Below are 56,754 nucleotides of genomic sequence, written 5' to 3'. Positions count from 1 at the left end.
GCCGCGGCGATCAGCGGACCGGCCGCCTTCGAGAGCAGCGAGGGCGCCGCCAGCGCGCCGGTGATCGCGCCGTAGTGGCGCGCCCCGAACAGCGCGCGCGGCAGGGTGCCGCGGATGATCGTCAGCACCCCGTTGCTCATCCCGTACAGTATGCAGAACAGCGCGACCGCCCAGGCCCGCGTGCCCAGCAGCGCCAGCGCCAGCAGGCCGAAGGGCAGGGTCGCGAACACGAAACGTCCCACCGCCTGCGGCGCCTTGTCGCGCGCCAGCGTGCGTTCGCCGATACGGCCGGCCACCTGCATCGGCCCCACCAGGGCGGCCAGCAGCACGGCGGTGGCGGCGCTGTGGCCGAGCGACTGCAGCAGCGGGATCAGGTGCACCGCCAGCGCGGAAAAGATGAAGACGTTCGCCGAGAAGGCCAGCGCCAGCTTCCAGAACGCCGCATGGCGGACCGCCTCGGCCAGCGTGTGGCTGTCGCGCGGCGCGTCGGCGCAGGCGGGAGGACGCGGCGCGTCGTGTCCCAGCCACAGGTGCAGGGGCAGGCACACCGCCAGCTGCAGCGCTGCGTAGGCCAGGTAGGTGTCGCGCCAGCCCAGCTGCGAGGCGATGGCCAGCGTCATGGGCCAGAAGATGGTGCTGGCAAAACCCGCGAACAGGGTCAGGTTCGAGATCGCACGCGGTGCGCCGGCCTCGATCTTGCGGTTGATGGTCGCAAAGGCGGCTTCGTACAGGGTCAGCGCCATCGCCAGGCCGATGACGGTCCAGGCGCCGAAGTAGGCGGCGGCCGTCGTGCAGCGCGCCATCCAGGCCAGGCCGAGCGCGCTGGCGATCGAGCCGGCGGCCATCACGTAGCGCCCGCCGTGCCGGTCGACCAGGGCGCCGACCGGGGTCGCGGCGACGCCGGCCACCAGCAGGCTCCAGGAAAATGCGGCGAAGGCGGTTTCGGCGGAGATGCCGAGCTCGCGCTGGATCGCCGGCGCCAGTACGGCGAAGGCGTAGTACAGCGATCCCCATGATGCGATTTGCGTGAAGGCGAGGATGCCGATGGTCTTGCGGGCGGATGACAAGCTGTTCTCCTGGAGCGATGGCGGACGCTCAGCAGCACGTGGCTTCCGCAGCCTTCACTGTACAGCAGGACGTTGCCGGCTGCTGGTAGACCCTGCGGGTATTGCAGACACCGGTCTCGGGCAGGTCGAGCTGGACATCATCCGCGGCAGTCAAGTCACCCGCGATGGCCGCCACCACCGAGCGCACCTGCTCGTAGCCGGTGGCCATCAGGAAGTTCGGCGCGCGGCCGTAGCTCTTGGCGCCCACCGCGTAGTAGCCGGTCTCCGGATGGGCCAGTTCGCGGTGGCCGTGCGGGCGTACGCTGCCGCAGCTGTGTTCGTTCGGATCGATCAACGGGGCCAGTGCATCGGTGCTCTCCAGCCATGGGTCGAGGCGCACGCGCAGCTCGCGCGTCAGCGCCAGGTCGGGCCGCGCGCCGGTGGCGCAGACGATTTCGTCGATCGCCTCGATGGTGTGTCCCACCGCGTCGGTCACCGTGATACGGCCGGCCACCTCCTTCACGTGCACGATCGGGAATTCCTGGCGCATCTCCAGCTGGCCGTTGTCGCGCAAGGCCTGCAGGCGCTGTCCCAGCCGGCCACGGGCCGGCAAGCCGTCGGCATCGCCGCCGCCGAACACGCGCGCCAGCTGGCTGCCGCGCGTGGCCCATACCAGCCGGGTGCCGGGATGGTCCGTGGCCAGCTGCGCCAGAGCCAGCAGGGTGCCGGCGGCGGAGTGGCCGGCGCCGACGACCAGTACCCGCTTGCCCGCATAGCGCGCCAGCTGGGTACCCAGCACGTCCGGCATGCCGTAGGCGATGCGCGCGGCCAGCGCCGCTTCGCCGATTGCCGGGATGCCGTTCGCACCCAGCGGATTCGGCTGCGACCAGGTGCCGGTGGCGTCGATCACGGCACGGGCAAGGAACTCACGCGCGCCGTCCGGCGTGTCGGCACGGAGCAGGAACGGCGCTTCGCTGCGGCCGCGGGTCTTGACCTTGTCGGCGCCGGCGCGCGAGATCGCCGTGACGCGGTGCCGCAGGCGCAGGGCGCCGGCCAGGGCGGGGAGGGTGGCCAGGGGTTCCAGGTACCCAGAGAGCAGCTCGCCGGCGCTCGGCAGCGCGTCCGCTGCCGGCATTTGCCAGCCTGCCTCTTCGAGCAGGCGGCGCGCGGCCTTGTCGACGTTGTACTGCCATGGCGAGAACAGCTGGACGTGGCGCACGCCGGCGAGATTGGCGCCGACGCCGCTGCCGGCTTCCAGCAGCAAGGGCGTCATCCCGCGTTCGAGCAGGTGGGCGGCGGCGGCAAGGCCGACAGGTCCGGCGCCCAGCACGGCGACGGGAAGGGTGGTATCGATCTGGTTCATGCTTGTCTCCTCTGGATGGGTTGAATATTCGCTATTCGTCGTTTAACGAATAAAGAATAAAGCGTTTGCCATCGAGCTGTCAAATTATTTCGATAATCTTCGAAGGGTCGCCATCCTATCCCTTATAATTCGAGAACCATGGAAACCAAACACCTCCAGATGGACACCAGCGCTGCGATCGCGGCACTGGCCGCACTGGCCCAGGACTCGCGGCTGGCTGCCTTTCGGCTGCTGGTGCAGGCAGGCCCGGCCGGCATGGCAGCCAGCAAGATTGCGGAAGCGCTCGGCATTCCCGCGTCCTCGCTTTCCTTCCACCTGAAGGAGCTCAGCCACGCCGGCCTGATCGCGCCGCGCCAGGAAGGGCGCTTCATCATCTACGCGGCGCAGTTCGACACCATGAACGGCTTGCTGGCCTTCCTGACCGAGAACTGCTGCGGCGGCAATCCCTGCACCCCGGTCTGCGCACCGGCCTGCGACACCACCTCCTGAAAGATTCCATGAACGTCCTGTTTCTTTGCACCGGCAACTCCTGCCGCTCGCTCATCAGCGAAGCCGTCTTCAACCACCTGGCCCCGGGCGGCTGGCGGGCGCTGAGCGCCGGCAGCCAGCCGACCGGCAAACTGAACGAGAAAGCGCTTGCCCTGCTGGCCAGCAAAGGCATCTCTACCGAGGGCTACTACAGCAAGTCCTGGGACGACCTGCCGGTAACGCCGGACATCGTGGTCACCGTCTGCGCCAGTGCCGCCGGCGAGACCTGCCCGGCCTATCTCGGCCCGGTGATGCGCACCCATTGGGGCGTGGACGACCCGAGCCATGTCGAAGGGAGCGCGGAAGAAATCGACGCCGCCTTCGAGCGCGCCTATGCGATCCTGCGCGCCCGCATCGAAGCCTTCCTGGCGCTGCCTCTGGTCGAGCTGGAGCAAGACCGTGTCCGCTTCAAGGCCGAGCTGGACCGCATCGGCGGCCTGCTGCCGGCGTGAAGGGGGACCGAGCTTGCTACCCGCTTTCCTGATCTTCCTCGCCACCCTGATCCTCGTCATCTGGCAGCCGCGCGGCCTCGGCATCGGCTGGAGCGCATCGGCGGGCGCCGCCGTCGCGCTGCTTGCCGGCGTCATCCAGGTAAGCGACATTCCCGTCGTGTGGAACATCGTGTGGAACGCCACCGGTGCTTTCGTGGCCGTGATCATCATCAGCCTGCTGCTGGACAAGGCCGGCTTCTTCGAATGGGCGGCGCTGCATGTGGCGCGCTGGGGGAATGGCAATGGGCGGCGCCTGTTCATCCTGCTGGTGCTGCTGGGGGCGGCGGTGGCCGCACTGTTCGCGAACGACGGCGCGGCGCTGATCCTGACGCCGATCGTGATCGCGATGCTGGCCGCGCTGCGCTTCTCGCCCCGGGCCACGCTGGCCTTCGTGATGGCCGCCGGCTTCATCGCCGACACCGCCAGCCTGCCGCTGGTGGTGTCGAACCTGGTGAACATCGTCTCGGCCGACTACTTCGGCATCGGTTTCGCGCGCTACGCCGCCGTGATGGTGCCGGTGAACCTGGTGTCGGTGGCCGCCACGCTGGGCGCGCTGCTCTGGTTCTTCAGCAAGGACATTCCGCAGGACTACGACCTGGCCCAGCTGCGCCTTCCCGGCGAAGCGATCCACGACCGCGCTACGTTCGTTGCCGGCTGGTGGGTGCTGGGCATGTTGCTGGCCGGCTTCTTCTGGCTGGATGAAGCCGGCGTCCCGATCAGCGCCGTCGCGGCGCTGGGGGCGCTGGTGCTGTTCATCGTCGCCGCGCGCGGCCACAGGATCTCCACGCGTGCGGTATTGCGCGGCGCGCCGTGGCAGGTGGTGGTTTTTTCGCTCGGCATGTACCTGGTGGTCTACGGACTGCGCAATGCCGGCTTGACCGACTACCTGACCGCGCTGCTGGAGCGCTGCGCGCAGTACGGTGTGTGGGGTGCCGCCCTGGGCACCGGCATGATCACGGCGCTGCTGTCCTCGGTCATGAACAACATGCCCACGGTGCTGGTCGGTGCGCTGTCGATCGACGCCACGTCCACGACCGGCGCGGTGCGCGAAGCGATGATCTACGCAAACGTGATCGGCAGCGACCTCGGTCCGAAGATTACCCCGATCGGCAGCCTGGCCACGCTGCTGTGGCTGCACGTCCTGGCGAGCAAGGGAATCGCGATCTCGTGGGGCTATTATTTCCGGGTCGGCATCGTGCTGACGCTGCCGATCCTGCTCATCACCCTGGCCGCGCTGGCGCTGCGCCTCAGCTGAAAGGACCAAGCATGGACAAGATTCCCAATCTGCCGAACATCAATCCGGACCAGCTCGACATGCCCAGCATGGACAAGCTGGCGCAGGTCGGGGACATGAGTCACCCGCCGCGCATCCTGCTGCTGTACGGCTCGCTGCGCGAGCGTTCGTTCAGCCGCTTCCTCACGGAGGAGGCGGCGCGCATCCTCGCGCACTTCGGCGCCGAGGTGAAGATCTTCGACCCCATGGAATTGCCGATGGCCGGCAGCGTGCCCGAGACCCATCCGAAGGTGGTGGAGCTGCGCGCGCTGTCGCTGTGGTCGGAAGGGCAGGTGTGGTGCAGCCCCGAGCGCCATGGCGCGATCACGGCGGTGATGAAGAACCAGATCGACTGGATCCCGCTGGAGCAGGGCGCGTTGCGCCCGAGCCAGGGCCGCACGCTCGCGGTGATGCAGGTGTGCGGCGGCTCGCAGTCCTTCAACGTGGTAAACACGATGCGGCTGCTCGGACGCTGGATGCGCATGTTCACGATCCCGAACCAGTCCTCGGTGCCGATGGCCTACAAGGAGTTCGACGACGAAGGCCGGATGCGCCCGTCGGCCTATTACGACCGGGTGGTCGACGTGATGGAAGAACTCTTCAAGATCACGCTGCTCATGCGCGGACGCACCGACTACCTGACCGACCGGTATAGTGAGCGCAGCGAGCGCGCGCTGCGCAAGATCGACGCGCAGATCGCGCGGCTATAGAGGCAACAGGGGCGGCGATGACACCGGTACGTGTGCAACTGAGCAGGAAGAAAGGCTGGAAGCTGCCGCCGGACACGGTCTCGGTGGCGCGTCCCGGCCGCTGGGGCAATCCGTTCTCGGTGGTGCCGGACGCCGTGCCGGGCACGCCGGTGGGCGCCCGCTATACCGCGATGCCGAGCGTGGCGGAGGCGGTGGCGGCCTACCGGCGCTGGATCGAGGAAGATCCGGCCGGGCGCCAGCTGGCGGCCGAAGCGCGGGCCAGGCTGCGCGGCCTGAATCTCGCCTGCTGGTGCCCGCTCGACGGTCCCTGTCATGCCGAAGTCCTACTCGACATCGCAAATCGGAGCGCCTGAAAAACCCCTCATTCTGCGTTGCATCGTCTCGCCGTACTAGCGTACTGTCTTCGTGGTCCGCCACTGCGACGATGCGCCTTGCCTGAGTGGCTTTTCAGACGCTCCAAACTGATTACTTGGCCGCGACCACGCTGCCGATGCCCGACACCGACTTGTTCACCACGCGCGGATTGCCGTAGTAGGTGAGCTCGCCCATGCCGCGCACGTTGGCGTTGAGCTTGTTCTTGGCGGTGATCTTGACCGAACCGATGCCTTCGAAGCTGACATTGGCGTCCTGTGCAATCAGGGCCTTGGTGTCGACTTCGCCCACGCCCTGGGCGCGCAGGCGCAGCTGGCGCACTTCGCCATCGATGGCCAGGCGGCCGGCGCCGCGGTAGTTGACGTCAAGGCGCTCGCCGCGAATGTTCTTCAACTGCATCAAGCCGGCGCCTTCGCCCTTGAAGGTATGCAGCGCCGGCAGCGTGACGATCACGCGGTCGTCGCTGTCGATATTGGTGCGCTTGCTTTCCTTCATGTCCAGGCGCAGCTCGCCATCCACCACTTCGCTGGTCACACGCTCGATGAAGCGCGGGTCGCCCTCGATCCTGAGCGAATACGATTTGCCGGCTTCTACCACCAGGCTGACCGCGCCATGCATGGAGATGCCCTTGAACGGCGTCACACTGCGTACTTGCTCATCAGCATGGGCGGACCAGGAAGCGAGGGACAGGACGGTGGCGAGGATCAGGCGTTGCATGGCGGTCTCCGGTAAGTGGTATGCGTCCATTGTAGGGAGACGCTTGGCGCCGGCGTGCCGTTTGCGACGAACTGCAAGAATGCGAGGGTGGACGGTGGCGAAAGCGGAATATGCGTATCACGCAAGTGAGAACGGCCGCGATCAGGCGTGGTGTCAATACAACAATGTGCGCTGCTGCACATTTGTCCTGCCAGATCGCAAAAAATGCGTGCGCACGATTGCGCACGTGACAATATTGTCGAGGAGTTAAGGCTATAATTTTCTTGTCTACTCGCTAACCGATATCATGCATATCTCAACTGTTACCCTGCCTGAAATGAAGCTTGCCGGACTGCCGCTGGCAGGTCCAATGTCGGTTCTGGAGACGGATTTGAAGGACACCTGGAGCGCCTTCCTGGAACGCGAAAGCGAACTGGGCGACACCAACGGGCTGCGCTACGGCGTGAGCTTGCAAGACAAGGACGGCGTGCGTGTCGAATGCGTCGCGGCCGAAGTCAATGACCTCAACAAGCTGCCGCCGGGCATGATCGGCATCCGCATCCCCGGACGCCGCTACGCGATGCTGACCCACCGCGGGCCGGTGACACGCGTGCAGGCCACCTACCTGACAGGCTACGCCGCCATCGAGCAGCTGGGCATGATGCAGGACGAGGAAGGCTGGCGCATCGAGCGCTACGACCGGCGCTACACGCCGATGCTCGATGACGGCAACCGTCCGGACAACGCCTACGACATCCTGATCCCTCTGCTTTAAAAAATTGGTGCCGGTATATTTCCCGACCGCCGGCGCCGGTAGGGCGGCTTGCACCGCCAGCATCCCTTCCCAAGGACACGTGCATTCTGCCTGCCGATTGTGACAGGCGTTTGACCTGCGCCCGCAACTCAGGGAATGTCGTCGACCTGCCTGTCGCCCGGTTCCTCGTGGGTCGCGGCGAACAGTTCGTTTGTCGCGCATTCCACGATGTCGTCGCGGCCGTCGTCGTCGATTTCCGGCGGGTGGAGCATGTCGTCGATCATGGCTCTTAATTCAGGCGTGTCCCAATCGACGCCGGCGCGCCCGCAGCGCTCGATGTAGTTGAGCACTTCACGGTTCTGTGCCGGGCTCAGCGGGAGCCCATGCCAGGACTGCTTTGGAGATAAATCGGTTTTCATCATGACCTCACTTCGTGGACCGGCCGCGCCAGTCCACTATACGCCGCATCGCAGCAGCGCGCGCACGGGATCGATATTTCAGTAAAGCTAACGCGCGCTGTTCCGGAAGTCGCCCAGCTACACTCGACTTGGTAGACATCGCACGATGTCAAACAATCAGCCAAGGTTGCACGGCCGGGTCCGATTCTGCAGCCCGAAACCATTGAAAACCAGGAGAACTTCATGCAGAAGAAATTGCTAGCGATTACCGTTCTAGCCGCCATGTTCAGCGCAGTCGGTGTGCAGGCCCAGACCAGCGGCCAGAGCGCGACCGGTTCCGGTGCGGCCAAGCTGAGCACGGCGGACAAGAAAGGGCTCATGGACATGGCCATCGCCAACATGGCCGAAGTCGAAACCGGCAAGCTGGCGCTGAGCAAGAGCCAGAACGCCGAGGTGAAAACCTTCGCCCAGCAGATGATCGACGACCACGGCAAGGCCCTGTCCGAGCTGCAGACGCTGGCCCAGGCCAAGGGCGTAACCCTGCCGACCGAACTCGACGCCAAGCACAAGGCAATGGCGGCCAAGCTGGAGAAGCTCAGCGGCGACGCCTTCGACAAGGAATACATGAAACAGGCGGGCCTGAACGATCACAAGGCCACCCATGCCAAGCTGCAGAAGATCAGCAAGAGCGCCAAGGATCCCGAGGTGAAGGCCGCGGCCGACAAGACCATCCCGACGGTCGAGCAGCACCTGAAGGCGGCCCAGCAGATGTCGGTGGCCAAGTCCGGCACCACGTCCGGCAAGTAAGCAATCCACAGGCTGGCAAGCAGCAGCCTGTGACCACGCAGTAAGCCGGCGGCCGGTGGCTGCCGGCCTGCACGCACGCATCAAGGAGAACCCCATGCAAAAAACGCTGCGTATTCATCATCGTCACCGCCTGCTTGCGCTGTCGTTCGCCGGCGCGCTATTCACCGCGGGCGCCGTCCAGGCCCAGGCAGTCACGCAAGGCACGGCGCCTGCCGCGGCCGCGGCGAAGACCACGGCCGGCCCGGCCACCGCTACCCCGGCGGCCAAGCTCGACCGTTCAGACCGCAAGGCGCTGATCGAGATGGCGCAGGCCAACATGGCCGAAATCGCCGCCGGCAAGCTTGCGCTCACCAAGGCCGTCAATCCCGAGGTCAAGGCCTACGCCCAGCGCATGGTCGACGAGCACACCAAGACCCTGGCCGAGGTACAGGCGCTGGCCCTGGCCAAGGGCGTCGAGCTGCCCAAGGAGCTGACCGTCAAGCACAAGGCCAAGGGGGCGATGCTCGAGGCCCTGAAGGGCGATATCTTCGACCGTACCTACATCAAGCAGTCGGGCCGGCGCGACCACCGCGTCACGCACGAGCAGCTGAAAGACAACATGGACAAGATCAAGGACCCGGATATCAAGGCCCTCGCCATGAAGATGCGTCCGGTGGTCGAGCAGCACCTGTTGGCGGCGGACGAGCTGATTGCCCGCACGGCGCGCAACGCCACCGGCACCGCGGGCACGCCGGGCAACGACACCAGCACCATCACCGGCAAGGAACCGATACCGAACAAGAAATAGGGCGAAGCGCCTTTTCGCTTCCCGCCGATGCGCCCGGTGGCAATCTCGATCCCGACGATTGCGAAGGCGCCGCCGCGTTTATACTGTCGGCATGAACGCGCCTATTTCCCCTGTCCGCTGCAGCTGGGCCAACATGGCCAATCCCCGCTATATCGCCTACCACGACCACGAGTGGGGTGTGCCCTGCCACGACGAGACCACGCTGTTCGAGATGCTGAACCTCGAAGGCGCCCAGGCCGGCCTGTCGTGGGAGACCATCCTGAACAAGCGCGATACCTACCGCATTGCGTTCGACGGATGGGATGCCGCAACAATCGCGCGCTACGACGACGCCAAGGTAGTCGAGCTGCTGGCCAACCCGGGAATCGTGCGCAACCGCCTGAAGGTGGCGGCCGCCATCACCAATGCGAAAGCCTACCTGGCGATGCGCGAGCAGGGCCTCACGCTGGATGCCTACCTGTGGGGCTGGGTCGACGGCAAGCCGATCGTCAGCAACTGGCCGGACGGGTCGCGCCCCGCCAAGACCGAGCTGTCCGACCGCATCTCGAAAGACCTGTCCAGGCGCGGCTTCAAGTTCGTCGGCTCGACCATCATCTACGCCTACCTGCAGGGCGTCGGCGTGGTCGACGACCACGACAGGGCGTGCTTCCGCCACGCCGGGCCCCGGTAGGCGGACGATGTTCGACCTGGGCCCGCACTGGCGCGGCCGCGAGCGCTACACGGTGCTCGCTACGGCCAGCAGCGAGGACACGGTGCGCAAGCTGCAGCTGGCCTGGCGCCTTGACGCAAACCGGCCGGCACGCCTGCACATCGTGGCGCTCGCCCCCGATCGGCAGCCAGGCTTCCACCGCATTCCCCAGGACGATCCGCGCCTGACCCTCACCTTGCTCGCCGCACCGCTCGACAGCGCATTGGCGCAGCTCGGGGCGCAGCCGGACGCCGTCCTGCTCAATGGCGTCGCCGGGACCGGGTTCGTGCGGCCGCTGGCACGCATCGTGGCCGCCGGCGCGCGCCTGTTCGCGGGTGCACTCGACGGCGAACAGCGCGCCGCGCTGCAGGCCCAGGGATTCGTTTTCGAGGGCGATACCGGGCACGCCGTCTTCGCCAGCCGCAAGCCGCGCCTGCCGGTTGCGGCAGTTCCGGAGCGCCGCGCCATCGTCATCGGCGCCGGCCTGGCCGGCTCCGCCGCCTGCGCCAGCCTGTGCGCGCGCGGCTGGCGGGTGGCGCTGGTCGAGCGTCACGCGTCGCCCGCGATGGAAGCCTCGGGCAACCTGGCCGGCATCTTCATGCCGCTGCTGTCGCGTGACGATAATATTCCAACCCGCCTGACGCGCGCCGCCTACCTGTACGCGCTGCGCGCCTGGCGCCAGATGGGCGGCATCGGCGGCGCCATCGAAGGGCAGGCCTGCGGCGTGCTGCAGCTGGCGCGCGATTCCAGCCACGCCGAGGTTTCGCGTGTCATCGCGCGCGAAGGGCAGTATCCGGCGGACTTCGCGCGCTGGCTCGAACGCCCCGAAGCAGAAGCGCTGCTCGGATTGCCCGCGCCGGACGGCGGCTGGCTGTTCCCGCAAGGCGGCTGGGCGCGCCCCGGCAGCGTGTGCGACGCGATGCTGCAGTCCTGCGGCGAGCGCCTGGTGCGCCGTTTCGGCGCCGGCACGGTCACCTTGGAGCGCGCTGGTGAGGAATGGCTGGTGCGCGGAGCAAGCGGCACCATCATCGCCCAGGCGCCGACCGTGGTGCTGGCCAACGGCGCCGGCGCGCGCAGCCTGGCGCAAGCGCGCGAGTTGCCGCTGGCGGCGCTGCGCGGGCAGGTGAGCCACCTGGACAGCAGCAGCGTGCCCGCCTTGCCGCTGGTGCTGTGCCGAGAAGCCTACCTGACCCCGACGCTTGGGGGCATTACCTGCGCCGGCGCCACCTACGATCTCGACGACGATCCGCAATTGCGTCTGTCGAGCCACGAAGAGAACATCGAACGCCTGCGCGGCCTGGTGTCCGACCCGGCCGCGGCCCAGGATGCGCCCCTGGCCGGCCGCGTGGGATTCCGCTGTGTGGCGCCGGACCGCCTGCCGCTGGTGGGCCGCCTGCCTGACTTCGCCGCCGCCGGCGCCACCGAGCGTCTGCGCGACGTGGCGCGCCACCCTGGCCTCCATGGGTTGCTTGGCTATGCCTCGCGTGGCCTGATCTGGGCGCCGCTGGGCGCCGAACTGCTGGCCGCGCAGCTGGAAGGCGAGCCGCTGCCGCTGGAGACGGCTCTGGTCGATGCGCTCGACCCGGCACGCTTCGTGCTGCGCGCGCGCCGCGCGCCACGGCACCAGCAATCTACCGACTGAAACTGTTGCGTTATCGCAATAAGTTACATTCCCCCATAAAGTGTCAAATCTTCGGCGGTATAATTGACTTAAGGTAACTTTTTCGGCCGAGACACCGGTCAATCCGATGGAAGAATCGCACTCGCCCCTGTCCATGTTCCTTGCGTCGACTGCGCACGACATGAAGAATTCGATCAGCGTCCTGTCCGGCACGCTCGAGCGCCTGCTCGACGACGCGTCGCCCGAGACCGAGAAGGCGTATCCGCAGATGGCGCAGATGCTGTACCAGACGCGCCGCCTGAACGACAGCCTGATGCAGCTGCTGGCGTTGTACAAGCATGTCGGCACCAGCGCGTATCCGTTCGACGTGCAGCCGCTCGAAGTCGGCCAGCTGGCCGAGCAGGTGGTCGCGCTCGGGCGCGTGCTGCTGGAGTCGCGCGGCATCCAGTTGGAGCTGGACATCGACCCGGCGCTGGTGTGGCACTTCGACGAGGACCTGATCGTCGGCGTGGTCTCGCATGCCGTCAACAATGCGGTGCACTACACGCGCGACCGCATCTTCCTTAGCGCGCGCGAACGCGATGGCTGGCTCGAGATCCGCGTCGAGGACAACGGCGCCGGCTTCCCGGCAGCGTTGCTGGAGGCCGGCAGCGCCGCGATGAGCGGCACCGCCAGCGGCGTCAACTTCCTCACCAATAGCGCGGGCCTTGGCCTGCACTTCTCACGCGAGGTCGCGCGCATGCACCGGCATCGCGGACGCAGTGGCGCCGTGCGCCTCGAAAACGGCGGGCGGCTGGGCGGCGGCTGTTTCATCCTGACGCTGCCATGAACGCAAGCCATAATGCGGTCACCAGCGCGGTCACCGGCGCCTTCGCCTCCCCGGCCTCGGACCAGGTCGACTGGGCATCCAAGACCTACCTGGTGGTCGACGACTTCATCGGCGTGCGCCAGCTGCTGCGCGAAGCCCTGCGCAGCCTGGGCGCGCGCAACATCGACCAGGCCTCGAGCGGCGGCGAGGCCATGGCCCTGCTGAACAAGACACGCTACGACGTGGTGCTGTGCGACTTCAACCTGGGCGAAGGCAAGAACGGCCAGCAGGTGCTGGAAGAGGCGCGCATGCGTAACCTGCTGCTGCCGTCGAGCGTGTTCCTGATGGTGTCGGCCGAGAAGAGCGTCGAGTCGGTGATGGGTGCGGCCGAGCACCAGCCGGACGCCTACCTGGTCAAGCCGATTACCGAAGGCGTGCTCTTGAGCCGCCTGAACCGGGTCTGGCGCAAGAAGCAGGTGTTCAGCCTGATCGACCAGGCCTACGTCGAGAAGGACTACCTGCGCGCTGCGCGCCTGTGCGACGAGCAGATTGCGTTGAACAAACCGCACGAGATCGACCTGCTGCGCATGAAGGCGCGGCTGATGGAAAAAAGCGGCGAGCCGGCCAAGGCGCGCGAAACCTACGAGCGGGTGCTGGCGCAGCGCGAGTACCAGTGGGCGCGCTCGGGCCTGGCCAAGATCCGTCTGGCCGACGGCGAATTCGAGCAGGCGCGCCAGATGTTCCAGACCGTGATCGCCGAGAACCGCTACTACATCGACGCCTACGACCAGCTGGCGCTGGCCTGGCAGAGCATGGGCAAGCACGAGGAAGCCCTCGGCATCCTCGAACGCGCAGCCAAGCTGTCGCCGAACTCGGTGCCGCGCCAGCGCAACCTCGGCCAGGCCTGCCTCAAGCTGGGGAACGTCGGCATGGCGGAGAAGGCCTTCCGCAAGTGCATCGCGATCGGCGAGTACTCGATCCGCAAGACCCCGGACGCCTATCTCGGCCTGGCGCGCGTGTGCGGCCTGAAGAACGATCCGAAGGAAGCGCTGCAATTGCTGATCGCGGCCCAGCGCGAGTTCGGCGCCGACCATCCCGACATGGAACTGCGCACCAAGATCACCGAAGGGCTGGTCTACCACGAGAGCGGCGACTACCGCCGGGCGCGCAAGGCCGGCGACGAGCTGGAAGCGCTGCTTGCCGCCACGCCGGAACGTCCCGACGTGCCGACCTGCCTCGAGATGGCCACCCTGCTGTTCGCGGTCGGCGTCAAGGAAGCGCCGGTCGACCTGCTGTGCTACGTGATCCGCAACAACCACGACAACAGCTTCCTGCAGGACGAAGTACAGCAGATCTTCGAGAAGGCGCGCATGGGCGAGGAGGGCGAAAAGCTGATCCGCGCCGCGCGCAAGGAAGCGATCGACCTGATGAACCAGGGCGTGCTGCTGTGGAAGACCGGCAAGCTGGCGGAAGCGGTCGAGTGGATGCGCAACGCGCGCACGGCGTTGCCGCACAATGTGCGCATCCTGTTCAACTCGGCGCAGATCATGGTGTCGCACATGCAGCAGCGCGGCTACAGCGCGGAGCTGATGGACGAGGCGCAGGGGGTGCTGGCCCATGTCGACCGGCTGCAGCCGGGGCAGCAGCGCTTTGCGCAACTGATGGAACAGTTGCTGATGCTGGTGCCGAAGGTGGAGGAGCCGCCAGCCGATGCGCCCGACACCGCGCCGGACACCGGGATTGCGGCCGCCTAGCGGCACTGCCCGCGCACGTCGGCGCAGGCGGCCGGCCCGTCGACCTGCGCGCCGTGGCGGCGCGCCAGACGGTCGCACAGGCTGGCGACGTCGATGCCAGTATTGAGGGTGCGCGCTCCGCTGACGGCGTCGCCCAGCGCGCATTCGCCGATGTATTGTCCCAGCGCCCGGTAGCTTTCGAACTGGGTCTCGTCGAACCACTGGTCGACCGAGCTTTCGTGGGGGTAGGCCGGGTGCACCTTGCGGTAGTTGAGCAGGTCGGCGTTCTCGCGGCCGACGATGGCGGGCTTCAGGTACAGCAACGTGCCGTCCACGCCGCCCTGGTCCACCTGGCTGTAACGCACCGTGCCGACCGCGCAGCTGGCGCCGCACAGGCCTTCGCCGCCGAGCTGCGCCAGCCTGGAGACGTCCAGGTCGATGCGCACGTGCAGGTCGGTGCCGCACTTGCGGATCGCATTGCCGAGGTCTTCGAAGGCCAGGTGGCCGTCGCTGGCGCCATCCACCGCGATGATCAGGCGGCAGCGCCGCCGCACCAGCTCGTAGATGCCGAGGTTGTCGAAGTGGCCGCCGTCGGACAGGTAGACGTAGCTGGCGTCGGCATTGGTCAGGCCGAACAGCTCGGCCAGCAGGCTGAACAGCCCGACCGGCGGCGAGGACTGCTGCCAGGCGTCCCGGCGCGGGTTGGGGCACCAGCGTCCGAGGCGCACGTTAAACATCGTCATCAGGAAGTTCAATGGCGGCGAGGAGTGCGCGCCCATGTTCGGGCTGGCCGCGGCGCCCGAGACCGCCACCGCCATGCCGAGCCGCACGCCGGCATCGTCGTCGGCCCCGGCGCCCGAGCGCGAGGCGTAGGCATGGGTGGGCCGGTAGCAGCCGCGCGACGCCTCGGAAGACTGCGCGTTTCCGGTCGAAGAAATTCCGGAGGTGCCCACCGAGCCGGCCGGCAGCTCGAAGCCGCAGTAGCGCGGCGTGAACGTAAACGAGGCCGCCTTGCGGGTACGCCAGGCCAGTTCCTCGCCGCCGACCAGGTTGAGCGAGGTGTTGATGATGTGGCACGGACGCTGCTGCTTCAGGTCGGCCAGCAGCGGATCGTCGCCGGGGTCGAAGCCGGTGAAGGGATGCGGCTTGCGCGCACGGCTGCTGGCGCCGAAGTAGGCGCGCACCAGGCGGTTCCGGTACAGCATGTAGAGCGAGAACTTGTTGATGTCCACGCGCCAGCCGAGCAGCACTGCGGCGCCCAGGAAGGCCGCGAAGGTGCCCGCCAGCCGGTCGCCCCCGGTGGCCAGGGTGGCGGCCGTGTGGGCGCCGTAGACGCAGGCGAGGGTGACAGGCAGGGGGCAGTCGACCTGCGGCGGCGCCACCACCGCCTGCACCAGCGCGCTCAGGAGCGCGAACACGCCGGCGGTGAACACGTAAGGCGCCAGCCGCGCCGCCAGGTCGAGCCGGGAATCGGCGGCGCGCATGCTGCCGTAGGTGCCCGTCCTGCTGCTGCTGCCGGCCTTCAGGCCGAACCAGGTCATCACCAGCCAGCCGAGCGCGGTGCTGATGTAGGACCACGGGTTGTAGGTCAACCACGCCCAGTGCAGCAGCGGGGCCAGGAAGAAGGCGACGCCGAACATCGTGACCCAGGCCAGCGCGAAGATCCAGGTCCAGGCGCCCTGGCGGCTCCACCACTCGCGGCTGGCGTCGCTGTACATGCGTCCGACCAGGCCGATCATGAGCGTCATGGTGCCGGCGAACAGCGCCATCATCAGGGGCATGCCGAAGGTGGTGAGGGCGATCGCATTGTTCAGTACCGGGTGCGTGCTCGGGTCGGGCAGCAGGGACAGCCCGGCCAGCAGCAGCACCGTGCCGATGGTGAGCGCGCCGAGGGCGCAGGCCAGGTGCGATACGCCTTCGAGCATCTCGACGCGCGTCAGGTCGGCCGACGGCGGTCGCGGCTGCAGGCGGTGCAGCACGCCGAGCGCGACGGCGATCAGGACCAGCACCGCCGACAGGGCCAGCAGGCCGTTCACCAGGTGGACGCCGGCATCAAGCGACGTCAGGCGCAGCATCATCTCGGGTGCGAAGGCGCGCGCCGCCGCTCCCAGCACCGCCAGCACCGCGACGAAAGCGGCGGCGCACATGGTGTAGCCGGCGCGCCGGTAGACGCTGGTGCGATCGTGGGCCAGGTACCAGCCGCAGGCCCACACCACGAAGTACACGAAGCCGGGCGCCAATAGCCATTGGGCGCGCCCCTGCAGCTGGGACGGCATCACGCCCAGTTGCCAGAACGGCACTTCACCGCCATGCCGCCACAGGCCCATGCTGCCGAGAAAGCCCGCCAGCAGCAGCGGCAGATTGATCCACCAGAGCACCGCGCCCTGCGACAGCGGGAAGCGGCGCTGCCCGCGCGAGCCGGAAGGCTTGCTGGAGATGCTCAGGGCGATGCAGAACACGGCGAACAGGAACAGGACGATCCCTGCCATCCAGGCCATGTCGGCGTACAGCGCCCACGGCCCGCCCGGATCGACGACGCGGTGCACGGCCCAGACGGCAACGCGCGGCAGCAGGAGCAGGGCGCACAGCCAGGCGACCAGCATGGTCAGGTTCAGGCCGGTGTTGCGGACGTAGGTGCCGATCAGGGTCCAGGTATCGGCGCTGAACATGCCGCCGCGTGGCGACAGGTAGTTGCTGTACTGGCGCAGGAAGCGGATCGCCGGGGCTTCCGCCTCGCCCGCCGGCGGCGCCAGCATCGCCTCGACCTTGCGCACGTCGCCGCCGTGTTCGTGGATGCATTTGGACAGCCAGCCGCCGATGAAGCCGCCGCCGGAGACGGTGGACAGGTAGTCCAGATGGCGCAGCAGTCCCTGCGCCGCCAGCGCCTGCAGCACCCCGAGGCCGAAGGTGGCGCTGCGTACCCCGCCGCCGGACAGCGCCAGCCCGACCATGCCGGCGCGATGCGCGCGTGCCGACAGCTCCGTGTCCGGCGTGCTGTCGGGATCGGGGTGCAGCAGGTCGAGTTCGTCGCGGAAGACGTCGCTGAAGGTCGCGCCGCTGACCTCATCGAGGTGGCGCAGGGTGGCTTCGTCCAGCACGCCGCGGCCGGCAATCCCCTCGCGCCGGCGGAACTCGACGATTGCCTCGGCCAGCTCGCCCAGCGTGCAGGCATGCGCCGGCGGGCGGCAGCCAGCCGCCTCGAGTTTGCGGCGCAGGTCGGCGATTTGGGCCGGCGCCAGGGTGGCAGGATCAAAAGAGGGCACGCGCACTCCTGCTGAAGACGTGGGCGGGATGGAAGCATTCCCGCTGAGCCAGTTCAGCACGCCGGTAAGGCGGGCGCTACCGATTAGATCAAGAGTGCGCGGCTGAGTTTGTCCTGTCATGCCCACAGGCGCAGCGGCAGCAGGTCCCACCAGGCGAGCATCAGGCTCAGTTGCAGGACCGCCAGCATGGCCGCCGTGTCCACGCGACTGATGGATTGTCGTCGCAGCGACAGGCCCAGGCCAGCGAACATGGCCAGCGGCAAGGCGGCGGAAACGGCAGCGAGCAGGGCGCTTGCCGGCGTCAGGTCGCCCAGCTGCAGGAAGGACTGCCGGTAGAACAAGGGGATCGGCAGCAGCAGGGCGAGGGCGCCGGCGAACGGCGCCAGCAGGGGATCCCGGCGCGACATGCGGTGCATGGCCAGTCTTGCCAGGGACCTGGCGACGATACAGGCGAGCCCCACGACCCCCGCGGCGACGCTGGTCCACAGCGACAGCATGCGCCATGCCGGAAGCTGTCGATAGCTCCGCGTCCCAGTGCTGATGACACGGTCTCCTTCCGGCGTGACAAACAGGGCGTGCGACGCGCGCCATTTCCCTGGCGCCTGGAACAGCGCGCCGTCGAGGTAACGCAGCGTCACGGGAGCGGATTGCAAGGACGCGAGCCTCAGCGACCGGCCGTCACTGCCGACGTGGATGACGTCAAGGACGATATCGACGAAGCGGAAGCTGTCGAAGCGGTTCGGCGCCGGGACATACCAGCCTGTCCAGGGATCGGCAACGGCAGTGGCAACGGCAGCGGCGGTGGAGCCATGCGCCGGGACAGGCGACGGCATGGTGGCCGGCACCGGCCTGAGCGTCCGGGTCAGCACGGCATCGAAACGCCCGTAGTCGGCGGTTTCGCTATCGGCATTGATGGCGATGAAGAATGCCTGCTGCGTGTCGGGAAACAGGCAGAGATTTGCCCGAAAGCCGACAGTGTTGCCGCTGTGGCATCTTGCGATGGCGCCGTGCTGGTCGACAGTGCGCAGGCCCAGGCCATATCCAACGTCCAAACCGGCGCGTGCGGCTTCGGTACCATCCGGCGCACCCATCCGCCGCAACAGCGCCGCGTCGATAAAAGCCTGTCCCGCAACGGTGCCGTCGCTCATCAGGAAGCGCGCGAGGCGGCCCATGTCGGCAGCGGTGGTAGTGAACTGGCCTGCGGGACGCACCCACGAGGGCACGGCGGGATGCGCCACACCATCCTCGAAGTGTCCCATGGCGAGCCCCGGGTCGCGGTCCTGCGTGACAAAACCGAAGCTGCTGTCGTGCATGCCGAGTGGCGCCAGCAGCGCTGCGTCCAGGTAGCGCTCGTAGGGCTGTCCGGCGATCACTTCGACCACCATCCCGAGCAGCGTATAGCCCATGTTCGAGTAGGAAAAGCGCGTGCCCGGACGCTGGCGGACGCGCAACACGCCGCTGCCGGCAGGGAATGCCGCCGACAGCGGCGTGTCCGGCCTGGCCCGCAGGCTGAAGACTTGCCATAGACGCGCATCGTCCAGCCCGGCCGTATGGTCCAGCAGGTGCCGGACACGCACGGGGTCGCTGGCCTCCCAGGGATTATCGAAGCGTATGCCGGGAAGCAGCGTGCCGACGCGCGTGTCGAGGCGCACGCGCCCTTCGCTCACCAGGCGGAGAATGCCGGTTGCCAGCACGGTCTTGGCAATGGAGCCGACCTGCACCCGGTGGTCGACCCGCATCGGTGTGCCGGTGCGCGCATCGGCGACACCGGCGGCGCCCTGGGTGTCGAGCGTGGTCCAGACTGCGCCCTGCAGTCCCCCCTCGCGCAGGAGGTGGGCAAGCTGCGGGCCGACATCCTCTGCCGCGTGTAGTGGGGCAGCGAGCAGCAACAGGGCCAGTAGGGTGATGAGTGTATTCAATCTTGGCAAATGACGAGGTGGACAAGTGCGCAAGATAGCGAGCGGGCGGTGAAATCACGGTGAAATCCGCGGGATATCGACGGAGATCGTTGCAAGCTAGAAAACATCTAGTAATTACAGTAGAGTGCATACCTTGATTTGGCAGGCATTCTCAACGCTGTACCTACCGGTGTCTTCATGAAGCTCAAACCCTCGTTCTTCATCTGGCTCGTTGTCGTCTTCTTCATCACTAACCTCCTGCACGAAGGTGCGCACTGGCTTGCCGGGTCCGCCATGGGCATCGACATGCAGTTCGGCCTGAATGTGGTGCGCTATCTGACGCCCGCCGAGCCGTGGCAGCGCATGGTGGCCGACGCCGCCGGCCCCGTCCTCACCATCCTGCAGGGGATCGTGGCTTATGTGCTGGTCCAACGCAGCGGCTCGCACATCGCCTTCGCGTTCCTGTACACGGCGGCATTCTCGCGCCTGACCGCAGGCCTGGTCAGCGTGCTGCATCCGAACGACGAGGCGCGGGTGAGCATGTACTGGGGGATGGGAAAATGGACCTTGCCGGTGCTGGTGGCCGCCGGGCTGATCGCGCTGGTCGTGGCAGCGAGCAGGCGCCTGGCCCTGGGCTGGAAGGACCAGCTGCTGTGCTATGTCGTGGCTTCGCTTGCGGTGTCGGCCGTCGTGGGTCTGGATCGCTTCGTGCTATGAAGTGTCGCTGACCCGGGAGAAGAACCATGACGTATATCGACTGTTTTCTCGGCCCGGTACCGCGCGCGAACCGGGCGCGCTACGAGCAGCTTGCGCGGCTGTCGTGGGAAGTCGTGCGCGACCACGGCGCGCTGCGCCTGGTCGAGTGCTGGCTCGACGAGGCCGGCCCCGAGGCGTCGACCTACCATGGCATCGATGCGCGCCAGCCGTCGGCTGGTTATGGCGGCTTCCATGCCGCCGCTGGAGCAGGAAGCGGCGAGACGGTCGTGATGTCCTGGATCGAATGGCCGGACAAGCGCAGCCGCGACGAAGGGATGGAGAAAGTGACGGCCGATCCGCGCATGCAGTTCGGCGGCGAGCCTTCGGTTTTCGATGGCGCGCGCCTGATCGCCGGTGGATTCCAGCCGATGCTCGATTGCTCGCGTCCCGCCTGAGGCCGAGTCGCTTTTTCGGTGCGGCCCCAGTTCCCGTAGGTCGGCAGGAGCTGGTCGGGCCTCAGCCCTTGTCGGCTTTCACCCGCGGATTGCGTCCGACCCGGCCATTGCCTCCCGGGCTGGCGGGCGCGGCCGGCTCGGCGCCGCCGGAGACATCGAGCGGCGAGCCGCCGCGCGCCTTCGGTTCGGCAGGCTGCGCTTTTGCCGCGCTGTCGTCGGCCTTGCCCTGCGCGTCGGGCGCGGCGCCGCCTGGAGGCATGGCGCTGCTGACCGCCTGGCGGAACTGATCCTGCAGCAAATTCCACCAGGCGACCGCTGCCGGCATCGCACTGCCGGCGGCCCCGTCACCCGCCGTGTCCGCCTGGCCCGGCGCAGCCTTGGCGCTGTCGGCCTGCGGCGCCGGCGGTGGGGGAGGCGTCGGGGCGGCGGCCGATTGCGCGAAGAACTGCGTGAACGGCGCCGGGTCGCTGCCGGCGCGCTGCATGGCCTGCGCCATGCTGTCGCCCATGGCCTTCAGGGTGGCGAGCGTGCCGCGCTGCACTTCGAGCGCCTGGATGGTCCCGCGGAGCATGCTCAGGTTCAGGTTCAGCCAGGATTCGACCGCCTTGAGGTCCGCGATCTTCTTGTCCAGCTCGTCGGTGGACAGGCTGGAGCCGGTCATGCCGGGCATGCCGGGCATGCCGACGCCGGGGATGTTCATGCTTCCCCAGAGGTTTTTCACGAATTCCAGCGAATCAGGCATTCCGGTAGCGTTGGGCGGCTTGAGCATCGTTTTCTCCCTTGGGTGGACACCCTAGCGTAGCAGATAACTAACACGGGACAAAGCCTGTGCGATAAACGGATGCGGCAGCCGCCTGCGCCGCGTCCGCGCTCAGGCTACACTAGCGGCATGAGTTCCGCTTACCAACCTCAGCGGCTCCGCGCGCTGGTGCTGTGCACGCTCATCGTGCTGCTGCACTGGCTGGTGCTGGGCTGGCTTACCGCCGGCACGCGGGGCATCGCGCTGCCAGGAGGCGAGGGCGACGCATCGATCAACCTCACGCAGCTCCTGCCATCGATGCCGTCCGAGGCGCAGGTAGCGGAACCCGTGCCGCCGCCGGCGCCGAAGATCGTGCAGCCGCCGCTGCCTAATTTTGTACCGCTGCCCACGATTGCGATTGCGCAGGAGGCAGTGGGCGAACCGGCGCCGCCCGTCCCGCCGGCGCAAGTGACCACGCCGCCCGCGCCCACCACCGCGCCGCAGGTGGCTGCCGCCGAAGCCGCACCGGCCGTGCCCGAGCCCGGCCCGGCCCCGATCGTGCACACGATCCGCCGCTACCAGGTCGACGTGCCGCCGCCGGCCGAGCTGACCTATGACGTGGCGCGGGTGGATGCCGACGGTACCCGCTGGAGCGGCCAGGCCCTGCTGTCGTGGAAACGGAACGACCAGGCCTATCGGGTGCGCTTCGAAGCCGGCATCCGGATCGTGTTCGCGCGGGTGAACCTGGCGGTGCTCACCAGCGAAGGGCACCTCGGCAATACCGGCCTGGCGCCGGTGAAGATGACCGAGAAGCGGCGTGGCCGCGCACTGACGGCAACCCATTTCGACTGGCCCGCCAACAAGGTGACTTTTTCCGCCTCGCAGGACACCTACGCGCTGCTGCCCGGGGCGCAGGACAAGGCCACGGTGCCGCTGCAGCTGACGGCCATCGCGCGCGGCGACCATGGGCAGCTTTCCGGCGATATCGACATATTTGTCGGCGACGAGCGCGGGGCCAGCGTTTACACCATCAACGTCGTGGGGCCGGAGGAAATCGACACGTCCCTGGGCCGCCTGCAGACGGTGCGGGTGACGCGCCCGCCCAGGCCGGGCTCGTACAAGTCGCGGCTGGACATCTGGCTCTCGCCCGCGCACGGCTGGCTGCCGGTACAGATCCGCAGCAGCGAAGTGAATGGCGCCGTGACCACGCAAACGGTGAAGCACATCGCCATGACCCAACCAGGATTCTGAATGATGCAAGGGACTATGCAAGCAATCTCCGTACGACCTGTCTGCTGCGGCCTGGCCTTGGCGCTGCTCATGGGCTCGGCCTGTGCGCTCGATGCGCCGGCCGCCCCGGCTGCGATCAAGCGCCCGTTCGAGCTGCCGCCCTCGGCCGATTTGCACTACGAACTGCAGGCGCGCCAGCGCGGCTTCAGCCTGAAGGGCGAAGCGATCGTCAGCTGGCGCGCCGGCGACGGCAAATACGCCGTCAGGGCCGAGTCGAAGCTGCCGCTGCTGGGCACCATCACCGAAGACCGCAGCAGCGGTACGATCGACGCCTTCGGCCTGGCTCCCGCCGAATTCATCGAAAAGCGCATGCGCAAGGACCCGACCACGGCCACCTTCGACCGCGAGGCGAAGGCGCTGCGCTTCAGCGAGGGCAAGCAGGTCTATCCGCTCAAGGGCGGCGAACAGGACCGCGTCTCGATCACCTGGCAGCTGGCCGCCGTGGCGCGCGGCGCCGGCGACCAGTTCAGGCCGGGCTCCGCGTGGCCGTTTTTTGTTGCCGGCCGGCGCGATGCCGAAACCTGGGTGTTCAAGGTCGTCAGGCGCGAAAAAGTGCGCACCGGCCTGGGCGAAGTCGAGGCGGTGCTGGTGGCGCGCCAGCCGGTACATGACAAGAAGGACCAGGTACTCGAGGTCTGGCTGGCGCCGCAGCACGAGTGGTATCCGGTCAAGCTGCGCTATGCCGACGGCGACAAGGAACAGATCGAGCAAACACTGAATACTGTGACAAAACGCTGAGCTGGATGTCACGTTTATGCAACATTGTCTTGCTTTTAAGGCAAAGGGCGGGTGTGTCTTTCCTGCATTGACCTGCCTGCAAGGCTGCTAGTTGCCGATCCTAAACTGTTATACTGGCGCCCCCGCGGACCGGCTCAGCCGGTCTGCGCCAGAGAACGGTACTTATATGATCGACCACCTTGCCGGCGCGGCGCTCGCCGTAGATTCCCGCGTTGCAGCCCAAGAGATTCCCCAGGAAGACGACCCGCTGCAGGCGCACTTCCAGAGCGGCGTTGCGCCCGACGAAATCGAACAGGTCTACCACCTCAAGCGCGCCCAGCCCATGCTGTCGGCCTTCACGGCCCTGTTCCACGGCACCCAGGACGGCGTGCTGGTGCGCCTGCTGGTGCTGCGCGAGCTGGCCAGCGACACCGGCGCATCAAGCTTTTCGCGCGCCGACATCAACAACAAGCTGGCCTACCTGACCGCGGAAAGCCTGGAGACGGTCTTGAACCGCCTGCGTGGCCACGGACTGCTGGCCTGGGACGCCCCGGCCGCGGTCTACCGCATCACGCCGCTGGCGCGCAACGTGCTGTCGGCACTGGACACGCTGATTGCGCTGGCCAAGCCGGAAGAAGACGACGCCGAGATGGGCTTCCTGCTGTCGCAGGTGGCCGGCGCCCAGGCCGTGGGAGGAGTCACGGTGGAGCAGTTGCGCCACCTGCTGGGCCGCCTGGTGGAGCTGACCGAGGAATTCCGCGACGCGATCGCCTCGGGCTCCGAATTCCGCCTGCGCACCTCGCAGGCGAAATGGCACATGGCTTGCGACTGGGTGGAGAAGGGGTCGGTCATCCTGCGCGCCATCACGATGGACCCAAGCGCCGATTCGGCCACCCACAAGGCGGCCCAGGCGATCGGCCGCGCCCAGAGCGCGCTGCTGAACATGCAGGGCATGTTCTCGCGCGCCCTGAACCAGATCGAGCGCCAGCGCGTGCACCTGGGCCAGTCCGGCCTGTCGACCACCGACGTGAAACGCTGGCTGCTGGCCCACGACGACCTGGCCAGCCTGGCTTCGGAGGCGATCGACCGTCCGGTGGTGCCGCTGTTCGGCACGCCGGCCGAGATGATCGACGTGGCCGAGACCGAGCTGCTGCTCGAGCGCGTGGTGTCGACCGGCCCGAAAGGACTGCCGACCGGCCAGGATGCTCCCTTGAGCATCAATGACAACCCGGCCATGCAGGCCGAACTGAACGACTGGATCAACAAGCTGGCCGACTTCGCCAACCTGGGCAACTTCCCCGAATTCTCGGAGAGCGGCCCGAAGAAGGTCGCGCTGCACGAGTCCCTGCTGCCGGCCAGCTTCGCGGTGGCTTCGTATAGAGCCTCGCTGCTGCCGCTGCTGGGCGACGCCGCCGAGGCCAACCTGCAGGGCGCGACCGCCGAGCTGGCGCGCCTGCCGGTCAAGTTCGAGACGCAGGACGCCATGATCCAGCTCGACGATCCGGAAGTGGCGGCGATGTCGATCGCCTCCCTCTCACTGAATCCTGAAAGCGGTACGCAAGATGAATGACGACGCACAAATCCTGATCGGGCGCCTGCTGACGCACCAGACCCTGCGCCGCGACGACAAGATGGTCAAGCGCGCGCTGTCGGACGAGCAGTTCCGCATCGAAGTCGACAAGCGCCTGCTGGAATGCGGCATGAAGCTGCTCGACAACGTGTATGCCGACCACGTGACGATCGCGCTGCACCGCAATGTCGAGCCGAAGATCTTCGGCGCCAAGGACATCTGGCAGAACAACAACTTCGGCCTGACCCGCGACGGCGTGGCCCTGCTGGTGGTGCTGTGGGCGCAGATCATCCTGCCGAAGCGCGAGCGCCAGGAGACCCACGTCACGGTGGCCGACGACCAGACCGACATGTTCGGCCAGGACGCGCCGATCCCGCGCGCCGAGGACACCTCGATCGGCATCTCCTACACCGCGCTGCTGTCCGACTTCGGCGACAAGCTGGGCAAGAAGACCCGCATGGACATGAACCTGGGCGTGCTCTCCAAGCTCGGCTTCATCGAGCGCCGCGGCGACGTGATCCTGGAAGGCCCGCTGCTGGACCTGATGATGGACACCGACGTACTGAAGGAACGCATCATCAACGGCGCGCTGGCCGAAGTGTTCAAGCGCGCACCGCTGGCGGCGGCTCCCAGGAAGATCGATGCCGCCAATGATGCCGTTGTCGAAGCCGCTGACGAAGAAACCCCAAACTGAGGTAGTCCATGTTCCACATCAAATCACTCGAACTGGTCCACTGGGATTACTGGCAGCGGATCAAGAACATCCCGCTGGACGCCAAGATCATCACGATCGCCGGCCAGAACGGTTCCGGCAAGACCACGCTACTGGACGCGATGCGCACCCTGTTCGGCCTGGACTGCTCGATGGGCCGCACCTATAAACACTACGCGCGCCACTCGGGCCAGCAGAGCGCCTGGCTGCGCGCCGTGGTCGACAACAAGCCGGTCGGCAAACAGCTGTCGAACCGCCCGTTCCGCCATTCGGGCTTCTTCGCCGACGACGAAGTGACCCTGTTCTGCCAGGTGCAGAAGAACGGCGGCGACTGGAAGCGCCAGTACCTGATGCGTCCGGGGAACGTCGAGATCGAGGAAGTCACCGAAGCCACCGACTGGCTGGGCGTCGAGAACTACAAGAAGCGCCTGGCCTCGGCCGGCCTGTCGCCGGCGATGTCGAAGGTGCTGGCGCTGGAGCAGGGCGAGACGGACAAGCTGTGCGAATACGCGCCGCGCCAGCTGCTCGACCTGGTGTTCCAGGTCTTCGGCGACAAGGAAGTGCTGGACGCCTACGACGAAGCCAAGCGCCACCAGCGCGACACCGAGACGGAACTGAAGCGCTTCGAGGCGGAGCTGGAAACCTCGCGCATCAACCTGGAAGGCCTGCGCCTGCGCGTGGCCAACTACCACCAGTGGGAAGACCTGCACAAGGAAAAGCGGGCCCTGGGTGAAGAAGTGCTGCCGGCGCTCGAGTACATTGAAGCGCGCGAGAAGGCCGGCGTCATCAGCCGCAACCTCAAGGAAGCGCGCAAGCCGCTGCTGGCCGCCGACTCGATCCTGGCCGAGAAGCGCCAGCAGCTGGCAAGCCAGCAGCGCGCCCTGACCGAGGCGCAGAAGCAGGAAACCGCGCTGGAGGCGGAAGCGGGCGAACTGGCCGGCCGCCTCACCCAGGTCAACCAGAAACTGAAACCGCTGGAAAGCCTGCTCGAACAGAAGGAGCGCCTGCAGAAGCTGGCCGCGGACGCGGGCGCCGACCTGGCCGCGGTGGCCAACCAGCTGAACGAAAAAGAAGCCGAGCTGGCCAAGCAGAAGGGCGCGCGCGACAACGTCGCGGCGAAGATCGCGGGCGAGCTGGCCACCATCTCGGCGCTGCAGGGCAAGAGCGCGATGCCGGAGCCGGAAGCCCAGCGCCAGATGCGCCGCGCACTGCGCGACGAGGGCATCGCCCACGCCATGCTGTCGGACATCGTCGAAGTCACCGATCCGAAGTGGCAGGGCGCGGTCGAGGGTGTGCTGGGCGGTTATGCGTCCGTCGTGCTGCTCGAGAAAGCCAAGGATGCGCCGGCGGCCTACCGCCTGGCCGAGAAGGAGCGCTACCGCCACTTCATCGTGCCCGACTGCGTCGAGGCGCCGGTGGTCAAGGACAGCAGCCTGCTGTCGGTGGTGCGCTTCTCCGGCAAGGCGCCGGGCTGGCTGATCGACCAGCTCGAGCGCATCGATCGGGTGGAGTCGGTGGACGCCGGCTTCAAGGCGGATGCGGACGAATGGATCACGCCGGACGCCTACCACCGCGAACGCCGCGGCGGCCGCTCGCTGTTCGTCGAGCCGTCGCGCTACCGCTTCGGTTCGGCCGGCAAGACCCAGCGCCTGGAAGCGATCCAGAAGTCGCTGCCTTCACTGGAAGCGCAGGAAGACGCGCTGACCCTGGCGATCAGCAAGCTCGCCGCCGAAGTGGGCGCGCTCAAGGGCCGCATCGCCGGCGTGGACGCCGCCAAGGAACTGGCGGCGCGCCAGGCCGAGTTCGAGGAAGCCACGCGCGCGCTTGCACCGCTCAAGGCCGAGCGCCTGGAAGTGGGCGCGCGCCTGGGCGAGCTGTCGATGCTGACCAAGAACGCGACGGTGGCGCGCACCCGTGCCGACACCGTGTGGCAGAACGCGCGCATGGCGCTGTCCGAAGCGGAAGCCGGCATGCGCCTGAACAACCGCCGCACCATCGAGCAGCGGCTTGAACACGCCAAGGCGCTGCTGGAGTTGCGCAAGGGCTGGCGCCACGTGCCGAAGAACTGGAAGAACGCCGGCTGGCGCGGTGCCCTCGTGGCCAAGCACCAGAATGCGCATCAGGTCAACCTGCGCCTGTCGACGCTCGAGCACTCCTTGGGGCGCGAGGACTGGGAACAGGACGGCACGGTCATCGACCAGTACCAGCGCCTGAACGACCAGCTGTCCGGCCGCCAATCCGAAACCGAGGAGCGCCGCTACCAGAACAACCGCGCGATCGAAGCCACCGCCAACGCGCGCGGCGCCTACATCGAGCGCCTGCGCTACACGATCAAGACCTACTCCAAAAACATCAAGGAGCTGGGCGAACTGGCCGGCATCGACGTGCAGGCCGACCCGGTACGCCTGGAGAACGACGACGTGCAGCTGGCCCAGGCCGGCCTGCACGTGCGCTTCAAGTTCGACGGCAAGGACCAGATCGGCATGAACGACGGCGAAGCCTCGGGCGGGCAGCAGGTGATGAAGTCGCTGGTCTTGCTCATTGGCCTGCTGAAATCGGAAGAAGGCTCGGGCGGCTTCGTGTTCATCGACGAACCGTTCGCGCACCTGGACATCCGTAACATCCAGCTGGTGGGTGAGTTCCTGAAGAACACCGACGCCCAGTACCTGATGACGACGCCGCTGACGCACAATACGGACGTGTACGATCCGTCGGAGCTGACCTTGATCACCAGCAAGAAGAAGAAGGACATGCAGTGGGCGCAGCCGATCTTCGTGCTGCAGAGGCGGAAGGACGAGGCAAAGGCCGCGTAAGAGAAAGGGAGCCACGGGCTCCCTTTTTTACGGCTGTGCAATGACGGATGTCGCACGGCATCGAACGGTGGTCGCGCAGCCATTCTGGTAAGGTAAATGCTTGAGTTCGCCCACATTTTTCCCATGTGCCCGGCGACACTTACCCTTATTTCCCAACCCAGCATTGTTGCCTCATCCAGGCCATCAAAGGATCCAGTCATGTCAGGTACCACGCCGAAGGTCTCCCAGCCAACCTCGCAGACGGGCGAGGGCGGTGAACTGCACCAGCACGCCGGCGGCGACCATCCGCCGCTGACCACCAACCAGGGTATCGTGGTCGCCGACAACCAGAATTCCCTGAAACCCGCGCTGCGTGGCCCCACCTTGCTGGAAGACTTCGTGCTGCGCGAGAAGATGATGCACTTCGATCACGAACGCATCCCGGAACGCATCGTCCATGCGCGCGGCGCCGGTGCGCACGGCTATTTCGAGCTGACCCACTCGCTGGGCGACTACACCACGGCGCGCGTCCTGAACGAAGTCGGCGTCCGCACGCCGATCTTCACCCGCCTGTCCACGGTGGTAGGCGGCAGCGGTTCGATCGACACGCCGCGCGACGTGCGCGGCTTCGCGGTCAAGTTCTATACCAAGGAAGGCAACTGGGACCTCGTGGGCAACAATATCCCGGTGTTCTTCATTCAGGACGCGATGAAGTTCCCTGACCTGGTGCATTCGGTGAAAATGGAGCCGGACCGCGGCTTCCCGCAAGCGACCGCGGCCCACGATACGTTCTGGGATTTCATTTCGCTCACGCCCGAGTCGATGCATATGATCATGTGGGCCATGTCGGACCGCACCATCCCGCGCTCGCTGCGGATGATGGAGGGCTTTGGCGTGCATACCTTCCGGCTGATTAACGACAAAGGAGCATCCACCTTCGTCAAGTTCCATTGGCGCCCGAAACTGGGCCTGCAATCCACCATCTGGGACGAGACCGTCAAGATCGCCGGCGCCGACCAGGACTACCACCGGCGCGACCTGTACGAAGCCATCGAGGCGGGCCAGTATCCGGAATGGGAGCTGGCGGTGCAGCTGTTCACCGAGGAACAGGCCGAGGGCTTCCCCTTCGACCACCTGGACGCGACCAAGCTGATCCCGGAAGAACTGGTGCCGCTGACCGTGGTCGGCCGCATGGTGCTCGACAGGAACCCGGACAACTTCTTCGCCGAGACCGAGCAGGTCGCGTTCTGTCCGGCCAATGTCGTGCCCGGCATCGACTTCAGCAACGATCCGCTGCTGCAGGGCCGTTTGTTCTCCTACCTCGACACCCAGCTGTCGCGACTCGGTTCGCCGAATTTCCACCAGTTGCCCATCAATGCGCCGAAGTGCCCGTTCGCCAACCACCAGCGCGACGGTCACATGCAGATGCAGGTACCCAAGGGCCGGGTCAGCTATGAACCCAGCTCGCTCGACCCGAGCTCGCCGCGCGAAGACCCGGTCCGCGGTTTCCGCAGCCACGCCACGCCGGCCGATAGCGGCAGCAAGGGGCGCGTGCGTCCGGAGAGCTTCGCCGACCATTACAGCCAGGCGCGCCAGTTCTTCATCAGCCAGACCGGCATCGAACAGGCCCACCTGGCCTCGGCGCTGGTGTTCGAGCTGTCGAAGGTCGAGCACGTGCACATTCGCGAAGCCATGGTCGGCCACCTGCGCCATATCGAGGAGTCGCTGGCCCAGCGCGTGGCCGACGGGCTCGGCATGACGGCATTGCCGCCGGCGCCACCGGCCGCCGCGCCGGTGCAGGATTTGCCGGCGTCGCCGGCGCTGCAGATCGTCGGCAAGATGACCGGTTCGCCGCAGGGCCGCAGCCTGGGCATCCTGTTTGCCGACGGCTCCGACGCGGCCGCCATCAAGGCGCTGCGCGAGGCCGCCGAAGCGGCGGGCATGAAGGTCAGGCTGGTGGCGCCCAAGGTGGGCGGCGCGCGCCTGAGCGACGGCAGCATGCAGGCGGCCGACGGCCAGCTGGCCGGCACCCCGTCGGTGCTGTTCGACGCGGTCGCGCTGGTGCTGTCGGAAGAGGGCGGCAAGATGCTGGAGAGCGAGGCGGCGGCGATCGATTTCGTGCGCGACGCGTTCGGCCACCTGAAGACCATTGCGCATGACGACGGGGCAGCCGGACTGCTGCGTATCGCCGGCATCCAGCCGGATGCGGGTGTCCTGGCCGTGTCCGCTGCCAAGGAACTGGTCGCCGCGGCCGGTACCCGCCACTGGGACCGCGAAGCGGGGGTGCGTATCCTGGCTTGACGCCGGGCTCAGGCGACGTCGACTGCCTTGCGCAGCTGGCGTCGCCAGCGCAGCAGTCCCGCCGAGAACCAGCCGAAATACCCCGCCGTCAATCCCACGCACAGCATGGTCAGCGGACTGTCCGACAGCCTTGGCGCCGGAATTCCCTTGCCCTGGTTCGCATAGATCTCCACGCCGATGTAGAGGATGCGCGCCACCAGGATCATCGCGAACAGAATGCCCAGCCGCGCCGGCGGCGTGAAGAAGTAGCCCTGCTGCGTATCCTCGAAGCGGGTCCGCTTCAAGCCCCACACGCTCCACCCGATCCCGAACAAGGTCCCCACTGCCAGCGCCCCCAGGTTAGTGGGACTGTCCAGCAGCTGCGTGGCCGGCACCACGGCCAGGGCGGCAAACACCAGCACGCCGGTGTAGTGGCGCGAGACGATCGAGCGCTGGCGCGCCATCTGGGCCTTGATGCGCTGGTAGACGCGCCAGACCAGCACGGGCGTCAGGACGAGCAGGGCGAGGGTGGTGATCGAGATATCCATGGTGCAATGAGTTGTCCGGGCCCGACATTGTAATGGAGGCGGCTTGGGCCGCACGCGAGAAGCTTGCGAACGGCGTTGTCAATCGCCTCATGGTAAGGTATTCATTCCGATTTTCTCACCGAGATCCCCGCCATGAACGCCGTCCTGCCCGCCGATTTTCCCATCAGGGCGCACCGTGCCCCCGACCCGCTCCCGATCGAGGAACCGGCGCCGGAGCCGTTCGATGCGCCGCATCCCCATCACCAGCCAGGCCACAGCCATACACCACAGCATGAAGAGCCGGTGCCGGATCCGAAGCCCAGCGTCTTCCACTAGCATAAGACCAAGGTCTAATAGACCCGCTATTCTTGCCGACGTAGGCTGGGTTCGGGTTGGGTCGCTTGCCGCCGTTGTTACCACTTCTCGCCTCCATTGAATCGCTGAGCAGGGCGAACGCAGGCCAAGGAGTCCCTGCGTCGTCGCCGGACGTCCCTCCCGCAGACTACGGAGGACATCATGGACGTCAAGGTCGACTTCAAGCTTCAGAACCAGAAATCCTCGGGCGCATGGGCCAGCTTCCTGCCCGGCGTCTGGCAGGACCGCATCAACCTGCGCGACTTCATCCAGCACAACTACACACCCTACGAGGGAGACGGCGGCTTCCTGTCCGGCCCCACCGAGCGCACCAAGGCCCTATGGCAGAAGCTGGTGCCGCTGATTGCCCAGGAACGCGAAAAGGGCGTGCTCGACGTATCGCAGGTGCCATCCAGCATCGTGGCGCACGAGCCGGGCTACATCGACAAGGATAACGAGATCATCGTCGGCCTGCAGACCGACGCGCCGCTCAAGCGTGCCATCATGCCCTTCGGCGGCTGGCGCGTGGTCGAGGCCGCCCTCAAGTCCTACGGTTACACGCCCGACCCGCTGCTGGGCGAGATCTTCAGCAAATACCGCAAGACCCATAACGACGGCGTGTTCGACGCCTATACGCCGGCGATCAGGCGGGCCCGTTCCTCGCATATCGTTACCGGCCTGCCCGATGCCTACGGACGCGGGCGCATCATCGGTGACTACCGCCGGGTCGCGCTGTACGGCGTCGACTTCCTGATCGGCGACAAGCAGCGCGAGAAAGGCGAACTGGACGACCGCCATTCGACCGAGGAGGTGATCCGCCTGCGCGAGGAACTGTCCGAACAGATCCGCTCGCTCGAAGAACTCAAGGAGATGGCGCAGCGCTACGGCCATGATATTTCCGCGCCCGCGGCGAATGCGCGCGAGGCGGTGCAATGGACTTATTTCGGCTACCTGGGCGCGATCAAGCAGCAGAACGGCGCGGCGATGTCGGCCGGCCGGCTGTCGAGCTTCCTCGACGTCTACTTCGAGCGCGACCTGCGCGACGGCATGCTCACCGAGGAGGGGGCCCAGGAGATCATCGACGACCTGGTCATCAAATGGCGCATCGTGCGTTTCCTGCGCGCGCCGGAATACAACGCGCTGTTCTCAGGCGACCCGGTGTGGGTGACCGAGACCCTGGGCGGTATGAGCGAGGACGGCCGCACGCTGGTGACCAGGACCGCGTTTCGCATGCTGCAGACGCTCTACAACCTGGGCCCGGCGCCGGAGCCGAACCTCACCGTGTTCTGGTCGCTGCGCCTGCCGGAGGGCTTCAAGCGCTTCGCGATCAAGACCTCGATCGACACCAGCGCGATCCAGTACGAGTCCGACGACCTGATGCGCCCGAAATGGGGCGACGACTGCGCCATCGCCTGCTGCGTGTCGGCCATGCGGCTGGGCAAGCAGATGCAGTTCTTCGGCGCGCGCGTCAACCTGCCCAAGACCATGCTGTACGCGCTCAACGGCGGTCGCGACGAGTTGAGCGGCGAGCAGATCGGGCCGGCGCTGGCCCCGATCACGTCAAGCGTGCTCGACTATGACGACGTCATGGCGCACCTGGACCCGATGCTCGACTGGCTGGCCCAGACCTATGTCAACGCGCTCAACGTCATCCACTACATGCACGACAAGTACTGCTACGAAGCGATCGAGATGGCGCTGCACGACCGCGATGTGCTGCGCACGCTGGCCTGCGGCATCGCCGGCCTGTCGCACGCAGCCGACAGCCTGTCGGCCATCAAGTATGCCCAGGTGCGGCCGATCCGGGACGAGCGCGGACTGATGGTCGATTTCGATGTCCAGGGCGAGTTCCCCTGCTACGGCAACAACGACGCGCGTGCGGACGAGATCGCCACCATGCTGGTGACGACGATGATGAACAAGATCCGCAGCTACCCGACCTACCGCAATGCCGTGCATACCCAGTCGGTGCTGACCATTACCTCGAACGTCGTGTACGGCAAGGGTACCGGCAGCACCCCGGACGGACGCCGGAAGGGCGACCCGTTCGCGCCGGGCGCCAATCCGTCCAACGGACGCGATACCCACGGCGTGATGGCGACCCTGATGTCGGTGGCGAAGATTCCCTACGACGACGCCGAGGACGGCATCTCGCTCACGCTGTCGGTGGTGCCGACCGCGCTGGGCCCGGAGGACGAGCAGGTCAAGCGCGGAACTGATGCGCTGGACGCCTACTTCGGCAGCGGCGGCTTCCACATCAACGTCAACGTGCTCAATCGCGAAACGCTGGAGGACGCGATGGCGCATCCCGATAAATACCCGCAGCTCACCGTCCGTGTGTCCGGCTATGCAGTCAATTTCATCAAGCTCACGAAGGAACAGCAGCTCGACGTGATCAACCGCACCTTCCACGGCACCATGTAGACGGCCATTCTTGAGGAGGCCATCATGAGCCACCACCAGCCATCGCTCTCCGGGAGTCCCTTCGAGTTTCACCTGACCCGCCAGGGCGCCGACGAGGTGAAGGCTCATCATTTCTACGCCGTCCAGGCGTCCGACCTCGAAGAGGAGCAAGAGGGTGACGACATGATCGGCTACGTGCACTCGTGGCAGGTGGGGAGCGCGGTAGACGGCCCGGGGCTGCGCTTCGTCGCCTTTTTGTCGGGCTGCCTGCTGCGCTGCCAGTACTGCCACAACCCGGACACCTGGCACAAGCTCAACGGCCGCCAGGTGACGGTCGGGCGCGCCATGCAGGAAATTACGAAATACGCGCAGGTGCTCAAGGCCAGCCGCAGCGGCATCACGCTGTCGGGCGGCGAACCGATGGTGCAGAAGGCCTTCATGATGCAGATCTTCCGGCGCTGCAAACAACTCGGCCTGCATACCTGCATCGACACCGCCGGGCGCCTCGGCGCCCGTCTGAGCGACGACGACCTGATGCAGATCGACCTGAACCTGCTGGACATCAAGTCCGGCGATCCGGCGACCTACGAGAAAGTGACCAACCACCCCTTGCAGCCGACGCTCGACTACGCCAGGCGGCTGTCCGAGCTCGGGCGCCCGACCTGGGTGCGCTTCGTGCTGGCGCCTGGCCTGACCGATGACTGGGACAACGTGGAAAAAGTGGCCGACATCGCCGCCGGGATCAGGTCGCTGGAGCGGGTGGAGATCTTGCGCTTTCACCAGATGGGCCGCGACAAGTGGCACAAGCTCGGCCTCGACTACCAGATGGAAGACGTCGAGCCGCCCGAGCCGGAACTGACGGAGCGGGTGCGCGGGCAGTTCCGCAGCCGCGGACTGACGGTCTATTGAGGGGAGGACGAACATGGAATTCGTGAAGAATTTGCTTGAGCAGCAGCCGTTGATGGCCTTGTTCCTCACCATCGCACTTGGCTACCTGGTCGGCGAAATCAACCTCAAGGGATTTTCCCTGGGCGTGGGCGCGGTGCTGTTCGTCGCGCTCGCCATCGGCTGGTTCGCGCCGAAGTCGGCGCCGTCGCCCATGGTCGGCACGCTGGGCCTGGCGATGTTCCTGTATGCCATCGGCATCCAGTACGGCAAGCAGTTCTTCATTGGCCTGAGCAGCATGAAAGGGCTCAAGGCGAACACCATGGCGCTCACCGGGGTGCTGCTGGCGGGCGTGGTCAGCGTGATGTTCATCCAGCTGGTCACGCCCGGCCATGCGCTCGGCCTGTTCGCCGGCGCCGGCACCAGCACGGCCACCTTGCAGGCGGCCATCACCACGCTCGGCAACAACGATGCGGCGGTGGGCTACTCGGTCGCCTACCCCTTCGGGGTGGCGGTCCCGATCCTGATCCTGTATCTCACCTTCATGTTCATGAAGCCCAAGATCGAGCAGAAAAGCGCCAACCTCGAGTTGCTCGAGATCGCCCTGCGCAATCCGGCGCACATCGGCAGGAAGCTCGGCGAAGTGATGACCACGCTGCCCGCCGGGGTCCAGATCGTCGCCCTGCGGCACTTGAATCACAACCTGCCGGCCTCGCCCGACATCATCATCGGCGAGGACGACGTGGTGCTCGCCACCGGGCCCGACCACGAAGCCCTCGACCGCCTGCGCATCGACCTGGGCGAGGAGGCGCCCGGCCGCATCAGCGACGACCGCAGCGACATGGACTATATCCGCCTGTTTGCTTCCAAGCCGGCGGTGGTCGGCCACCGGCTCGGCGAACTTTCCCTGCCGGGCGGCGCCGGGTCGCTGGTGGCGCACGTGCGGCGCGGCGACGCCGACATGCTGCCCAGCCGCGACCTGGTGCTCGAGACCGGTGACCGGGTGGGGGTATTGGCCAAGCGCGACGACTTCGCGGCGCTGCGCAAGTATTTCGGCGACTCGATCAAGGCCACAGCCGAATTCAGCTACATTTCGATCGGCCTGGGCATGGCGCTCGGCATCATCATCGGCCTCGTCAGCATCACCATGCCGGGGCTGGGCAAGGTCAGCTTCGGCCTGGCAGGGGTCCTGATCGCCGCGCTGGTGCTGGGCAAGCTGCGCCGCACCGGCCGCGTCAACTGGACCATCCCGCTGTCGGCCAACCTGGTCATGCGCAACCTCGGGCTGACGCTGTTCCTGGCGCAGGTCGGCATGTCGGCCGGGCCGAAGTTCGCCGCCACGGTCTCGGCCACCGGCTTCCTGATGCTGGGCCTGGCCACGGTCGCCGTGCTGGCCCTGGTGCTGCCGGTACTCGTTATCGGGCTGTTCGTGTTCAAGATGCCCTACGACGAAGTGGCCGGCATCGTCGCCGGCGCCACCGGCAACCCGGCAATCCTCGCCTACGCCAACAAGCTGGCGCCGACCGACCAGCCGGACGTCGGCTACGCCATGATCTTCCCCGGCATGACCATTGTGAAGATATTGTTCGTCAACCTGATCCCGGCGCTCATCCTATGAACGAGCGCAGCCAGCCTGCCGAGGACGCCCTGACCCGGGGGGCGCCGCTGTTCACTTTCGATGCATATTCGCCCCAGGAGGTCGCCACCCTGGTCAGGAAAAGCGGGGTCAAGAAGGCGGGCCTGCCGCTGCTGCCGCAAGTGATGCTCGCCATGCTGGGCGGCGCCTTCATCGGACTGGGCGCGCTGTATTACGTCATCGTGCGTTCCGATCCCACCCTCGGTTTCGCGGCCAGGCAGGTGCTGGGCGGCGGCGTGTTCAGCATCGGGCTGATCATGGTCGTGGTGGCCGGCGCCGAACTCTTCACCGGCAACAACTTGCTGGTCATGGCCAGGGCGCACGGGCTGATCACGACCAGCCAGGTTCTGCGCAACTGGACCATCGTCCTGTTCGGCAACCTGGCCGGCGCCATCGGGCTGGCGCTGCTGGTCTACCTCGCCGGACACGCCGCCATGAACGATGGTGCGGTCGGACAGGCCTACCTGAGCATTGCCGCCGGCAAGGCCTCGCTGCCGTTCTGGACCGCGTTTTTCAGGGGCGTGCTGTGCAACGCACTGGTGTGCCTCGGGATCTGGATGAGCATGGCGGGGCGCAGCGTGGTCGACAAGGTGGTCGCGCTGCTGTTTCCGATCTCCGCCTTCATTGCCGCAGGCTTCGAGCACAGCGTCGCCAACCTGTACTTCTTCTCGATGGCCCTGCTGCTCGCACCTGCCCCCGACGCGGCGATGGCAGCCGCGATGGCGCACAATCTCGCCGCCGTCGTGCTCGGGAATGCCGTCGGCGGCGGGGTGCTGGTCGGGCTGGTGTACTACCTGATTTACGTCCGCGGTCTGTCCACCAGGGGCGAGCGCCCTTAGAGCGCTTAGCGCTTTTCCTTGCTGATCTGTTGCAGAAGCTTGAAAGCTTCGCGCTCGATCATCGGCTCCGCGTCCGCGAGCTGCTTGCTCGCATTGACATAGGCGGCGCGCTTGCGCTCCTTTTTCTCTTCCGGCGGGACGACCGGCTTCATGCCCGCCATGATGATCTGCGAGCCGCTGTTGTACTTCCGGTGGATGACCTGCTTGCCGTAGGGCGTGTTGTAGAAGCGGGTCATTTCAAGCGCGGTCTCGGGCGAGATGACCGGCGCCAGCGCCGGCGCCATGCGTCGATGGACTTCCGCGGGCGGCGTCCGGTCGAGCTTGGCAAACACGGCCTGGCGCTGCGCATCGCTGCCGTAGCGGCTGCGGGCCGCGACGCCGCGCAATACCTTTTCGACCTGCATGGCGCTGAGCAGGTTTTGCACGGCCTGGACGTGCGTTGGGGCGGGCAGCGCCGCCCGCGTGGCGGGCGCAGGGGCGGCGGCATGCAGGGGGGCGGCGAAGACCAGCGACAGGCTGAGCGCGGCAGGGACAAGATATTTCATCGGTTTTTCCTTCGGATTAATCGAACGCCCACGAGTACAACACGTCGAGCGCGGTATTGGTGCCGGTCTGGAACTGCAGCGTGATCCTCGGCGTCCACTTGTAGCGCAGGCGCACCAGGCTCGAGGCCGTGGTCGCGCCCTGCTCGAAGCTGAGGTAGGTGCGTGACGAGATCCGCTTGCCGACCGTCACCACCGTACTCTCCAGGCCGCCGCTTCCGCCGTCGGCCTGCCTCAAGCCCAGCTCGTCGACGCCGAGCGAGGTGGCCAGCTTCTGGGTAATGCCCCCGGTGCCGCCCTTGCCGCCGAGCAGGGCGGCGGCGGCTGCCGCCAGCACGTCCTTCTCGTTGCCGCTGGCGCCTTCCATGCCGTGGCCGAGCACCAGCCAGGACAGCTTTTCGCTGTCCGGCACGTTCGGCGTCGACACCAGCCGCGCTTCCGGCGAGCGGGCCGTGCCGCGCACCTGCACGCCGGCTTCCACATTGGTCTCCGACAGCTGCTCGCCTTCGGGCTGCGCGCGCACCGCCAGCACGTCGAGCGCCGGGTTGTCGTAGGCGCCGCTGAAGGTGATGACCGCGCGCCGGATGTCGAGCTTCTGGCCGTAGGCGGCGTAATCGCCCTCGACCGCGCGAATGGTGCCGTTCACGCGCGGCGCGCCGGCGCCGACCTTGCGCACGCGGACATTACCGGCCAGGGTGGCGTCGATGCCCAGGCCCCGCAGCCTGAATTCATCGCCCAGGTCGGCGCGCAGGTCGATGGTCAGGGGCAGTTCCTGTTTCTGGTTCGATGGCTGCGGCTGGGCGCCACCCTGGCCCAGCACGATGACGTCATCCGACATGGTCGGCCGGCCCTGCGGCGCGAATTCGATCAGGGCGCGGTCGGCGCGCACATTGCCCTCGATGGCGAAGCGCTCGGCGTCGCGCACCAGCGAGGCCTTGCCGCTGAGGACCACCGTGCGGTCCGGGCGCGACAGCGCTTCCAGCTTGTCCAGCGTCAGGCGCAGGTCGGCCGCGGCCAGGCCGCTGGAAAAGCGCAGCGAGCCTTCGGCCGAGGCGCTGCCCTGGCGGCCCTCGAAGTACAGGCGCTGCAGCTGCAGCTGGTCGCCGGCGAGGCTTGCGCGCAGTTCGCCGTTTTGCAGGCGCACGCCCTGTTCCGGCCAGCGCACCGCCAGCTTGTCGCCCTGCACGCTGCCGTCCAGGCGCGGGGTGCCGATGGTGCCGCTGCCCGTCAGGGCCAGGCGCAGCGCGCCGTCCAGTTCCAGACCGGACTGCCCCGCGAACGAGGCCAGCCAGGCGATCGAGCCCATGTTGGCATTGGCGCTCAATCGCAGCGGGCTGTCGCGGTCCAGGCGCCCCTGCAGCAGCTGCGCCGTGGCGTCGACGGTGGCGCTGCCGGTGCGGGCGCCGTCCAGCTTGACGCCGACGCGCAGGGAACTGCCGACCACGTCGGCGCGCGCTTCGAAGCTGCGCAGGCCCAGCGGCACCGGGGTGTCGCCGCCGGCGATCACGTCGCCTTTTTCGCGGAATACGTGCACCATGCCGTCCAGCGCCGGGGCGCCGCCGGTGGCGGTGGCTGTGCGCAGGTCCAGTTCCCACCTTGCGCCCAGGGTCAGGTCGCCGCGCGCATTGTCGCGGATGGCTGGGGAGAACTGCGACAGGTAGGTCAGGGGCACGTTGTCCGCATGGCCGCGGCTGGCCCAGCGCGGGCCGTTCTTGACCAGCGAATCGACCGTAATGCTGCCGGCCGGCAGCCGGATCACTGCGCCGTTGAAGGCGATGTTCTGCGGCTTGGCCAGGCCCATCACGCCGCTGCCGGGGGCGCCGCTGATGCGCAGCGGGACCGGCGCCTGCAGCGCCATCGCGTAGCGGCCGCGGTTCTGCAGGGCGGCCAAGGTGCCGCTCCAGGTGTCGCCAGTCCAGCCGCCGCGCACTTCCAGGTTGGCGTCGAAGGCCTCGCCGACGGCGGCGGCGCGCAGGGTGTGGGCGCCGCGCGTGCCTTCGGTTTTCAGGCTGGCCGAGGCGACGCGGGTTTCGCCACTGACGTACTCGGTGATCTGGATGTCGCTCGCCAGGGCGTCGCGGGCGCCGCGGCCCGCGCCCAGGTTGGCGTTGGCGCGCAGCGTGCGGATGCTGTGGGCGCCCAGCAGGCGCAGGTTCTGGCCTTCGAGTGCGGCGGTGAGCGAAGGCATGTCCATGGTGCCGGAGAGCGTGCCCTGGCCGCGCAGCACGCCGCCGAAGTCGGGACCGAGCGCCGCCAGTTGCGGGGCATCGATGCGCCAGGCCAGCTGGTCGGCACCCAGGCCGAAGCTGCCCTTGGCCGCGACCACGTTGGCGCCCACGTGCAGGTCGACGTCGGCGTTCGAGATGTGACGGCGATCGGCGGTGAGCCTGGCGTGGCCCCACAGCGGCGAATTCGACAGCGTCGAATCCTGCACGCGCAGGTCGAGCGCACCGCGCCAGTCGGCGCCGCTGCGGCCGCTGGCGTCGAACGTGCCATTGATCGACCCGGCCAGCGGCGAGCCGAAGGCCGCCGGGTTGAAGCGCTGCATCGCGCCGCGCATTTTCGCCTCGACGAAGCGCGCGCCCTCGGCGCCGGCCAGCCAGGCTTCGCCGCTGGCGCGCAGGTTGCCACCCGCATTCTTGCGCTGGGCCGCGACCCAGCCGAGGCCATTCGCGTTCACGTCGAATGTCGTGCGCGGCGCTGCCATGGTGCCGGTCGCCACGCCACTTGCGACAACGGCGCCATACAGATCGCTGCGCACCGCCGACAGTTGGCGGCCGTCGAGGCGCCATTCGAGCTTGTCCCCGGCCGCGCCGAAGGCGCCGTTCAGGGCGACCGTGTTCTGGCCCAGCGCCAGGTCGGCATCGATGCCGCTGATGCGCTTGGCGTCGGCATGCAGCTTGCCTGCGCCCGACAGCGGCTGGTTCAGCAGGCGGCTGCGGCGCACGGCGAAGTCGGCATCCACGCGCCAGGCTGGCGCCAGCGCGCCGGCCACGTTGACGCTGGCATTGATGTCGGCCTGCGGGAAGTCGCCGAAATCGGCCGGGTTGAAGCGGCTGGCGCTGGCGCTCGCCTTGAAGGCCTTGTCCTCGAGCAGGTTCATGCTGCCGGTGACGTCCACCCGGCTGCTGCCGCTCAAGATGCGCGCTTCGCGCACCGTCACTACATTGTTTTCCAGTGTCGCCAGCGCGACCAGGCGCAGGGCCTTGTCGGCCAGGTTCGCTTGCAGCGTCTGCGTGTTGCCGGTATTGGTCACCTGGATGTCGCCGCGGATGCTTGTGGGCTTCATGGTGGAGTAGATTTTCTTCAGGTCGAAACGGTCGGTATGCAGCGTGAAGCGTGCAGTGCCGATGCCGTCCTCGTCCTTTCCGCGCTGGACGCCGCCGATGCCGGTGAAGCGCCCGGCGTCGCCGAAATCCATCAGCACGTCGGACACCTGCAGCGCATTGAGGTTGCCACCCAGCTGGCCGCGCATGCTGCGCAGCGGCAGGCGTTGCTGGTCGATCGTGCCTTCCGGCCCGTCGTTGGTGATGCCGACGCTGCCGCTGATGTTGCGGTTCGCGTCCAGCTTGCCGGCGATGGCAAACGTCAGGTCGGCGGTCGGCAGCGCCGGGTTGAAGAAGCCCGGGTCGACGTTGCGGCCGTTGATGCGCATCGCGCGCAGCGGGATCTCGGCGTAGGGCGAGATCTCGAAATGGGCGTCGCCGGTCGCGCGGCCGGCCTGGCCGCTGGCGTCGACCAGGGTGTACTCCAGGTTGCCGCCGACCTTCAGGCGCAGCTGGGCGGCTCTCGCGCCGGCCTTGGCCTGGGACTGCGTCAGGCTGGCGGTGGCGTCGAGCTTGAACGGGCGCTGGGCGCCGATGCTGCCGCTAGCCGCCACGTCGCCCCAGGGCGTCACGGCGGCGGCGTCGCGTACCTGCCAGCGTTGCTTGTTGCCTTCGAGGCGCAGGCGGATGTTGTCGATGTGGGTTTCCGCGCCCTTGTTGACGAAGGTGGCGCGGTTCAGGCGCGCATCGTCGATCGAGACGGTGAAGGGCGGCGCCAGCTTGACCGGCATGGTCGAGGGCTCGTCGCTTTCCTTGAGCGTCTCGACGCGCAGGTTGGCCGCATGCAGCGTATCGATCAGGATGCCGCGCGAGACGATCTGCCCCGGCGACCAGTTCAGCTTGATCTTGTTGGCGATGACCAGCTGCTCGTCGGTGCGCCAGACCACGCGGTCGATGGTCATGGCGCCATACAGCGAGCCGCGCACGCCGGTGAGCGTCAGCTTGCCGCCGGTGGAGGCCGCGACCTTCTGCGCGATCATCTGCAGCGTGGTCTCGCGGCCCAGGTACCAGAGCGTGCCGCCGACGATCACGCCGGTCACGACCACGCCGATGGCGACGCGGCGCAGCCAGCGGCGCTTGTGCGGTGCGCTCGCCGAGGGCGGCGCTGGCGCCGGTGAATTGTCGTTGGTGTCCATCAGAACGTGAATCCCAGGGAGAAGTGCAGGCGCGCCTTTTTCACGGCATGGCCATAGGCCAGGTCGACGTTGATCGGGCCGACAGGGCTGCGCCAGCGCGCGCCGACGCCGAAGCCGGATTTCGGCTGCAGGTCGCCGACCTTGTCGGCCGCGTTGCCGACGTCGTAGAACACGGCCACGCCCCATGGCGGGCGGAAGTAGTACTGGTACTCGGCGCTGGCCGTCGCCAGGTACTTGCCGCCGACGATGGCGCCGTTTTCGCGCACGCCCAGTTCGCGGTAGCCGTAGCCGCGCACCGACTGGTCGCCGCCGGCGCGGAACAGGAAGGTGCTCGGCACGCCCAGCTTTTCCTTGGACGCAACCGCGCCGAACTCGCCGCGCAGGATCAGAGTGCCGGCTTCGCCGAGCGGCTTGAACATCTGTCCGCGCAGGTACAGGCGCAGGAATTTTTCGTCGGTCAGGATCGGCAGCAGCGCGCCGCCCAGCTGGCCCTGCAGCACGTAGCCGTTGGTCGGCTGGATCAGGCTGTCGAGCTTGCGTTTGGTGATGGCGTAGGTGAGCGGCAGGCTGCGCGTATTGGTGGACGGATTCGGCGGCACTTCGCGCTTCTCTACCAGCGCCTCGAGCGTCAGGCTGCGTTCGAGCAGCGGCGAGCCCCACTGGCGCCGCGCGGCCACCGTGGCCAGGGTGGTGATCTCGCCGCGCACGTCGTTGCGCTCGATGCCGGCGCCGACGCTGTCGTTGTAGCCCTTGGAGGTGGTCGGCCAGAAGAAGTCGGCGCGCGCGGTCTGGCGCTTCTGCTCGTAGATCAGGTCGCTCTTCATGCGCTTGCCGAACACGTTCAGGTCGTCGTAGCTGCCCTGCAGGCGTCCGCCGGTGTCGGTCGAGAAGCCGACGCCGACCTCGACGTTCTTGCGCAGGTTCTCGGTGACGCGCACCAGCACCGGCAACACGGTGGGCCCGGTGGGCGGCTGCGGCGTGGCGGCGCTGGTAGCTGACCCTGCGTCGGGGTCGTCGTCGCCTTCCTTCAGCTCCTGCAGTTCGGCGTTGAGCACGGCGCGCATGTCGGCGCTCACCTCCACGCTGCTGAAATAACCCGTGTCCTGCAGGCTCGATTGCAGCGCGCTCAAGGCCGCCTCGCTGTACTGGTCGCCCGGCCTGATCTTGTTCAGGTTGGTGATGACCTGGCGCGGGTAGCGCTTCAGGCCGCGGATGCGCAGTTCGCCGAAGCGCATCTCGGGGCCGCTGTCGATGACCACGCGCAGCTTGGCGCTGCGTTCTTCGGGATCGACGGTGGCGCTGGTGTCGACCAGGCGCGCGCGCGGGAAGCGCGTCTGCGCCACCTCGCGCAGCAGGCCGCGCTTGGCGGCTTCCCAGTCCTCCTGGCGGAAGCGTGCGCCGACGGGCAGCGTCCAGCGCTGGCGCAGGGCGCCGGCGTCGAACGGTGCGCTGCCCTCGTCGATCGGGGCGAAGCCCTGCAGCACCAGATCGACGTCGCTGACGACCGTTGGCTGGCCGGGGTCGACGATGAGGCGCGCCACCGGCCGCCCGCCAGCGGTGTCGAGCCCGGCGGAAATCTTGGGCGAGTAATAGCCTTCGGTGGCGATGTAGGTCTTGGCCTGGGCAGGGGCTTCCTTGACCAGGCGCTGAAGCTGTTCCATGTCCACGCGCGAATTGCCGCGCCAGCGCATCAGGTCGAGATTCTCTTCGAGCATCTTCTCGAGCTGGCGTGGAGCCTCGATGCGCACCTGGTAATCGATTCCCTGGGCACCGTTCTGGGCGTGCAGTGCCGTGGCAAATACCATTGCCCCGACGCCCGCCAGCAGGCGGGGCAGGGGACGCAGGCCAAGAAGGTAGCTAGGGATCGGTCTTGCAGGAAACATAGCGCTCCGATAGAAGTTTCCTGGCAATCTTAGCGGATTGGCAAAAAAGGTGACGGACGCTAGAGCAGGCAATCGCTGCGCGCAAGCGGGCGTTTTATGCCAGAATTCGCGGTTTCTTCCGCTCTCGGACCTCGATCATGACAACCAACGACACCGCGCTCGTCCTCTTCAGCGGCGGCCAGGATTCCACCACCTGCCTCGCCTGGGCGCTGCAGCGCTATGCGCGCGTGGAGACGATCGGCTTCGACTACGGCCAGCGCCACGCCATCGAGCTGGAAGTGCGGCCGACGGTGCTCGCCAACATGCGGGGGCTGGACCCGGCCTGGGATGCGAAGCTGGGCGAGGACCACATGATCGACCTGTCCCTGATCGCGAAGATTTCGGATACCGCGTTGACCAGCAATGTGGCCATCGCGATGCAGGAAAACGGGCTGCCGAACACCTTCGTGCCGGGCCGGAACCTGCTGTTCATGACGGTGGCTGCCACCGTGGCCTACCGCCGCGGCCTGAACGTGCTGGTGGGCGGCATGTGCGAGACCGATTTCTCGGGCTACCCGGACTGCCGCGACGACAGCATGAAGGCACTGCAGGTGGCGCTCAACCTCGGCATGGCCACCCACCTGAAGGTCGAGACGCCGCTGATGTGGATCGACAAGGCCCAGACCTGGCAGCTGGCCCAGGCGTGCGGCGGCGAGGCGCTGGTGGACCTGATCCGCTTCGACACCCACACCTGCTACCTGGGCGAGCGCGGCGCGGCGCACCCGTGGGGACACGGCTGCGGCACCTGCCCGGCCTGCGCGCTGCGGGCGCGCGGCTACGCGCAGTACGTGGCTGGCAAGGCCGCCTGAGCGGCCGGGCATGGGGCAGCCGGCATCGCAGCTTCGCGCGACTGTTTACATGGTCGCGGGCGCGATTCTGCTCCACGGCAGCGTGATGGTGCTGAATGAAGTGTTCTTTCGCCGTGCCGAATTCTTGCAGGGCATTGGGTGGATCTACATCCCCGCCGGAACCCGGCTGCTGTGCGTGCTGTTGTTCGGCGGGGCCGGCGCGCTGGGCTTGCTGATTACCGGATGGTTCGCCTGCTACTGGTATTACTTTCCCGGAGACGTGGCGCGCGCCTGGGCCGGCACGATCGCCGGCGCCGGCGGCCCCTACCTGGTATATCTCCTCGCAAAGTGGAGACTCGGCCCGCGCATCTCCCTGCGCACCCTCGGCGCGGAGCGCTTGCTGGTATGCGCGATCGGCTGTGCGCTTGCCAGTCCGCTGCTCCACCATCTCTGGTTCCTGCTGCAGGACGACGGCAAGCCCCTGGGTTTCTTTGTGATGTTCGTGGGCGACCTGGCCGGGACCCTGATCGTGCTGCTGGCGGCCAGGCTCGCCGCCTTTACCCGGGAATCCGGGCTACCACCTTGATCTCGAACTGGAAGCCGTACAGCCAGGTCACCCCGACCACCGTGGCGTTGGGGTAGGGCGCCTCGCCCCAGTACGGCCGTGCCACTTCCCAGATGCGCTCGAAGGTCGATGCCGGGTCGACCAGGAACATGGTGACGTCGACCACGTCGGCGAAGCTGCAGCCGGCCGCCGCCAGCACGGCGTTCAGGTTCTCGAAAGCCTTTCGCACCTGCGCATCGAGTTCCGGTTCGGGCGAGCCGTCCTCGCGGCTGCCGACCTGGCCGGACACGAACAGCAGGTCGCCCGAGCGCACGGCCGGCGAATAGCGGTTTTTTTCATACAGGGCCTGGCGGCCGGCGGGGAAAACGACGTCACGAACGTTCATGTGCTGCTCCTTCATGGTGGGTAATGCGAGCAGCTTAGCGCCATCGATTGTTGCGATAAACATGAGAATCGCTGCAACACTGTTTGTATAATCCTGATAATCAGGAGGAGCTTACGGTGGACAGATTCGACGGCATGCGCGCCTTCGTGCGGGTGGTGGAAGCGGGGAGCTTCACGAAGGCGGCCGAGACGCTCGGCATGAACCGCACCACCGTTACCCAACTGGTGCAGCAGTTGGAAGCGCACCTGCGCCTCAAGCTGCTCAACCGGACCACGCGCAAGGTCAACGTCACGCTAGATGGCGCCGCCTATTACGAGCGCGTGGTGCGCCTGCTGGCCGACCTGGAAGACATCGAGAACAACCTGCCCGGCTCGGCGCCGGCGCCGCGCGGCCTGCTGCGGGTGGATGTGCCCAGTCCCTTCGCCAACATGATCCTGGTGCCGGCGCTGCCGGCCTTCCATGCGCGCTACCCGGAGATCCAGTTCGACCTGGGCGCAAGCGACCGCAAGGTCGACCTGATCGGCGAGAACGTCGACTGCGTGGTGCGCGGCGGCAGGATCACCGACGAATCGCTGGTGGCGCGCCACGTCGGCGACCTGCAGCTGGGCGTGTACGCGGCGCCGTCCTACCTTGCGCAGGCCGGCACGCCGGCGCATCCGCTCGAGTTGCACGATTCTCACCACCGTATCGTGCGCTACCGCTGGACCAACGGCCTGCCGTTCGCCATGCACCGCGGCGGCGCGACCGTCAAGATACAGGGGCGCTACGTGCTGGCGATCGACGACGGCAACGCCTACCTGACCGCAGGACTGGCCGGCATGGGTGTGCTGTGGCTGCCCGACTACATGGCCCGCGAACATGCGGCGAACGGCGCCCTGGTGCGCCTGTTCGCCGACTGGCGCATCGACCCGATGCCGCTCTACGTGGCGTATCCGCCCAACCGCTACCTCGGCAAGGGACTGCGCGTGTTCATCGACTGGATCGTGGAGCTGATGGCGCAGCACGCGCCGGTCGGCACGCATCGCGATTAATGTTGAGTTCTTGTACAGTCGGTGCATAATCAATGGCGACCCCAACAGTTATCCATGAGGACGATCATGGTCGCTCGACGCTCCGTACATGGGCGGCAGCAGGCCGGCCCGCTGTTCGCCGCCATCCTTGCAGCCTCATTGGCATCCATCCTCGCCGCCTGCGGTGGCGGTGGCGGCGGCGGTTCCCCGGCGGCGGCCCCGCCTCCGGTGGCCGTACCGCAGCCGCCCCCGGTCGCGGCGCTGCCGGGCAGCTACGCCGATCCGGTCCTCTACTCGGGCGCGGCCACGGCGTCGCTGGCGAGCGCGCAGGAGGGCGCTGCCAAGGTCCAGGCCAGCATCACGTTTGATGGCCGCCCGCTGGCCTACACCGCCACCGCCGGCCACCTGACGGCCACCGACCTGCTCACCGGCCAGCCGGCGGCCTCGTTCTTCTATGTTGCCTATACGGCCGGCACCCAGCCGGCGGCGCAGCGGCCGGTCACCTTCTTCTACAACGGCGGACCGGGTTCGGCGTCGATCTGGCTGCATCTCGGTTCCTTCGGGCCGCGCCGGCTGGCCACCAACTTCCCGTCCACCGAGCCGCCGGCCACCCCGGTGCAGCTGGTCGACAACCAGGAGACCCTGCTCGACCATTCCGACCTGGTGTTCGTGGACGCCATCGGCACCGGCTATTCGCAGGCGATCGCGCCGCGCACCAATGCCCAGTTCTGGGGTGTCGACCAGGATGCGGCGGGCTTCCGCGACTTCGTGCGGCGCTATCTGGCCGTCAACAACCGCCAGGCCTCGCCGCTCTACCTGTTCGGCGAATCCTACGGCGCGCCGCGCACCGCCGTGCTGGCCAACCTGCTGGAGAGCGCCGGGGTGCGCGTGGCCGGCGTCATGCTGCAGTCGGCCGCCATGAACTACCACAGCAACTGCGGCATGTTCAATCCCGGCCAGGCCAGCTGCGAAGGCTACATCCCGAGTTATGCGGCGGTATCGCGCTACCACCAGAACGGCAGCCTGCCGGCCGACTTCTCGACGGTACTGCAGCAGGCGCGCGCGTTCGCCGCCGGCCCTTACCGCAGCGAGGTCGGCGCCTTCATCGCCACGGGCACGCCGCCGAGCGACGCCACCGTGGCGCAGCTGGCCGCCTGGACCGGCCTGCCGGCCCTGACCTGGCGCCAGGATTTCTCGATGGTGCCGGGCGCCTACCGCGCGCGCCTGCAGCCGGGGCAGGTGATCGGGCGCTACGATGCACGTGTGAAGGCGCCGGCCGGCAGTGCACTGGCGGCCGGCGGCGACCCCTCGCTGGCGGTGGTCGGCAGCGTCTTCAACAACAGCATCCGCCCCTACCTCGAGACCGAACTGCGCTACACCGCGGTCACGCCCTACCTGGGCTCCAACAACGTACTTAACGTCTGGAACTTCAGCCATGACGGCAAGACGCTGCCGGACACGATCCCCGACCTGGCCGCGGCCCTGACGCTCAACCCGGCGCTGAAGGTGCTTGCCATGAGCGGCTACCACGACCTGGCGACACCGTTCTACCAGACCGAACTCGACCTGGCGCGGCTGGGCCCTGGTGCCGGCATCCAGATCCGCAATTACGACAGCGGGCACATGAGCTACCTCGACGACCGCGTGCGCCGCCTCCAGAAGGCCGACCTGCGCGCCTTCTACAACAGCGTATCGGTGGCACAATGAAGACCATGACTCCGTTTATCCTTTTTGTGGCCATGGCGGGTTCCGCTGCCGTGCAGGCACAAGACCAGGCGCCGATCGGCGTCGACGGCCAGCTGCCGCCGGCATTGCGCAACCGTCCCGCCGAAGCACCGCCGGCCGCGGGCGCGGCGTTGCGCGCGCAGGCGCTGGCCAAGCTCGAGGCGCAATTCCGGGCGGCGGACCTGGACAGCAACGGCAGCCTGACGGCCGAGGAGGCGAAACGCTTCGGTTTCGTGGCCAGGCATTTCGATGCCATCGACACCGGGCGCCGCGGCGCGGTCAGTTTCGACGAGCTGCGCGCCTATCTGGAGCGGATGAAGGCCGAGCGCCCGGCGCCTAAATAAGCCCGAGCGTCAAGCCTTTGAGCGTGGCGGCAGTGCGGGTCGAGCACGCGAGTTTTCGGAAAATGCTCTCGACATGGGTGCGCACGGTCGACGGGCTGATCTGCAGTTCGCGCGCGACTTCCTTGTTGCTTTCTCCCAGGCTGAGCCGGCGCAGCACTGCGGTCTCACGTTCCGACAACAGTTTCCGGTGTTGCTGCGCCGGTTTGGCGATCGCGGTTCCGACCCCGTCCGCAGCGGCCACCACGAGCTGCACGGCGCGGACGTCGAAACGGCCGGCTGCCGCGTCGGCGGCGAGCAGTTGCGCAGCTTCCGGCGCCGTGCAGGCGCCGCGCCAGGGACGCGGCATGCGCAGGGCTGCATACGCGGCCGCCGCGGCCAGGATCCGCTGCGGCGTGCCGAGCGATCCGGCGTCGAGGTCGCGGTAGTAGCCGCTGCCATCGAGCCTTTCGTAGACGTGGGATGCGAGCGTCGCCTCGGCGCGCAGGGAAGGAACCTTGACGCCGGCACGCGCCGTCCAGTATGGCACCAGGCGCACCTTCTCCCAGTCCGCCGTACCGAGCCTGCCGTTACGCTGCCAGACCGCATTCGGCACGGCCGCGCGGCCGATCCCATGGATCAGCGCGGCGCGCCCCAGGCAGCACTGCTCGGGAGCCTGCAAGCCCGCCAGCAGCGCGGCGCGTCCGGCCAGGTCCGCCACGCGGCGCGAGTAACCCAGCAGCCAGGGCAGTTTCAGCTCGATCATGTCGGCCACGATGGTCAGGGACACGCGTGGCGCCAGGGCCGGAAGCGCCGTCGCACAATGGGGCGTGTCGACCGCTTCCAGCCAGGCCCTGGCGTTCGCAGCCAGCAGGCCGACCAGGTCGGCCGGGTACTTGCGGCCGGCACGTGCGGTGATCATCCGCAGCGCTTCGTCCATGCCATGGGCACGTGTCAGGATGTCGAGGTCGCTCGCCAGGTTGGTGTAGTACACCAGCCGCGGAATCTGCGGATCGGCCAGGCGCTCCGGCATCCCGCCGCCGTCGAAGTGCTCCCACACGCGCCGCAGCCCGATGTCGACCTCGACCGGCAAGCCCATCGCCTGGGCGATCGCGCTCGAGACTTCGCAGTGGATGCGGGCGAGCGGCGCCACGCTGGTGAACGTCATGCGGGTGCCGGGCGGCAGGGTGTGGGTGAGCATCGCGTCCCTGCCGCCGACATCATCCCCCAGCAAGGTCGAGAAACCGCTCGCGTTGGCGGTGCAGCCCGACCAGCGCAGCAGCGTCACCAGGCGCACATGGGCGCAGGCCTCGGCTGGTGCGCCATCGGCCAGCGCGACGCGCTCGGCCAGCAGGGCGGCGCGCATCGACTGGTCGGTAGGCTGGCCCATGCTCAGGTCGCCCACCATGGCCAGCACCTGCACGGCTTCTTCGACGGTGACGGTATGATCGTGTTGCATCGTCAAACTGTAGAGCAGAAGCCGGTGCAGGGCAATACCGGCTTCCGTGTGTCAGATGCGGTAGCGCGCCTTGATGAGATCCGCCGCCCGCTCCCCGATGACCACGCATGGCGCCATCGTATTGCCCGTCGTGATGCGCGGCATGATCGAGGCATCCGCGACACGCAGGTTCTCGATGCCGTAGACCTGCAGCCCGGCGTCCACCACCGACATGGCATCGCGGCCCATCTTGGCGGTGCACGACTGGTGCCAATAGGTGACCGCGGCATTGCGCAGCCAGGCTTGCATCGCTTCGCGGCCAAGCTTGCCGGGCATGCTTTCGCCCTTGACCAGCCTGCGGAAGGCGCCGGCATTGCCCAGCGCGCGGCTCACTTCGATGCCTGCCAGGGCGGCCTTCATGTCGTCCGGATCGGACAGGGTGTTGGCGCGGATGATCATGGCGTCGCCTGCGGCCGGCCCCGACAACAGCAGCTCGCCCCGGCTCTTCGGGTGGGCCAGGCCGGCGAACATGGTCCAGCCATGCCGGGGCACGTTTGCGCGCGCCTCGTTTTCGGCACTCGGCACGGGGAATTCGACCTGGCATTGCAGCAGGTCGGGAGCATCCAGGCCGGGATCGCTCTTCCAGTACAGCTTCGCTTCCGACCCGCCGTTGCCGACCTGCTGGGGCTCGGCGTATTCCCAGATGCACCCAAAGGAGACGTGGTCCTGGTGGTTCTGGCCGACGCCCGGCAGGTGCTGGCGCACGGCGATGCCGTGGCGTTGCAGTTCCTTTTCGGGACCGATACCGGACTGCATCAGCACCTTGGGCGTATTCACGGCGCCCAGGGACAGGATCACTTCGCGGGTGCAGCCGAACCGGCGCAGGCGTCCGTCGAGGATGACCTCGACCCCGGTCACCTTGTTGCCCTCGAACGTGAGCCTGGATACCAGCGCGCCGGTGAGCACCGTCAGGTTCGGCTGCGCCATCCTCGGATAGGTGTAGGACCGGAACACCGACTGCCGCTTGCCGTCACGGATGCACAGGTCATTGAGCGCGGCGCCTCCGTCGCCTTCCATCATCGCCCCGTTCGGGCTGTCGAAAGTAGGGATGCCGAGCGAGCGGGCAGCGTCCAGCATCAGCGTCGCGGTCGGCTGGGGATCGCGCGCCGGGGCCACGTGGACCGGTCCGCCCTGGCCGCGCCGCTGCGGGTCTGCCGGGCCGTGCCAGTCTTCGATCCGGCGGTAGATTTCCAGCACGGATTCATAGTTCCAGGCGTCGTCGCCGGCTTGCTCGGCAAAGTAGTTCCAGTCGCTCTGATGCCCACGCGCCCACACCATCACGTTGATGCTGGACCCGCCGCCCAGGACCTTCCCCATGTTCATCGGGATGGACCGTCCGTTCAGGTGCGCGTTCGGCTCCGCAACGAAGCCCCAGTCGCGCTCCGTGCCGAGGTTGAGCGGCCACTGGGCCGGTTCGATGACGCTCGCGACCTCGTCGCTGCCGCCTGCCTCCAGCAGCAGGACGTGCACGCCGGGATGCTCGGCCAGCCTGGCCGCCACCACGGAGCCGGAAGAGCCGGCGCCGCAGACGATGAAGTCGTACTGGCTTTTCAGCGTGACGTATTGCGTGGCCTGGTTGCGGCGGACTGCTTCCGCGAATTCGTGTTCGGTTCGTAAAGTAGGGTTCATTGTCGGCTTCCTATTTCGTTGCGGCGACCGCGTCGAGGATCACCTTCGCGACTTCCGCATGGCGCGACTGCTGGGGCACGTGGCTGGCCGGCAGCTCGGTGGTCCTGGCATTGATCTTTTTCGCCATCGCGCGCTGCAGGCCCGGGTCGATCATGCGGTCGCGCGAGGCGACGATGAACCAGGAAGGCTTGGTGGCCCAGGCCGCGTGGGCGACCTTGTCGGCGAAGGCCTTGGCCTGGATCGGACCCTGGGTCGCGGTCATCACGGCTGCCTGCGCCGCCGGCACGTCCTGGGCGAAGTCTTCACGCATCGCCGCAACCGGCAGTGTCAGGAAACCTTCGGCGTCGGCGACGAAGCGCTTGCTGCCGGGCGCCGCGGGATAGCCTTCGCCGGTTTCCGCGGTCGACTTGCCGGCGTCGGGTGCGAAGGCGGCCACGTAAACCAGGCCGCCGACCTTGTCGTGCTGGCCCGCCTCGGTGATCACGGTACCGCCCCACGAGTGGCCTACCAGCACGACCTTGCCCGGCTGCGCGGCAATGGCGCGGCGGGTTGCGGCGACGTCGTCGGCCAGCGAGGTCAGCGGGTTCTGGACCGCCGTGACCTTGACCCCCTTGGCCTGCAACAGCGGGATGACCCTGGACCAGTCGGAACCATCCGCGAAGGCGCCGTGCACGATGACGACGGAAGGCTTGGCGCCGTCATTGACGGATGCGGCGCCGGCTTGCGGAACCAGGGTCGCGAAGGCGGCGGCGATGGCGAGCAGGCGCAGCGAAGTGTTGGTGGTGGTCATGGTGTTCTCCCTCTGGTGTGGTGGATGAGTGAATCCAGTGTAGGGAGGAGCTTGTCAAGGCGGTATCGGTCGAATAACCGATAGGCCGACGAGACGGCGAGTCAGGCCTGGCGTGCCAGCAGCGCCTCCACCGCATCCCGCTCCAGCGGTTTGCTGAACAAGAAGCCCTGGTACTCGTCGCACGCCATCTCGCGCAGCACCGCCAGCTGCGCTTCGGTCTCGACGCCCTCGGCCACCACCTGCAGCTTGAGGCCGCGCGCCAGGTTGACGATCGAGCGCGCGATCGCGGCGCTGTCCTCGTCGCGCCCGAGGTCGCGCACGAAGGCGCGGTCCACCTTCAGGCGCGACACCGGGAAGCGCTTCAGGTAGGCCAGGCTCGAATAGCCGGTGCCGAAATCGTCGATCGCCAGGAGCACGCCCAGCTTGCGGATCTCGTGCATGAGCCGGTCGACTTCCTGCTCGCGGCTCATCAGGGCGGTTTCGGTGATTTCCAGCTCGAGGCATCCTTCCGGCACCCGGTACTGGGCCAGGCAGCGCCGGATCGTGTCGAGCAGGGATTTCTGGTGGAACTGGCGCGGCGACAGGTTGACCGCCACCTTCACCGGTCGGCCGAACTGCGCAGCCCACAGTTCCATCTGGAGGCAGGCCTGTTCCAGCACCCAGGCGCCGATCGGGAGGATCAGGCCGGTGCGTTCGGCGATCGGCACGAAGTCCGCCGGCGAGACCACCCCCAGTTCCGGGCTGGTCCAGCGCAGCAGGGCCTCGAAGCCGACCACCCGCTGGTCTTCCACCGTCACCTTGGGCTGGTACACCAGGCGCAGCTCGCCGCGCTCGAGCGCCCGGCGCAGGTGCGCTTCGACGGTTAGGCGCTGGCCGAGTTCGATGTGCCTGCTGGTCGAGAAGAAGTGCACCGCTTCATCCATCTCGAAGCCGGCGCCGCTGGCCGCGCCCTGCGCGCTGCGGTAGAGCTCGTCCACGCCGCGGCCATCCTGCGGGTACAGGGCCACGCCCAGCACCGGGCTGAGGAAAAAGTCGCGTCCGTCCAGCTGCAAGGGAGCCGACATCGCCCGGTGCAGGGCGAGGGCGAAACGCTCCACCCTCTGGCGTCCGCCGCCGGCGTCGAGCACGAAGGAGAATTCGGCGCCGCGGATGCGCGCCGCCACGGCGCCTTCCCCATCCGCGGCGCAGGTATCGCGCAGCAGGTCCGCCACCTGGCGCAGTGCGCGGTCGCCGGCATCGTGGCCGAGCAGGTCGGCGATCTCGTGCAGGCGCTCGAGCACCAGCGCGACGACGGCCAGCCCGCGCTCGTCGGCTGCGGTCGACGACATGCGCGCTTCCAGCAGGCGCCGGAACTGGGCCTGGTTCGGCAAGCCGGTGACGGGGTCGAACTCGGCCAGCCAGGCCAGGCGCGCCTCGGCGCGTTCGCGCTCGGTGATGTCGGTGAGTACGTTGACCAGGTGGGCGGCGCCATCGTCGCCGGTCAGGCGCGAGGTCAGCTGGATCACGGTGCGGCTCTCGCCGCTGCCGTCGTGCATGGTGCCGGTGGCGTTCTGGGTGCCGCCGTGCGCCAGCACGGCGGCATACCGGCGCTCGCGTTCGGGGCTGGCGCCGTCCAGCACCGCGCTTTCGTCCAGGCCCGGCAGGCTCTCGCGCGGCCGGCCCACCAGGCGCGCAAAGGCGTCGTTGGCCAGCACGATGCGGCGCGCGCCGTCCAGCACCCAGATCGGGGCGCCCACCGCGTTCATGATCGAGGCCAGGTAGTCGAAGCTCTTGGCCAGGCGCGCTTCGCTGTTCGAGACCATGTCGATCAGGCTGTACTGGCGGCGTGCGTCGCGCGCCACGCGCCAGGCCAGCAGCGACAGCACGGCTGCCAGCAGCAGGTAGAAGGCCAGGGCGGTCCACAGCCGGCCGTACCAGGCCTCCAGCGCAACCTCGCGCGTCATGCCGGTGATGATCACCAGGTCGAAGCCTTCCACCAGGTCGAAGCCGTACAGGCCGGCCGCGCCGGTGAGCGGACTGGTTGCCGCAAAGGAGCCGCGGCTGGCGCGCGGCAGCTGTTCGCGGAACAGCGGCGTGTCCAGGAAGGAGCGGCCGATGCCGGCCGGGAAGCCGGGGCCGCGCACCAGCATCGTGCCGTCGCGGTGCAGCAGGGTGACCGAGCCGCCGGTGCCGAGTTCGACCAGGTTGTAGAGGCGCTCGAAGCGGACCGAGTCGACCTGCGCCACCACGCTGCCGATGCGCCGGCCGCCGCGGTCGAGCACCGGCTGCATGAAATTGAGAATGCCGCGTCCGGTGACGCGGTCGACGTCGCTGATCGTGATGCGGCGCGTCCCGGCCATGCCGGGCGGCGCGAGGGCGGGCAAGTCGCGCGCCTGCCCGCCCGGCAGGACGCTGCCGGCCATGCGCCCCTCGCTGTCGAACAGGACCACGCGCAGCAGGTAGGGATGGGCCAGGCCATCCAGTCCGTCGGCCAGGCCCGAGGAGGGAGAACCGCCTTCCACCAGCACCATGCGCGCGGCCTGCTGCGCGGCGCTCTCGATCGCCTGCGCCACGCCCGCCGTCTGGGCGGCGAAGGCGATGGCCACGTTGCGCAGGGTGATTTCGCGTTCGCGCAGCGCATCCTGGTAGCTCGCATACAGCATCGAGCCGGTGATCAGGCCGAGCGCCCCGATCAGCCCGGCCGTGACGATCACCAGCCGTGACAACGGGTAGGGCCGGATGATACGCACACGTGGCAGGGGAGGTACTTGCATGGCGCAGGGGCTCCAGGGTGGTCTGGTGCCGATTCTACCTGTTCCGCACGGAAAAACGGCCGGGAAGTCCCGGCCGTCGTGGTGAAAGCGTAGCGGATTCAGGCCGCCGGTTTCGCGACCGGGTCCTTGCGGCTGCGGCTGACCAGGTACCAGATGATCGCCACCGGCACCAGCAGCGGCAGCAGCAGTGGCGAGAGCGCCAGTGCGACGGCGACCGCCGCGACACCCAGCGCGCCGACCACGATCACGCCCACGCCGGCGAACACCACCGCCAGCACCAGGCCCACCACCAGCATCACCACACCGGCCAGGACCAGGCCGCCGCCTGCGAATACCACCGCCATCAGGGCGCCCAGCGGTCCGTCGATCTCGTCGCCGTCGATATTGAAGCTCATGAAATCGGCGGCCTCGAAGGCGAGGTCCAGCAACAGCAGGGCAAACACGAACAGGATGGCGATCTTGGCAAAGTTTTTCATGGCGGTCCTCATTGGGCAGGTGGTTTGTTGTGCGCATTTCGCTGCGGCATGATTGAACTGTAAGCGCACGCTGTCGGCCGGGCCATGGGTTTGCGACAGGCTGCAATTTCTGCGCGCCGGATAGCGTGCAGACGCGATGAATGGGGGCGATGAATGGGGCGGGTGCCAGGCAACAAATGTGGTCGATTTGGCCTTGCAATGAACATATCCTTTCCTATACTGGCAGTCTGTTCTGAAGCAGGGGGATCCCATGCATGCCGTCATCCAGAAAATGGAGGACCACCTGGCCGTTCTGCATCCAGCGTTGGCCAGCGGCGGTCCCAAAGGCCCGCCTTCGGCGCCACCCGCGATTCCGCCAATCATCATCAATCCGTTCAACCGTGAGGCGCCGTCTCCCGCCGTCGACCCGCGCCCGACCCCGGTGCGCCCTCCGGTCAGGCCGCCCCGCGGCCCGGATTGGCGCTGCCCGCGCTATGCCTGAGGTTTAAGCCAATCGGGCTTCTTGGTGGGCTTGGTTTCCTCTATCATCTGGTCTTTGAAGCAGAGGAAACACGAGCATGAACGAGAACACCCAACACGAGCACCAGGACGAGCACGAGCACGACGAAAACGCCCTGGTCCAGGAGCCCCGCCTGTGGCAGGGCAACGGCTGGACCGCGCGTGTGATCAAGAACGACGACGACGAAGGCTGGGCGGTCGCCATGTACAAGGATGGCGAGCGCGAACCGGCGCTGGTCGGTCCCTGGACCATGGGGCGC

The 56,754-nt window shown here is 67.4% G+C and carries 48 protein-coding genes (2 of these 48 running past the window's edge); 31 read left to right on the top strand and 17 right to left on the bottom strand.

Annotation, left to right across the window (positions count from 1 at the left end; genetic code table 11):
• Together AC56LU_RS17230 and AC56LU_RS17225 are read right to left on the bottom strand one after the other, a co-directional pair.
• Positions 1–1,067 carry the 5' portion of an MFS transporter gene (locus AC56LU_RS17230; RefSeq protein ID WP_497176840.1) on the bottom strand. It extends 136 nt beyond the left edge of the window, so the window shows 1,067 of its 1,203 coding nt (coding positions 1–1,067); it begins with the start codon at positions 1,065–1,067; its stop codon lies beyond the left edge, outside the window.
• Between the two features lie 28 nt (positions 1,068–1,095).
• On the bottom strand, positions 1,096–2,409 hold the full coding sequence (locus tag AC56LU_RS17225) for an NAD(P)-binding domain-containing protein (RefSeq protein ID WP_497176839.1): 1,314 nt from the start codon (positions 2,407–2,409) through the stop codon (positions 1,096–1,098).
• A gap of 159 nt (positions 2,410–2,568) precedes the next feature.
• On the opposite strand from AC56LU_RS17225, the gene AC56LU_RS17220 reads away from it, so the two are divergent.
• Genes AC56LU_RS17220 through AC56LU_RS17200 form a run of 5 tightly spaced genes read left to right on the top strand, consistent with a single transcriptional unit; the run spans position 2,569 to position 5,764 of the window.
• A complete protein-coding gene (locus AC56LU_RS17220) occupies positions 2,569–2,898 on the top strand; it encodes an ArsR/SmtB family transcription factor (RefSeq protein ID WP_497176879.1) in 330 nt (109 codons plus the stop codon).
• An 8-nt stretch (positions 2,899–2,906) separates the two neighbouring features.
• Entirely contained in the window at positions 2,907–3,389 is a 483-nt protein-coding gene (locus AC56LU_RS17215; RefSeq protein WP_497176838.1) for an arsenate reductase ArsC, read from the top strand.
• Positions 3,390–3,402: 13 nt separating this feature from the next.
• Positions 3,403–4,683, top strand: a complete 1,281-nt coding sequence (locus AC56LU_RS17210) for an arsenic transporter (protein WP_497176878.1) — start codon at positions 3,403–3,405, stop codon at positions 4,681–4,683.
• Between the two features lie 11 nt (positions 4,684–4,694).
• A complete protein-coding gene (arsH, locus tag AC56LU_RS17205) occupies positions 4,695–5,411 on the top strand; it encodes an arsenical resistance protein ArsH (protein ID WP_497176837.1) in 717 nt (238 codons plus the stop codon).
• Between the two features lie 17 nt (positions 5,412–5,428).
• Complete coding sequence (locus AC56LU_RS17200) at positions 5,429–5,764, top strand: DUF4326 domain-containing protein (RefSeq protein WP_497176836.1); 336 nt, start codon at positions 5,429–5,431, stop codon at positions 5,762–5,764.
• A gap of 112 nt (positions 5,765–5,876) precedes the next feature.
• Here the strand turns inward: AC56LU_RS17200 and AC56LU_RS17195 are convergent, their stop codons facing one another.
• Complete coding sequence (locus AC56LU_RS17195; protein WP_497176835.1) at positions 5,877–6,500, bottom strand: GIN domain-containing protein; 624 nt, start codon at positions 6,498–6,500, stop codon at positions 5,877–5,879.
• 286 nt (positions 6,501–6,786) lie between these two features.
• Between AC56LU_RS17195 and AC56LU_RS17190 the strand changes: the two genes are divergently transcribed.
• Positions 6,787–7,254 carry a GyrI-like domain-containing protein gene (locus AC56LU_RS17190; RefSeq protein ID WP_497176834.1) on the top strand — a complete coding sequence of 156 codons (468 nt, stop codon included), beginning with the start codon at positions 6,787–6,789 and terminating at the stop codon, positions 7,252–7,254.
• A gap of 128 nt (positions 7,255–7,382) precedes the next feature.
• On the opposite strand, the gene AC56LU_RS17185 is transcribed toward AC56LU_RS17190, so the two are convergent.
• Positions 7,383–7,655 (bottom strand): hypothetical protein, encoded by a 273-nt coding sequence (locus tag AC56LU_RS17185; RefSeq protein WP_497176833.1) that lies wholly within the window; start codon positions 7,653–7,655, stop codon positions 7,383–7,385.
• A 219-nt stretch (positions 7,656–7,874) separates the two neighbouring features.
• Between AC56LU_RS17185 and AC56LU_RS17180 the strand changes: the two genes are divergently transcribed.
• The 6 genes from AC56LU_RS17180 to AC56LU_RS17155 all read left to right on the top strand — a co-directional run bounded on the left by AC56LU_RS17180 (position 7,875) and on the right by AC56LU_RS17155 (position 14,096).
• Positions 7,875–8,438: a DUF4142 domain-containing protein gene (locus AC56LU_RS17180; RefSeq protein ID WP_497176832.1), complete on the top strand. Its 564-nt coding sequence runs from the start codon at positions 7,875–7,877 to the stop codon at positions 8,436–8,438.
• A gap of 94 nt (positions 8,439–8,532) precedes the next feature.
• Entirely contained in the window at positions 8,533–9,225 is a 693-nt protein-coding gene (locus AC56LU_RS17175; protein WP_497176831.1) for a DUF4142 domain-containing protein, read from the top strand.
• 133 nt (positions 9,226–9,358) lie between these two features.
• Positions 9,359–9,895 carry a DNA-3-methyladenine glycosylase I gene (locus tag AC56LU_RS17170; RefSeq protein WP_497176830.1) on the top strand — a complete coding sequence of 179 codons (537 nt, stop codon included), beginning with the start codon at positions 9,359–9,361 and terminating at the stop codon, positions 9,893–9,895.
• Between the two features lie 7 nt (positions 9,896–9,902).
• Positions 9,903–11,555, top strand: a complete 1,653-nt coding sequence (gene mnmC1 / locus AC56LU_RS17165; protein WP_497176829.1) for an FAD-dependent 5-carboxymethylaminomethyl-2-thiouridine(34) oxidoreductase MnmC1 — start codon at positions 9,903–9,905, stop codon at positions 11,553–11,555.
• 106 nt (positions 11,556–11,661) lie between these two features.
• The gene (locus tag AC56LU_RS17160; protein WP_497176828.1) at positions 11,662–12,363 is read left to right on the top strand and encodes a sensor histidine kinase; all 702 of its coding nucleotides are present in this window, start codon (positions 11,662–11,664) and stop codon (positions 12,361–12,363) included.
• Positions 12,360–14,096: a response regulator gene (locus AC56LU_RS17155; protein ID WP_497176827.1), complete on the top strand. Its 1,737-nt coding sequence runs from the start codon at positions 12,360–12,362 to the stop codon at positions 14,094–14,096. Before AC56LU_RS17160 ends, AC56LU_RS17155 begins: the two co-directional genes overlap by 4 nt.
• Here the strand turns inward: AC56LU_RS17155 and AC56LU_RS17150 are convergent.
• Complete coding sequence (locus AC56LU_RS17150) at positions 14,093–17,338, bottom strand: patatin-like phospholipase family protein (RefSeq protein ID WP_497176826.1); 3,246 nt, start codon at positions 17,336–17,338, stop codon at positions 14,093–14,095. The genes AC56LU_RS17155 and AC56LU_RS17150 overlap by 4 nt on opposite strands.
• Before the next feature lie 116 nt (positions 17,339–17,454).
• Positions 17,455–19,257: a serine hydrolase domain-containing protein gene (locus AC56LU_RS17145; RefSeq protein WP_497176825.1), complete on the bottom strand. Its 1,803-nt coding sequence runs from the start codon at positions 19,255–19,257 to the stop codon at positions 17,455–17,457.
• 177 nt (positions 19,258–19,434) lie between these two features.
• Between AC56LU_RS17145 and AC56LU_RS17140 the strand changes: the two genes are divergently transcribed.
• Both AC56LU_RS17140 and AC56LU_RS17135 read left to right on the top strand, forming a co-directional pair.
• Entirely contained in the window at positions 19,435–19,953 is a 519-nt protein-coding gene (locus AC56LU_RS17140; protein ID WP_497176824.1) for a hypothetical protein, read from the top strand.
• A 26-nt stretch (positions 19,954–19,979) separates the two neighbouring features.
• Entirely contained in the window at positions 19,980–20,387 is a 408-nt protein-coding gene (locus AC56LU_RS17135; protein ID WP_497176823.1) for a DUF1428 domain-containing protein, read from the top strand.
• 61 nt (positions 20,388–20,448) lie between these two features.
• On the opposite strand, the gene AC56LU_RS17130 is transcribed toward AC56LU_RS17135, so the two are convergent.
• Positions 20,449–21,156: a PhaM family polyhydroxyalkanoate granule multifunctional regulatory protein gene (locus AC56LU_RS17130; RefSeq protein WP_497176822.1), complete on the bottom strand. Its 708-nt coding sequence runs from the start codon at positions 21,154–21,156 to the stop codon at positions 20,449–20,451.
• A 120-nt stretch (positions 21,157–21,276) separates the two neighbouring features.
• Between AC56LU_RS17130 and AC56LU_RS17125 the strand changes: the two genes are divergently transcribed.
• The 6 genes from AC56LU_RS17125 to AC56LU_RS17100 all read left to right on the top strand — a co-directional run bounded on the left by AC56LU_RS17125 (position 21,277) and on the right by AC56LU_RS17100 (position 30,508).
• Positions 21,277–22,377 carry a DUF3108 domain-containing protein gene (locus AC56LU_RS17125; protein ID WP_497176821.1) on the top strand — a complete coding sequence of 367 codons (1,101 nt, stop codon included), beginning with the start codon at positions 21,277–21,279 and terminating at the stop codon, positions 22,375–22,377.
• Between the two features lie 15 nt (positions 22,378–22,392).
• On the top strand, positions 22,393–23,154 hold the full coding sequence (locus AC56LU_RS17120; protein ID WP_497176820.1) for a DUF3108 domain-containing protein: 762 nt from the start codon (positions 22,393–22,395) through the stop codon (positions 23,152–23,154).
• A gap of 166 nt (positions 23,155–23,320) precedes the next feature.
• Entirely contained in the window at positions 23,321–24,703 is a 1,383-nt protein-coding gene (locus AC56LU_RS17115) for a hypothetical protein (protein ID WP_497176819.1), read from the top strand.
• On the top strand, positions 24,696–25,397 hold the full coding sequence (locus tag AC56LU_RS17110; RefSeq protein ID WP_497176818.1) for a hypothetical protein: 702 nt from the start codon (positions 24,696–24,698) through the stop codon (positions 25,395–25,397). The genes AC56LU_RS17115 and AC56LU_RS17110 overlap by 8 nt, the downstream gene beginning before the upstream one ends.
• Before the next feature lie 8 nt (positions 25,398–25,405).
• Positions 25,406–28,228: an ATP-binding protein gene (locus AC56LU_RS17105; RefSeq protein ID WP_497176817.1), complete on the top strand. Its 2,823-nt coding sequence runs from the start codon at positions 25,406–25,408 to the stop codon at positions 28,226–28,228.
• 198 nt (positions 28,229–28,426) lie between these two features.
• Positions 28,427–30,508: a catalase gene (locus AC56LU_RS17100; protein ID WP_497176816.1), complete on the top strand. Its 2,082-nt coding sequence runs from the start codon at positions 28,427–28,429 to the stop codon at positions 30,506–30,508.
• Positions 30,509–30,516: 8 nt separating this feature from the next.
• Here AC56LU_RS17100 and AC56LU_RS17095 read toward each other — a convergent pair whose 3' ends face one another.
• The gene (locus tag AC56LU_RS17095) at positions 30,517–31,035 is read right to left on the bottom strand and encodes a CcdC protein domain-containing protein (RefSeq protein WP_497176815.1); all 519 of its coding nucleotides are present in this window, start codon (positions 31,033–31,035) and stop codon (positions 30,517–30,519) included.
• Positions 31,036–31,167: 132 nt separating this feature from the next.
• Here AC56LU_RS17095 and AC56LU_RS17090 point away from each other — a divergent pair, with 132 nt between their 5' ends.
• The 5 genes from AC56LU_RS17090 to AC56LU_RS17070 all read left to right on the top strand — a co-directional run bounded on the left by AC56LU_RS17090 (position 31,168) and on the right by AC56LU_RS17070 (position 37,131).
• Positions 31,168–31,350 carry a hypothetical protein gene (locus AC56LU_RS17090; protein ID WP_497176814.1) on the top strand — a complete coding sequence of 61 codons (183 nt, stop codon included), beginning with the start codon at positions 31,168–31,170 and terminating at the stop codon, positions 31,348–31,350.
• A gap of 180 nt (positions 31,351–31,530) precedes the next feature.
• On the top strand, positions 31,531–33,792 hold the full coding sequence (gene pflB / locus AC56LU_RS17085) for a formate C-acetyltransferase (RefSeq protein WP_497176813.1): 2,262 nt from the start codon (positions 31,531–31,533) through the stop codon (positions 33,790–33,792).
• 24 nt (positions 33,793–33,816) lie between these two features.
• Complete coding sequence (gene pflA / locus AC56LU_RS17080) at positions 33,817–34,680, top strand: pyruvate formate-lyase-activating protein (RefSeq protein WP_497176812.1); 864 nt, start codon at positions 33,817–33,819, stop codon at positions 34,678–34,680.
• A gap of 13 nt (positions 34,681–34,693) precedes the next feature.
• Positions 34,694–36,274: an aspartate:alanine exchanger family transporter gene (locus tag AC56LU_RS17075; protein WP_497176811.1), complete on the top strand. Its 1,581-nt coding sequence runs from the start codon at positions 34,694–34,696 to the stop codon at positions 36,272–36,274.
• Positions 36,271–37,131: a formate/nitrite transporter family protein gene (locus tag AC56LU_RS17070; RefSeq protein ID WP_497176810.1), complete on the top strand. Its 861-nt coding sequence runs from the start codon at positions 36,271–36,273 to the stop codon at positions 37,129–37,131. The genes AC56LU_RS17075 and AC56LU_RS17070 overlap by 4 nt, the downstream gene beginning before the upstream one ends.
• A 5-nt stretch (positions 37,132–37,136) precedes the next feature.
• On the opposite strand, the gene AC56LU_RS17065 is transcribed toward AC56LU_RS17070, so the two are convergent.
• From AC56LU_RS17065 to AC56LU_RS17055, 3 genes are read right to left on the bottom strand one after another with little or no spacing between them, the layout of a single operon-like run.
• Positions 37,137–37,676, bottom strand: a complete 540-nt coding sequence (locus AC56LU_RS17065; RefSeq protein WP_497176809.1) for a hypothetical protein — start codon at positions 37,674–37,676, stop codon at positions 37,137–37,139.
• A 16-nt stretch (positions 37,677–37,692) separates the two neighbouring features.
• Entirely contained in the window at positions 37,693–42,135 is a 4,443-nt protein-coding gene (locus AC56LU_RS17060) for a translocation/assembly module TamB domain-containing protein (RefSeq protein ID WP_497176808.1), read from the bottom strand.
• Positions 42,135–44,018, bottom strand: coding sequence for an autotransporter assembly complex protein TamA (locus AC56LU_RS17055; RefSeq protein ID WP_497176807.1), 1,884 nt, complete (start codon positions 44,016–44,018; stop codon positions 42,135–42,137). Before AC56LU_RS17055 ends, AC56LU_RS17060 begins: the two co-directional genes overlap by 1 nt.
• Positions 44,019–44,155: 137 nt before the next feature.
• Here AC56LU_RS17055 and queC point away from each other — a divergent pair, with 137 nt between their 5' ends.
• Together queC and AC56LU_RS17045 are read left to right on the top strand one after the other, a co-directional pair.
• Positions 44,156–44,866, top strand: a complete 711-nt coding sequence (gene queC, locus AC56LU_RS17050) for a 7-cyano-7-deazaguanine synthase QueC (protein ID WP_497176806.1) — start codon at positions 44,156–44,158, stop codon at positions 44,864–44,866.
• 10 nt (positions 44,867–44,876) lie between these two features.
• Positions 44,877–45,431: a hypothetical protein gene (locus AC56LU_RS17045; RefSeq protein ID WP_497176805.1), complete on the top strand. Its 555-nt coding sequence runs from the start codon at positions 44,877–44,879 to the stop codon at positions 45,429–45,431.
• On the opposite strand, the gene AC56LU_RS17040 is transcribed toward AC56LU_RS17045, so the two are convergent.
• Positions 45,403–45,795, bottom strand: a complete 393-nt coding sequence (locus AC56LU_RS17040) for a RidA family protein (RefSeq protein WP_497176804.1) — start codon at positions 45,793–45,795, stop codon at positions 45,403–45,405. The two genes, AC56LU_RS17045 and AC56LU_RS17040, sit on opposite strands and share 29 nt — an antisense overlap.
• A 116-nt stretch (positions 45,796–45,911) precedes the next feature.
• On the opposite strand from AC56LU_RS17040, the gene AC56LU_RS17035 reads away from it, so the two are divergent.
• From AC56LU_RS17035 to AC56LU_RS17025, 3 genes are all read left to right on the top strand, one after another.
• Positions 45,912–46,826 (top strand): LysR family transcriptional regulator, encoded by a 915-nt coding sequence (locus AC56LU_RS17035; RefSeq protein WP_497176803.1) that lies wholly within the window; start codon positions 45,912–45,914, stop codon positions 46,824–46,826.
• Between the two features lie 66 nt (positions 46,827–46,892).
• Complete coding sequence (locus AC56LU_RS17030; protein WP_497176802.1) at positions 46,893–48,512, top strand: S10 family peptidase; 1,620 nt, start codon at positions 46,893–46,895, stop codon at positions 48,510–48,512.
• A gap of 5 nt (positions 48,513–48,517) precedes the next feature.
• Positions 48,518–48,874, top strand: a complete 357-nt coding sequence (locus AC56LU_RS17025; protein ID WP_497176801.1) for an EF-hand domain-containing protein — start codon at positions 48,518–48,520, stop codon at positions 48,872–48,874.
• On the opposite strand, the gene AC56LU_RS17020 is transcribed toward AC56LU_RS17025, so the two are convergent.
• The 5 genes from AC56LU_RS17020 to AC56LU_RS17000 form a co-directional block, all read right to left on the bottom strand.
• A complete protein-coding gene (locus AC56LU_RS17020) occupies positions 48,867–50,309 on the bottom strand; it encodes an HD domain-containing phosphohydrolase (RefSeq protein ID WP_497176800.1) in 1,443 nt (480 codons plus the stop codon). The two genes, AC56LU_RS17025 and AC56LU_RS17020, sit on opposite strands and share 8 nt — an antisense overlap.
• Before the next feature lie 51 nt (positions 50,310–50,360).
• On the bottom strand, positions 50,361–51,977 hold the full coding sequence (locus AC56LU_RS17015) for a GMC family oxidoreductase (protein ID WP_497176799.1): 1,617 nt from the start codon (positions 51,975–51,977) through the stop codon (positions 50,361–50,363).
• Positions 51,978–51,987: 10 nt separating this feature from the next.
• The gene (locus tag AC56LU_RS17010; RefSeq protein WP_497176798.1) at positions 51,988–52,767 is read right to left on the bottom strand and encodes an alpha/beta fold hydrolase; all 780 of its coding nucleotides are present in this window, start codon (positions 52,765–52,767) and stop codon (positions 51,988–51,990) included.
• Between the two features lie 101 nt (positions 52,768–52,868).
• Entirely contained in the window at positions 52,869–55,520 is a 2,652-nt protein-coding gene (locus tag AC56LU_RS17005) for a bifunctional diguanylate cyclase/phosphodiesterase (protein ID WP_497176797.1), read from the bottom strand.
• Positions 55,521–55,618: 98 nt separating this feature from the next.
• Positions 55,619–55,996, bottom strand: a complete 378-nt coding sequence (locus AC56LU_RS17000) for a hypothetical protein (protein WP_497176796.1) — start codon at positions 55,994–55,996, stop codon at positions 55,619–55,621.
• A 557-nt stretch (positions 55,997–56,553) separates the two neighbouring features.
• Here AC56LU_RS17000 and AC56LU_RS16995 point away from each other — a divergent pair.
• Positions 56,554–56,754: the beginning of a hypothetical protein gene (locus tag AC56LU_RS16995; RefSeq protein WP_497176795.1), read on the top strand. Its footprint extends 315 nt past the window's final position; only the first 201 of its 516 coding nucleotides appear in the window; the start codon lies at positions 56,554–56,556; its stop codon lies beyond the right edge, outside the window.

Source organism: Telluria sp. PB2R4 (assembly GCF_059685695.1).
This window is presented reverse-complemented; position numbering and strand designations above follow the sequence as displayed.

Excerpts from the sequence above, each read along its gene's own strand:
- AC56LU_RS17225 (WP_497176839.1), bottom strand. The coding sequence starts at position 2,409 with ATGAACCAGATCGATACCACCCTTCCCGTCGCCGTGCTGGGCGCCGGA.
- AC56LU_RS17220 (WP_497176879.1), top strand. The coding sequence starts at position 2,569 with ATGGACACCAGCGCTGCGATCGCGGCACTGGCCGCACTGGCCCAGGAC.
- AC56LU_RS17215 (WP_497176838.1), top strand. The coding sequence starts at position 2,907 with ATGAACGTCCTGTTTCTTTGCACCGGCAACTCCTGCCGCTCGCTCATC.
- arsH (WP_497176837.1), top strand. The coding sequence starts at position 4,695 with ATGGACAAGATTCCCAATCTGCCGAACATCAATCCGGACCAGCTCGAC.
- AC56LU_RS17200 (WP_497176836.1), top strand. The coding sequence starts at position 5,429 with ATGACACCGGTACGTGTGCAACTGAGCAGGAAGAAAGGCTGGAAGCTG.
- AC56LU_RS17195 (WP_497176835.1), bottom strand. The coding sequence starts at position 6,500 with ATGCAACGCCTGATCCTCGCCACCGTCCTGTCCCTCGCTTCCTGGTCC.
- AC56LU_RS17190 (WP_497176834.1), top strand. The coding sequence starts at position 6,787 with ATGCATATCTCAACTGTTACCCTGCCTGAAATGAAGCTTGCCGGACTG.
- AC56LU_RS17185 (WP_497176833.1), bottom strand. The coding sequence starts at position 7,655 with ATGATGAAAACCGATTTATCTCCAAAGCAGTCCTGGCATGGGCTCCCG.
- AC56LU_RS17180 (WP_497176832.1), top strand. The coding sequence starts at position 7,875 with ATGCAGAAGAAATTGCTAGCGATTACCGTTCTAGCCGCCATGTTCAGC.
- AC56LU_RS17175 (WP_497176831.1), top strand. The coding sequence starts at position 8,533 with ATGCAAAAAACGCTGCGTATTCATCATCGTCACCGCCTGCTTGCGCTG.
- AC56LU_RS17170 (WP_497176830.1), top strand. The coding sequence starts at position 9,359 with ATGGCCAATCCCCGCTATATCGCCTACCACGACCACGAGTGGGGTGTG.
- mnmC1 (WP_497176829.1), top strand. The coding sequence starts at position 9,903 with ATGTTCGACCTGGGCCCGCACTGGCGCGGCCGCGAGCGCTACACGGTG.
- AC56LU_RS17160 (WP_497176828.1), top strand. The coding sequence starts at position 11,662 with ATGGAAGAATCGCACTCGCCCCTGTCCATGTTCCTTGCGTCGACTGCG.
- AC56LU_RS17155 (WP_497176827.1), top strand. The coding sequence starts at position 12,360 with ATGAACGCAAGCCATAATGCGGTCACCAGCGCGGTCACCGGCGCCTTC.
- AC56LU_RS17140 (WP_497176824.1), top strand. The coding sequence starts at position 19,435 with ATGAAGCTCAAACCCTCGTTCTTCATCTGGCTCGTTGTCGTCTTCTTC.
- AC56LU_RS17135 (WP_497176823.1), top strand. The coding sequence starts at position 19,980 with ATGACGTATATCGACTGTTTTCTCGGCCCGGTACCGCGCGCGAACCGG.
- AC56LU_RS17130 (WP_497176822.1), bottom strand. The coding sequence starts at position 21,156 with ATGCTCAAGCCGCCCAACGCTACCGGAATGCCTGATTCGCTGGAATTC.
- AC56LU_RS17125 (WP_497176821.1), top strand. The coding sequence starts at position 21,277 with ATGAGTTCCGCTTACCAACCTCAGCGGCTCCGCGCGCTGGTGCTGTGC.
- AC56LU_RS17120 (WP_497176820.1), top strand. The coding sequence starts at position 22,393 with ATGCAAGCAATCTCCGTACGACCTGTCTGCTGCGGCCTGGCCTTGGCG.
- AC56LU_RS17115 (WP_497176819.1), top strand. The coding sequence starts at position 23,321 with ATGATCGACCACCTTGCCGGCGCGGCGCTCGCCGTAGATTCCCGCGTT.
- AC56LU_RS17110 (WP_497176818.1), top strand. The coding sequence starts at position 24,696 with ATGAATGACGACGCACAAATCCTGATCGGGCGCCTGCTGACGCACCAG.
- AC56LU_RS17105 (WP_497176817.1), top strand. The coding sequence starts at position 25,406 with ATGTTCCACATCAAATCACTCGAACTGGTCCACTGGGATTACTGGCAG.
- AC56LU_RS17100 (WP_497176816.1), top strand. The coding sequence starts at position 28,427 with ATGTCAGGTACCACGCCGAAGGTCTCCCAGCCAACCTCGCAGACGGGC.
- AC56LU_RS17095 (WP_497176815.1), bottom strand. The coding sequence starts at position 31,035 with ATGGATATCTCGATCACCACCCTCGCCCTGCTCGTCCTGACGCCCGTG.
- AC56LU_RS17090 (WP_497176814.1), top strand. The coding sequence starts at position 31,168 with ATGAACGCCGTCCTGCCCGCCGATTTTCCCATCAGGGCGCACCGTGCC.
- pflB (WP_497176813.1), top strand. The coding sequence starts at position 31,531 with ATGGACGTCAAGGTCGACTTCAAGCTTCAGAACCAGAAATCCTCGGGC.
- pflA (WP_497176812.1), top strand. The coding sequence starts at position 33,817 with ATGAGCCACCACCAGCCATCGCTCTCCGGGAGTCCCTTCGAGTTTCAC.
- AC56LU_RS17075 (WP_497176811.1), top strand. The coding sequence starts at position 34,694 with ATGGAATTCGTGAAGAATTTGCTTGAGCAGCAGCCGTTGATGGCCTTG.
- AC56LU_RS17070 (WP_497176810.1), top strand. The coding sequence starts at position 36,271 with ATGAACGAGCGCAGCCAGCCTGCCGAGGACGCCCTGACCCGGGGGGCG.
- AC56LU_RS17065 (WP_497176809.1), bottom strand. The coding sequence starts at position 37,676 with ATGAAATATCTTGTCCCTGCCGCGCTCAGCCTGTCGCTGGTCTTCGCC.
- AC56LU_RS17060 (WP_497176808.1), bottom strand. The coding sequence starts at position 42,135 with ATGGACACCAACGACAATTCACCGGCGCCAGCGCCGCCCTCGGCGAGC.
- AC56LU_RS17055 (WP_497176807.1), bottom strand. The coding sequence starts at position 44,018 with ATGTTTCCTGCAAGACCGATCCCTAGCTACCTTCTTGGCCTGCGTCCC.
- queC (WP_497176806.1), top strand. The coding sequence starts at position 44,156 with ATGACAACCAACGACACCGCGCTCGTCCTCTTCAGCGGCGGCCAGGAT.
- AC56LU_RS17045 (WP_497176805.1), top strand. The coding sequence starts at position 44,877 with ATGGGGCAGCCGGCATCGCAGCTTCGCGCGACTGTTTACATGGTCGCG.
- AC56LU_RS17040 (WP_497176804.1), bottom strand. The coding sequence starts at position 45,795 with ATGAACGTTCGTGACGTCGTTTTCCCCGCCGGCCGCCAGGCCCTGTAT.
- AC56LU_RS17030 (WP_497176802.1), top strand. The coding sequence starts at position 46,893 with ATGGTCGCTCGACGCTCCGTACATGGGCGGCAGCAGGCCGGCCCGCTG.
- AC56LU_RS17025 (WP_497176801.1), top strand. The coding sequence starts at position 48,518 with ATGACTCCGTTTATCCTTTTTGTGGCCATGGCGGGTTCCGCTGCCGTG.
- AC56LU_RS17020 (WP_497176800.1), bottom strand. The coding sequence starts at position 50,309 with ATGCAACACGATCATACCGTCACCGTCGAAGAAGCCGTGCAGGTGCTG.
- AC56LU_RS17015 (WP_497176799.1), bottom strand. The coding sequence starts at position 51,977 with ATGAACCCTACTTTACGAACCGAACACGAATTCGCGGAAGCAGTCCGC.
- AC56LU_RS17010 (WP_497176798.1), bottom strand. The coding sequence starts at position 52,767 with ATGACCACCACCAACACTTCGCTGCGCCTGCTCGCCATCGCCGCCGCC.
- AC56LU_RS17005 (WP_497176797.1), bottom strand. The coding sequence starts at position 55,520 with ATGCAAGTACCTCCCCTGCCACGTGTGCGTATCATCCGGCCCTACCCG.
- AC56LU_RS17000 (WP_497176796.1), bottom strand. The coding sequence starts at position 55,996 with ATGAAAAACTTTGCCAAGATCGCCATCCTGTTCGTGTTTGCCCTGCTG.